The 57,671-nt window shown below is 72.5% G+C and carries 48 protein-coding genes (2 of these 48 only partly in view); 20 read left to right on the top strand and 28 right to left on the bottom strand.

Annotated elements, in window-relative coordinates:
- Together QOL16_RS02995 and QOL16_RS02990 are read left to right on the top strand one after the other, a co-directional pair.
- Window positions 1–1,193: the 3' portion of a M23 family metallopeptidase gene (locus QOL16_RS02995; protein WP_139266497.1), read on the top strand. It extends 148 nt beyond the left edge of the window; 1,193 of the gene's 1,341 nt are visible here — the last part of the coding sequence; the start codon falls outside the window, past its left edge; it ends in the stop codon at window positions 1,191–1,193.
- A 54-nt stretch (window positions 1,194–1,247) separates the two neighbouring features.
- Window positions 1,248–2,084, top strand: a complete 837-nt coding sequence (locus QOL16_RS02990; protein ID WP_071285228.1) for an exodeoxyribonuclease III — start codon at window positions 1,248–1,250, stop codon at window positions 2,082–2,084.
- 372 nt (window positions 2,085–2,456) lie between these two features.
- Here QOL16_RS02990 and QOL16_RS02985 read toward each other — a convergent pair whose 3' ends face one another.
- Window positions 2,457–3,380 carry an AEC family transporter gene (locus QOL16_RS02985; RefSeq protein WP_065963119.1) on the bottom strand — a complete coding sequence of 308 codons (924 nt, stop codon included), beginning with the start codon at window positions 3,378–3,380 and terminating at the stop codon, window positions 2,457–2,459.
- A gap of 93 nt (window positions 3,381–3,473) precedes the next feature.
- Between QOL16_RS02985 and QOL16_RS02980 the strand changes: the two genes are divergently transcribed.
- The gene (locus QOL16_RS02980; protein ID WP_065963081.1) at window positions 3,474–4,067 is read left to right on the top strand and encodes a nitroreductase family protein; all 594 of its coding nucleotides are present in this window, start codon (window positions 3,474–3,476) and stop codon (window positions 4,065–4,067) included.
- Window positions 4,068–4,189: 122 nt separating this feature from the next.
- The gene (locus tag QOL16_RS02975) at window positions 4,190–4,948 is read left to right on the top strand and encodes an HAD-IIB family hydrolase (protein WP_065963083.1); all 759 of its coding nucleotides are present in this window, start codon (window positions 4,190–4,192) and stop codon (window positions 4,946–4,948) included.
- A gap of 90 nt (window positions 4,949–5,038) precedes the next feature.
- Here QOL16_RS02975 and QOL16_RS02970 read toward each other — a convergent pair whose 3' ends face one another.
- Together QOL16_RS02970 and QOL16_RS02965 are read right to left on the bottom strand one after the other, a co-directional pair.
- Window positions 5,039–5,662 (bottom strand): phosphoribosylanthranilate isomerase, encoded by a 624-nt coding sequence (locus tag QOL16_RS02970; RefSeq protein ID WP_065963085.1) that lies wholly within the window; start codon window positions 5,660–5,662, stop codon window positions 5,039–5,041.
- A gap of 28 nt (window positions 5,663–5,690) precedes the next feature.
- Complete coding sequence (locus QOL16_RS02965; protein WP_065963088.1) at window positions 5,691–6,743, bottom strand: serine/threonine-protein kinase; 1,053 nt, start codon at window positions 6,741–6,743, stop codon at window positions 5,691–5,693.
- 200 nt (window positions 6,744–6,943) lie between these two features.
- Between QOL16_RS02965 and QOL16_RS02960 the strand changes: the two genes are divergently transcribed.
- Window positions 6,944–7,147, top strand: a complete 204-nt coding sequence (locus tag QOL16_RS02960; RefSeq protein WP_065963091.1) for a DUF2945 domain-containing protein — start codon at window positions 6,944–6,946, stop codon at window positions 7,145–7,147.
- A 4-nt stretch (window positions 7,148–7,151) separates the two neighbouring features.
- Here the strand turns inward: QOL16_RS02960 and QOL16_RS02955 are convergent, their stop codons facing one another.
- The 13 genes from QOL16_RS02955 to QOL16_RS02895 form a co-directional block, all read right to left on the bottom strand.
- Entirely contained in the window at window positions 7,152–8,003 is an 852-nt protein-coding gene (locus tag QOL16_RS02955) for a DedA family protein (protein WP_083395009.1), read from the bottom strand.
- A 181-nt stretch (window positions 8,004–8,184) separates the two neighbouring features.
- Window positions 8,185–10,287, bottom strand: coding sequence for a fructose-specific PTS transporter subunit EIIC (locus tag QOL16_RS02950; protein ID WP_065963093.1), 2,103 nt, complete (start codon window positions 10,285–10,287; stop codon window positions 8,185–8,187).
- A 112-nt stretch (window positions 10,288–10,399) separates the two neighbouring features.
- A complete protein-coding gene (locus QOL16_RS02945) occupies window positions 10,400–11,431 on the bottom strand; it encodes a 1-phosphofructokinase family hexose kinase (protein ID WP_071284337.1) in 1,032 nt (343 codons plus the stop codon).
- Complete coding sequence (locus QOL16_RS02940) at window positions 11,428–12,216, bottom strand: DeoR/GlpR family DNA-binding transcription regulator (RefSeq protein WP_065963097.1); 789 nt, start codon at window positions 12,214–12,216, stop codon at window positions 11,428–11,430. Before QOL16_RS02940 ends, QOL16_RS02945 begins: the two co-directional genes overlap by 4 nt.
- Before the next feature lie 140 nt (window positions 12,217–12,356).
- On the bottom strand, window positions 12,357–12,911 hold the full coding sequence (locus QOL16_RS02935; protein WP_139266383.1) for a DUF2231 domain-containing protein: 555 nt from the start codon (window positions 12,909–12,911) through the stop codon (window positions 12,357–12,359).
- Window positions 12,912–13,012: 101 nt separating this feature from the next.
- Window positions 13,013–14,272 carry an ABC transporter permease gene (locus QOL16_RS02930; RefSeq protein WP_217637628.1) on the bottom strand — a complete coding sequence of 420 codons (1,260 nt, stop codon included), beginning with the start codon at window positions 14,270–14,272 and terminating at the stop codon, window positions 13,013–13,015.
- Window positions 14,269–15,069 (bottom strand): ABC transporter ATP-binding protein, encoded by an 801-nt coding sequence (locus tag QOL16_RS02925; protein ID WP_083395008.1) that lies wholly within the window; start codon window positions 15,067–15,069, stop codon window positions 14,269–14,271. Before QOL16_RS02925 ends, QOL16_RS02930 begins: the two co-directional genes overlap by 4 nt.
- A complete protein-coding gene (locus QOL16_RS02920; RefSeq protein ID WP_071284331.1) occupies window positions 15,069–16,118 on the bottom strand; it encodes an efflux RND transporter periplasmic adaptor subunit in 1,050 nt (349 codons plus the stop codon). Before QOL16_RS02920 ends, QOL16_RS02925 begins: the two co-directional genes overlap by 1 nt.
- Entirely contained in the window at window positions 16,115–16,600 is a 486-nt protein-coding gene (locus QOL16_RS02915) for a hypothetical protein (protein WP_071284328.1), read from the bottom strand. Before QOL16_RS02915 ends, QOL16_RS02920 begins: the two co-directional genes overlap by 4 nt.
- A 64-nt stretch (window positions 16,601–16,664) precedes the next feature.
- The gene (locus QOL16_RS02910) at window positions 16,665–17,171 is read right to left on the bottom strand and encodes a hypothetical protein (RefSeq protein WP_065963108.1); all 507 of its coding nucleotides are present in this window, start codon (window positions 17,169–17,171) and stop codon (window positions 16,665–16,667) included.
- A 48-nt stretch (window positions 17,172–17,219) separates the two neighbouring features.
- The gene (locus tag QOL16_RS02905) at window positions 17,220–18,455 is read right to left on the bottom strand and encodes a HAMP domain-containing sensor histidine kinase (RefSeq protein ID WP_071284324.1); all 1,236 of its coding nucleotides are present in this window, start codon (window positions 18,453–18,455) and stop codon (window positions 17,220–17,222) included.
- On the bottom strand, window positions 18,455–19,108 hold the full coding sequence (locus tag QOL16_RS02900) for a response regulator transcription factor (RefSeq protein WP_305411316.1): 654 nt from the start codon (window positions 19,106–19,108) through the stop codon (window positions 18,455–18,457). The genes QOL16_RS02905 and QOL16_RS02900 overlap by 1 nt, the downstream gene beginning before the upstream one ends.
- Window positions 19,109–19,308: 200 nt before the next feature.
- A complete protein-coding gene (locus QOL16_RS02895; RefSeq protein WP_083394092.1) occupies window positions 19,309–21,477 on the bottom strand; it encodes an ATP-dependent Clp protease ATP-binding subunit in 2,169 nt (722 codons plus the stop codon).
- A gap of 169 nt (window positions 21,478–21,646) precedes the next feature.
- On the opposite strand from QOL16_RS02895, the gene QOL16_RS02890 reads away from it, so the two are divergent.
- Window positions 21,647–22,912, top strand: a complete 1,266-nt coding sequence (locus QOL16_RS02890; protein ID WP_305411314.1) for a heparan-alpha-glucosaminide N-acetyltransferase domain-containing protein — start codon at window positions 21,647–21,649, stop codon at window positions 22,910–22,912.
- On the opposite strand, the gene QOL16_RS02885 is transcribed toward QOL16_RS02890, so the two are convergent.
- The 3 genes from QOL16_RS02885 to QOL16_RS02875 form a co-directional block, all read right to left on the bottom strand.
- Complete coding sequence (locus QOL16_RS02885; RefSeq protein WP_071283893.1) at window positions 22,857–24,278, bottom strand: MFS transporter; 1,422 nt, start codon at window positions 24,276–24,278, stop codon at window positions 22,857–22,859. The two genes, QOL16_RS02890 and QOL16_RS02885, sit on opposite strands and share 56 nt — an antisense overlap.
- A 242-nt stretch (window positions 24,279–24,520) precedes the next feature.
- Window positions 24,521–24,790: a twin-arginine translocase TatA/TatE family subunit gene (tatA, locus tag QOL16_RS02880; RefSeq protein ID WP_071248946.1), complete on the bottom strand. Its 270-nt coding sequence runs from the start codon at window positions 24,788–24,790 to the stop codon at window positions 24,521–24,523.
- 163 nt (window positions 24,791–24,953) lie between these two features.
- Window positions 24,954–27,779 carry a glycoside hydrolase family 2 protein gene (locus tag QOL16_RS02875; protein WP_071283896.1) on the bottom strand — a complete coding sequence of 942 codons (2,826 nt, stop codon included), beginning with the start codon at window positions 27,777–27,779 and terminating at the stop codon, window positions 24,954–24,956.
- 376 nt (window positions 27,780–28,155) lie between these two features.
- On the opposite strand from QOL16_RS02875, the gene QOL16_RS02870 reads away from it, so the two are divergent.
- Window positions 28,156–28,554 (top strand): pilus assembly protein CpaE, encoded by a 399-nt coding sequence (locus tag QOL16_RS02870; RefSeq protein WP_071283899.1) that lies wholly within the window; start codon window positions 28,156–28,158, stop codon window positions 28,552–28,554.
- A gap of 129 nt (window positions 28,555–28,683) precedes the next feature.
- On the opposite strand, the gene QOL16_RS02865 is transcribed toward QOL16_RS02870, so the two are convergent.
- Window positions 28,684–31,776 carry a hypothetical protein gene (locus tag QOL16_RS02865; RefSeq protein WP_071283903.1) on the bottom strand — a complete coding sequence of 1,031 codons (3,093 nt, stop codon included), beginning with the start codon at window positions 31,774–31,776 and terminating at the stop codon, window positions 28,684–28,686.
- Window positions 31,777–32,032: 256 nt separating this feature from the next.
- Between QOL16_RS02865 and QOL16_RS02860 the strand changes: the two genes are divergently transcribed.
- Window positions 32,033–32,863 (top strand): aldo/keto reductase, encoded by an 831-nt coding sequence (locus tag QOL16_RS02860; protein ID WP_071283913.1) that lies wholly within the window; start codon window positions 32,033–32,035, stop codon window positions 32,861–32,863.
- Between the two features lie 94 nt (window positions 32,864–32,957).
- On the opposite strand, the gene QOL16_RS02855 is transcribed toward QOL16_RS02860, so the two are convergent.
- A complete protein-coding gene (locus QOL16_RS02855) occupies window positions 32,958–34,100 on the bottom strand; it encodes a class I SAM-dependent methyltransferase (protein WP_071283917.1) in 1,143 nt (380 codons plus the stop codon).
- 141 nt (window positions 34,101–34,241) lie between these two features.
- Here QOL16_RS02855 and QOL16_RS02850 point away from each other — a divergent pair, with 141 nt between their 5' ends.
- Window positions 34,242–34,925 carry a GntR family transcriptional regulator gene (locus tag QOL16_RS02850; protein ID WP_071283921.1) on the top strand — a complete coding sequence of 228 codons (684 nt, stop codon included), beginning with the start codon at window positions 34,242–34,244 and terminating at the stop codon, window positions 34,923–34,925.
- 169 nt (window positions 34,926–35,094) lie between these two features.
- On the opposite strand, the gene QOL16_RS02845 is transcribed toward QOL16_RS02850, so the two are convergent.
- The 5 genes from QOL16_RS02845 to dnaK all read right to left on the bottom strand — a co-directional run bounded on the left by QOL16_RS02845 (window position 35,095) and on the right by dnaK (window position 41,455).
- Complete coding sequence (locus QOL16_RS02845) at window positions 35,095–37,191, bottom strand: hypothetical protein (protein WP_071283924.1); 2,097 nt, start codon at window positions 37,189–37,191, stop codon at window positions 35,095–35,097.
- A gap of 139 nt (window positions 37,192–37,330) precedes the next feature.
- Complete coding sequence (locus QOL16_RS02840) at window positions 37,331–37,744, bottom strand: heat shock protein transcriptional repressor HspR (protein WP_065964189.1); 414 nt, start codon at window positions 37,742–37,744, stop codon at window positions 37,331–37,333.
- 143 nt (window positions 37,745–37,887) lie between these two features.
- Complete coding sequence (locus tag QOL16_RS02835) at window positions 37,888–38,889, bottom strand: DnaJ C-terminal domain-containing protein (RefSeq protein ID WP_065964182.1); 1,002 nt, start codon at window positions 38,887–38,889, stop codon at window positions 37,888–37,890.
- A gap of 23 nt (window positions 38,890–38,912) precedes the next feature.
- Window positions 38,913–39,587, bottom strand: a complete 675-nt coding sequence (locus QOL16_RS02830) for a nucleotide exchange factor GrpE (protein WP_071283927.1) — start codon at window positions 39,585–39,587, stop codon at window positions 38,913–38,915.
- A 2-nt stretch (window positions 39,588–39,589) separates the two neighbouring features.
- Window positions 39,590–41,455: a molecular chaperone DnaK gene (dnaK, locus tag QOL16_RS02825; RefSeq protein WP_071283930.1), complete on the bottom strand. Its 1,866-nt coding sequence runs from the start codon at window positions 41,453–41,455 to the stop codon at window positions 39,590–39,592.
- A 204-nt stretch (window positions 41,456–41,659) separates the two neighbouring features.
- On the opposite strand from dnaK, the gene QOL16_RS02820 reads away from it, so the two are divergent.
- The 10 genes from QOL16_RS02820 (at window position 41,660) to QOL16_RS02775 (ending at window position 54,724) form a co-directional block, all read left to right on the top strand.
- Window positions 41,660–44,398, top strand: a complete 2,739-nt coding sequence (locus tag QOL16_RS02820; RefSeq protein WP_071283933.1) for an Ig-like domain-containing protein — start codon at window positions 41,660–41,662, stop codon at window positions 44,396–44,398.
- A 104-nt stretch (window positions 44,399–44,502) separates the two neighbouring features.
- Window positions 44,503–44,931 (top strand): DUF3060 domain-containing protein, encoded by a 429-nt coding sequence (locus tag QOL16_RS02815; protein WP_071283936.1) that lies wholly within the window; start codon window positions 44,503–44,505, stop codon window positions 44,929–44,931.
- Window positions 44,932–45,062: 131 nt separating this feature from the next.
- Window positions 45,063–46,469, top strand: a complete 1,407-nt coding sequence (locus tag QOL16_RS02810; protein WP_071283939.1) for a polysaccharide biosynthesis tyrosine autokinase — start codon at window positions 45,063–45,065, stop codon at window positions 46,467–46,469.
- Window positions 46,470–46,576: 107 nt separating this feature from the next.
- Window positions 46,577–47,638, top strand: coding sequence for an SDR family NAD(P)-dependent oxidoreductase (locus QOL16_RS02805; protein ID WP_071283942.1), 1,062 nt, complete (start codon window positions 46,577–46,579; stop codon window positions 47,636–47,638).
- Window positions 47,635–48,717, top strand: coding sequence for an NAD-dependent epimerase/dehydratase family protein (locus QOL16_RS02800; RefSeq protein ID WP_071283945.1), 1,083 nt, complete (start codon window positions 47,635–47,637; stop codon window positions 48,715–48,717). Before QOL16_RS02805 ends, QOL16_RS02800 begins: the two co-directional genes overlap by 4 nt.
- Window positions 48,714–49,859, top strand: coding sequence for a non-hydrolyzing UDP-N-acetylglucosamine 2-epimerase (gene wecB / locus QOL16_RS02795; protein WP_071283948.1), 1,146 nt, complete (start codon window positions 48,714–48,716; stop codon window positions 49,857–49,859). Before QOL16_RS02800 ends, wecB begins: the two co-directional genes overlap by 4 nt.
- Entirely contained in the window at window positions 49,856–51,124 is a 1,269-nt protein-coding gene (locus QOL16_RS02790) for a hypothetical protein (RefSeq protein WP_071283953.1), read from the top strand. The genes wecB and QOL16_RS02790 overlap by 4 nt, the downstream gene beginning before the upstream one ends.
- Entirely contained in the window at window positions 51,121–52,341 is a 1,221-nt protein-coding gene (locus QOL16_RS02785; RefSeq protein ID WP_139266366.1) for a hypothetical protein, read from the top strand. Before QOL16_RS02790 ends, QOL16_RS02785 begins: the two co-directional genes overlap by 4 nt.
- 11 nt (window positions 52,342–52,352) lie before the next feature.
- Entirely contained in the window at window positions 52,353–53,597 is a 1,245-nt protein-coding gene (locus QOL16_RS02780) for a glycosyltransferase family 4 protein (RefSeq protein WP_139266367.1), read from the top strand.
- Complete coding sequence (locus tag QOL16_RS02775) at window positions 53,594–54,724, top strand: glycosyltransferase (protein WP_071248981.1); 1,131 nt, start codon at window positions 53,594–53,596, stop codon at window positions 54,722–54,724. The genes QOL16_RS02780 and QOL16_RS02775 overlap by 4 nt, the downstream gene beginning before the upstream one ends.
- Window positions 54,725–54,925: 201 nt before the next feature.
- Here QOL16_RS02775 and QOL16_RS02770 read toward each other — a convergent pair whose 3' ends face one another.
- Both QOL16_RS02770 and QOL16_RS02765 read right to left on the bottom strand, forming a co-directional pair.
- Entirely contained in the window at window positions 54,926–55,579 is a 654-nt protein-coding gene (locus QOL16_RS02770; protein WP_071248983.1) for a sugar transferase, read from the bottom strand.
- A complete protein-coding gene (locus QOL16_RS02765; RefSeq protein ID WP_071283962.1) occupies window positions 55,576–56,799 on the bottom strand; it encodes a glycosyltransferase family 4 protein in 1,224 nt (407 codons plus the stop codon). The genes QOL16_RS02770 and QOL16_RS02765 overlap by 4 nt, the downstream gene beginning before the upstream one ends.
- Window positions 56,800–56,880: 81 nt before the next feature.
- Between QOL16_RS02765 and QOL16_RS02760 the strand changes: the two genes are divergently transcribed.
- Window positions 56,881–57,671: the 5' portion of an ankyrin repeat domain-containing protein gene (locus QOL16_RS02760; RefSeq protein WP_139197564.1), read on the top strand. Its footprint extends 115 nt past the window's final position; 791 of the gene's 906 nt are visible here — the first part of the coding sequence; it begins with the start codon at window positions 56,881–56,883; its stop codon lies beyond the right edge, outside the window.

The raw sequence follows: 57,671 nt of genomic DNA, 5'->3' as shown, positions 1-57,671 counted from the left end.
TCCTCGCGGCCCGCGGCCAGGAGAGCCAGAAGCAGGAGCAGATCACCCAGATCCAGGGGATCCTGTCCGGCCTCGAGTCCGAGGTCGCCGCGGCCGAGGCCGAGGCCGAGCGCCTCGGTGACGACTTCTACGACGCCCAGAGCAAGGCGCAGGAAGCCGCCGCCAAGGAACAGAAGCTCCGCGCCGACGCCGACGAGCACACGAAGACCGCCGAGCAGAGCGCTGCCCAGGCCGGCCAGTTCGCCGCGCAGATGGCACGCCACGGCGGTGCCGACGTCACGGCGTCGGTCCTGGCCGAGGGCGAGAGCACCCGCGACCTGCTGTACGACCTCGGCGCGCTGAGCAAGCTCTCCGAGCAGGCCGACCGGGTCGAGGCAGCGGCCACCGCCGACGCAGCGGTCGCCCGTTCCCTGACGGCCCAGGCCGACCGTGCCTCCGCGGCACTCGACGAGCTCGCGGCCGAGGCCGAGCGGCGCATGCAGGCTGCCCAGGCCGCGGCGGACCGCGTGCAGACCGCCTACACCGAGCAGCAGGACAACAAGGCCCGGCTCGACGCCCAGCTCGCGACGCTGGTCTCCGGCCGGGTGCGCACGGAAGAGGAGTTCGCCAAGGGCGAGGCCGAGCGCAAGGCGGCCGCCGAGCAGGCGGCGCGCGAGGCCGCGGCGGCGCGACAGCGCGTGCTCGAGCAGCAGGCAGCGGCGGCGGCGAACCGCCCCGGCGGTGGGGGCGGCGCCCCGGCTCCGTCCACCGGGGGCGGCGGCGGTGCCGTGGGCTCCGGGTCCGGCAACGGCTGGGTCCGCCCGGCCGGCGGCTACGTCATCAGCCCGTACGGCTACCGCGTGCACCCGATCACCGGCAACGTCACGAAGCACGACGGCCTCGACCTGACGAGCGGCTGCTCGACGGCGATCGTCGCGGCGTCGGCCGGCACGGTCGACTACGTCGGTCGGTACGGCGGGTACGGCAACTACGTCCGCATCAACCACGGTGGCGGCCTCCAGACCGCCTACGGGCACATCGTCGACGGTGGGTTCCGCGTCGCGAAGGGCCAGCAGGTCTCGGCCGGGCAGCTCATCGCCCTCGTCGGCTCGACGGGCAACTCCACGGGGTGCCACCTGCACTACGAGGTCCACATCGGCGGCGCCACGACCGACCCGGCGCCGTTCATGGCGGCACGGGGCGTCCGCTTCTAGCCAGCAGCTCGTCGGCTCGGCTGCCGTCACGTCGGCACCGGTAGGTTCGATCCCATGCGCGTCGCGACCTGGAACGTCAACTCCGTCCGCACCCGAGTGGGCAGGATCGTGGACTGGTTGGTCCGCGAGGACGTCGACGTCCTCGGCATGCAGGAGATCAAGTGCAAGCCGGAGCAGTTCCCGGTCGAGGCGTTCGAGGCGGCCGGCTACCAGGTCGAGGCGCACGGCCTGAACCAGTGGAACGGCGTGGCCTTCGCGAGCCGTCTGCCGATGGAGGACGTCACCCGCGACTTCCCCGGCCAGCCCGGCTTCCTCAAGGGCCACGAGGGGCCAGACCTCCCCGTCGAGGCCCGCGCGATCGGTGTCACGGTCGAGGACGTCCGGCTCTGGAGCCTCTACGTGCCGAACGGCCGGGAGCTCGGCGACCCGCACTACACGTACAAGCTCGACTGGCTCGCCCGGCTGGCCGACCGCACGACCGAGTGGCTCACGGCGGACCCGTCGCTGAAGCTCGCGCTGATGGGCGACTGGAACGTCGCTCCGTTCGACCGTGACGTGTGGGACGTGCGCGTGTTCGAGGGCGCCACGCACGTGAGCGAGCCGGAGCGTGCCGCGTTCCGTGCCTTCGAGGAGCGCGGCCTGCAGGACGTCGTCCGGCCCATCGTGCCCGAGGGCTACACGTACTGGGACTACAAGTCCCTGCGCTTCCCCCGCAACGAGGGCATGCGCATCGACTTCGTGATGGGGTCGGAGGCGTTCGCCGACGTCGTGACGGACGCGTCGATCCACCGCGACGAGCGCAAGGGCGACGCCCCGAGCGACCACGTGCCGGTGGTCGTGGACCTCGACCTCGAGACCGCGCTCGACGACGACCGCCCGATGATCTTCTGACGCCGGCCGTCGGTCGCCGCGCTCGGCGGGCCCGGCGCGCCCGTCGCGCCCCGCGCGCCCGCGCGCCCGCCGCGCCCGCGCGCCCGCCGGGCCCCGCGCGCCCGCCGCGCCCGTCGCGCCCCGCGCGCCCGGCGCGCCCCGCGCCCGTCGCGCCCCGCGCCCGTCGCGCCCCGCGCCCGTCGCGCCCGGCGACCGGCGCGCCCGGCGACCGGCGGCGCGACGCGCCCCCGCACAACGCGGGGCACGTCGCACCACGGAACTCCGTGGCGCGACGTGCCTTCCGTTGTGCGGCGCGCCCGCCAGCCGCCGACGCGGGCCCGCGCCAGCCGGGCCCGCGCCAGCCGGGCCCGCGCCCGGCGCGCCCCGGCCCGCCTACGGGTGCAGCAGCGCCGCGACGACGACGAGCACCGGCACCGCACCGACCGTCGTGAGCAGCACGACGTCCCGCGCCACCGGGACCGCCGCCCGGTACCGCTGCGCGTAGTTGAACACGTTCTGCGCCGCGGGCAGCGCCCCGAGCGTCGTGAGCACGAACACGTCCTGGTCGTCGAGCCCGAACACGAACCGGGCGACCACGAAGGCCACCGCGGGCATCACCACGAGCTTCAGCCCGGAGGCGACCAGCACGTCGGCCCGGATCGCGGGGTCGCGCAGGGGTGCCGCACCGTGCAGGCTCATGCCGAAGGACAGCAGGACGACGGGCACCGCCGCCGCGCCCACGAGCGAGAACGGCTCGAGCACGGGCGCCGGCAGCTCGACGCGGAACGCCGAGCACAGCAGCCCGACGAGCGAGGCGATGATGATCGGGTTGCGGAACGGCCCGGCGACCCGGCTGCGCCACCCGCCGCCGGAGGCGGTGGCGGCGTCGAGCACGGTCAGGGCCAGGGGCGCGAGCAGCACGAGCTGCAGCAGGATCACCGGCACCACGGCCGTGGCCTGCCCGAGCACGTACACGGCGACCGGCAGCCCGATGTTGTTCGCGTTCACGTAGCCGGAGGCCAGCGCACCGACCGTCGTCGTCGCGACGGAGCGGCGCAGCACCACCCGGAACAGCACCACGGCGACGAGGGCCACGGTCACGGCGCTCACGAGCGACACCCACAGCATCGGGGAGATCAGCGTCTCGATGTGCGCGGTCGCGATGGTGTGGAAGAGCAGGCACGGCATGAGCACGAAGAACGCCAGTCGGCTCATCACGAACTGCGCGTGCGGTCCGAGCAGGCCGGTGCGCCCCACGACGTACCCGGCGGCGATGATCGCGCCGATGATCGCGAACCCGGTCAAGACGCCACCCATCGGGTCCATCCTGACAGGACGTGGCCGGAGCAGGTCCCATGTGAGCGCGCACAGGTCGGAAATGCGCGGGCCGCCCCGGTGGTTCGACGGAGCATGACCGCGACGCCTGCCACGCTCTCCCGTTCGACCGACTCCAGCCAGCCGCTCGTGCCGCTGCTCGAGGAACGCTGGAGCCCCCGTTCCTACGACGAGACCGCGACCATCTCGGACGCGCAGTTCGACGCCGTGCTCGAGGCCGCACGCTGGGCCGCCTCCGCGATGAACCACCAACCGCGCCGCTTCGTCGCCGGCCGCCGGGGCACCGAGACCTTCCGCAAGATCAACGAGAACCTGCTCGGCTTCAACGCCGCCTGGGCGTTCCGCGCGAGCGCACTCGTGGTCGGCATCCTCGAGACCACGACCGAGGACGGCGAGGCACGTCCGTTCGCGCAGTACGACCTCGGCCAGTCGCTCGCCGCCCTCACCGTGCAGGCGCACGCCGAGGGCCTGCACGTGCACCAGATGGCCGGCATCGACGCCGAGGGCCTCCGCGCCGCGTTCGACCTGCCCGAGCGGTTCCTGCCGTACACGGTCACGGCGATCGGCACCGTCGCGGACCCGTCGCAGCTCGACGAGAAGGCCGCCGAGCGCGAGACCGCCCCGCGCACGCGCCTGCCCCTCGACGAGGTCGTGCTCGTCAAGGAGTAGCCGTCACCGGGCAGGCGCCCGCCGGCCAGCCGAGCACCCCGAGCCCGCACCCCGCGGTCGGCTTCCCGCACGCTCCGGAGGCCGACCGCGGGGTACGCGGCCGTCGTGGCAGGATCGAGGGCATGACCACGCCCCGCCTCGTCGCCTTCGACCTCGACGACACCCTCGCCCCGTCGAAGTCCCCGCTCGACCCGCGCATGCTCGAGACCTTCGCGTCGCTGTTGACCGCCGTCCCGGTCGCGGTCATCTCCGGCGGCAACTTCCAGCAGTTCGAGCAGCAGCTCGTCACCCCGCTCCGCGCCCGTGACGACCTGCCGCTCGACGACCTGCACCTCCTGCCGACCTGCGGCACCGCGTACTACCGCTGGTCCGGGTCGGACTGGGCCCTGCAGTACGCCGAGGACCTGACCGACGACGAGAAGTCCCGCGCGCTCACCGCCGTCGAGTCCGTCGCGAAGGCGAACGGGTACTGGGAGTCCGAGACCTGGGGGGACATCCTCGAGGACCGCGGCTCGCAGATCACCTTCTCGGCCCTCGGGCAGTCCGCCCCGGTGGACGTGAAGAAGCAGTGGGACCCGACGGGCGAGAAGAAGGACCACCTGCGTCGCCTGGTCCAGGCCGAGCTGCCCGACCTCGAGGTCCGCTCCGGCGGGTCCACGAGCGTCGACATCACCCGCAAGGGCATCGACAAGGCGTACGGCATGCGCCGCCTCTCCGAGATCACCGGCATCGCGCTCGACGAGATGCTGTTCGTCGGCGACCGCCTCGACCCCGAGGGCAACGACTACCCGGTCAAGGCCCTCGGCGTGCCCTGCCACGCGGTCGAGGGCTGGGAGGACACCGACGCGTTCCTGACGGAGCTCACCCCGACGCTGCGCTGACGCGCACCGGGACGGACGGGAGGCGCGGTGCCAGCCGGCACCGCGCCTCCCGTCCGTCTGCCGGTCACGTCGCGGACGCGACCGGCACGCTCAGGGGATGCTGCGGACCGCCTCGACGAACGAGCGGATCTTCGCGACGTCCTTGACGCCGCGCTCCGACTCGACACCGCTCGAGACGTCGACCCCGTCGGGGTCCAGTGCCTCGACCGCGGCGACGACGTTCGCGGGGGTCAGCCCGCCGGCGAGGATCCAGGCCTCGTCGATCCTGCCGGCGACGGTGGTCGGGTCGACCAGGTGCCCGCTCCCGGGCACGGCGGCGTCGATGAGCAGCAGGTCGTGGTCGTAGGCGGCACGCTGCTCGGTGGTCTCGCGGAGGTAGTCCTCGGCGGCGACCGCACGGATCGTGAAGAAGCCGGCGTCGCGGGCACGGGCGAAGTCGCTCGCCGACTCGCGACCGTGCAGCTGCAGGGTGGTGAGCCCGACCTCGGAGGCGATGCCGACGACCTCGTCGATCGCCTGGTCGCGGAACACCCCGACGGCGTCGATGCCGTCCGGCACCCGCTCGACGAGCTCCTTGGCGAGGTCCGCGGTCACCGTGCGGGGACTGCCCGCGGCGAAGACGAACCCGACCGCGTCGGCACCCGCGTCGATCGCGGCGTCCACGGTCTCGGGCGTGGAGAGCCCGCAGATCTTGATCCAGCGCTGGTCGGTCATGGACCCATCCTGCCAGGGCTGCCGGGGGCTAGTGCAGCGTGCCGGCCACGTACGCGGCGACGCACGCGGCGAGCACCCCGAAGGCCGCGAAGGACCCGACGAGCACGTTCCGGCGACGCCAGCGCCGGACGGCGGTGAACGTGCCGCGCTTGGCGTGCCGACGTGCGGCGCGGTGCAGCTTGTGGGCGTGCTTGTGCTTCTCGCGGTCGGGGCCGAGCGGCACCGGACCGGTGACCTGCGTCGAACCGCCGCGTAGGGCGTTGGCGACGGCCACCGCGGTCGGGCGGCGGGACGGGTCGCGGTGCGTCATCTTGGCGAGCAGGTCGTGCCAGTCCGCGCCGACGCGCTCGGGGACGACGGGGTCGTGCCGGAGGCGAGCGAGAGCCGCCTCGATCAGGGTGCCGGAGTACTCCTGCTTGCCGGTCAGCGACTCGAGGAGCACGAGGCCGAGCGAGTACACGTCGGTCGCGAAGCCGATCGGCTCCCCGGCGACCTGCTCGGGGCTGAGGTACGCCGCCGTGCCGATGATCGTGCCGTCGTTCGTCAGTCGCGAGCCGTCGACGAAGTGCGCGACGCCGAAGTCGGTGAGCTTGACCGACCGGGCGAACCCGGAGGCGCCCTCGTCGTTGATGAGGATGTTCGCCGGCTTGACGTCCCGGTGCACGATGCCGCGCGAGTGCACGTAGGCCAGGGCGTCGGCGAGCTGGGCGCCGAGGTCGGCCACCTCGTAGTTGTGCAGCGCACCGCCCGCGAGCCGCCGGAGCAGCGTCGTGTCCGCGATGAGCTCCATCACGATGTACCGGTGCGGACCGTCCTCGAACTCGTGCGTGCCGGCGTCGTAGAGCGGGACGAGGCCCGGGTGCGACAGCATGCTGAGCAGGCGGATCTCGCGCTCCTGGCGGACCCGGTCGGCGGTCGTCATCGAGTCGGGCGTGGCGAACATCTTCACCGCGACGGCACGGTAGGTGTGCTCGTCGCGTGCCTCGTACACGGAACCCATGCCGCCGGTGCCGATGAGCTTCACCAGGCGGTACCGCCCGGCGAGGACCGTGTCAGCTCGGGCGCTGTCGACCAGGGTCATGGGGCACTTCGATCAGTCGTCGGTCATCGGGGATCCGCGGCAACTGCCGCAAGGTGACCTGTCGCCAACGGTACGCGTCCCACCCGCGTCCCGCAGGGGCGTTACGACATCGTGATGGGGGACAGAACCGCGTCGTTCCGCGGAAGTACGGGGGTACAGTCCGGGCTCACGACCACGCAGGACTACGCAAGGAGGACATCATGGCGCTGTCGAAGGGCGACGAGGTGCACTGGAACACCTCGCAGGGCACCACCACGGGCACCGTCGTCGAGAAGAAGACGAAGGACTTCACGTTCGAGGGGCAGCACTTCACGCCGACGGACGACGACCCGTACTGGATCGTCGAGTCGGAGAAGTCCGGCAACAAGGCCGCCCACAAGGAGTCGGCCCTCACGAAGAAGTGACCCGTCAGTCGTCCGCGGTCGTCGCGCGACGGCGACCGTGGACGGCTGCCGCGGGCTCGTCCTCGCGGCGCTCCGCGGTCGGCTCGTCCCGACCGTCCTGCAGCCCGGCGACGGCCTCGCCCCGCCCCGCCCGCCGGCCGGCACTCACCTCGTCCCGACCGGCTCGCCGCTGGGCCCGTGCCCGGCGGACGCGCCGCACCACGAACGTGACCACGACGACCGCGATCGCGACGTAGAGCACCCGGTCGATCCACTCGGTGTACTGCTCGACCTTGTCGTACTGGGTCCCGAACGCGGCGCCGAGCAGCACGAGGGCACTGTTCCAGATGCCGCTCGCGATGATCGTGAACAGCGAGAACGTGCCGAGGTGCATCCGGTCGGCGCCGGCGGGCAGCGAGATCAGGCTGCGGACGATCGGCACGAACCGGCCGAAGAACACCGCGCTCCGACCGTGCCGGTGGAACCAGTCGGCGGCCTTGCGGAAGTCGTCCTCGTCGACGAGGGGCAGCTTGCCGAGCCAGCGCACCGTCCGCTCGAAGCCGATCACCGCGCCGAGCCAGTAGAGCACGAGCGCTCCGAGGTACGAGCCGAGCGTCGCGAGCAGCAGCACGAGCACCAGGTTCATCCGCCCGGCCCCCGCGAGGAACCCGGCGAGCGGCAGGATCACCTCGGACGGGATCGGCGGGAAGACCGTCTCGACGAAGAGCATGACCGCCACGCCCCACTCCCCCAGGGCGTCGATCACCTGCAGGACGAAGCCGGACAGACCGCCGAGGTCCTCGGTCCCCGTCGCCCCCTGGGCCGCGCGCACGGTCGTGGTGGGCAGGGTCGGCGGCAGCGTGGGGGCGGTCGTCATGGGTCCACTCTGTCTGAGCGTCCTGTCAGATCCCGACACGGGACCTGGACGTGCGCCGAGGAGACGAGGGCAGGGACGCCGACGGACCGGCCCGCGTGGCGTCGCGGAGGCGACCACGGACGGACGGGAGGCGCGGTGCCCGCTGGCACCGCGCCTCCCGTCCGTCAGGTGGTGACGACCGTCAGACCGCCGCCGGAGCGCGCTGACCGACCGTCTCGCCGGCCACCGCCGCCTCGTGGGCGGCCGCGGCGTCCGCCGCGGGGGCACGGCGCACCCACTTCTTCAGGGCGACGAGCACCAGCGCGGAGACCACCGTGCCGGCCAGGATCGCGAGCACCCAGACCAGGAACGAGTCGATCGCGAAGAACACGAACACGCCACCGTGCGGGGCCCGCGAGGTCACACCGGCGGCCATCGACAGCGCGCCCGTGACCGCGGCACCGACCATCGACGCCGGGATGACCCGCAGCGGGTCGGCGGCGGCGAACGGGATCGCACCCTCCGAGATGAACGACGCACCGAGCAGCCACGCGGCCTTGCCGTTCTCACGCTCCGGCTTCGTGAAGCCCTTGCGGTACAGGACGGTCGAGGCGAGCGCGAGGGCCAGCGGCGGGACCATGCCCGCGGCCATCACGGCGGCCATGATCTCGAACGGCACGACGTTGGACGCGGTGCCGGCACCGAGCCCGGCGACGGCGAACGAGTAGGCGACCTTGTTCACCGGGCCACCGAGGTCGAACGCCATCATCAGGCCGAGGATGATGCCGAGCAGGACCACCGAGGCGCCGTTGAGCGAGTTGAGCCACGCGGTGAGTTCCGTCATGAGCCAGGCGATCGGGCCGCCGAGCACGAGGAGCATGAGCCCCGAGGCGATGATCGACGCGAACAGCGGGATGATCACGACCGGCATGAGGCCGCGGAGCCAGCGCCAGGTCGGGATGCGCCCGATCCAGTACGCGGCGGCACCGGCGATGAGACCACCGACGAGCCCGCCGAGGAAGCCGGCGTTCATGAACACGGCGATCGAGCCGGCGACGAAGCCGGGCGCGATGCCGGGCCGGTCGGCCATGGCGTACGCGATGTACCCGGCCAGGGCGGCGACGAGGAACCCGAGGGACACCCCGCCGATCTGGAACGCGGCGGCACCGAGGTAGTACGCCAGTCCCTCGGGCGGCAGGTTCAGCAGCGTGTAGTTGGTCAGCGTGTAGACGGCGTTGTTCTGGCCGGAGTCGCCGTGCTGCAGCGCGATGCCGTAGCCGGAGAGCAGGAAGCCGAGCGCGATCAGGAGTCCGCCGCCCGCGACGAACGGGATCATGTAGCTGACGCCGGTCAGCAGCCACCGCTTGAGGGCCTGGCCGAAGTGCTCGTCCGCCGTGTTCGACTCGGCGGTCGTCGCGGCACCGCCCTGCACGCGTGCGGCGTTCGGGTCGTCGGCGGCACGGAGAGCCTCGGCGATCATCTTGTCCGGCTCGTCGACACCGCGCTTGACGGGACCGGAGACGAGCGGCTTGCCGGCGAAGCGTGCGCGGTCGCGGACGTCCACGTCGACCGCGAACACGACGGCGTCGGCACGGGCGATCAGTGCGGGGTCGAGCGGCTCGACCTGCGAGGAGCCCTGCGTCTCGACGTGCATCTCGGCACCGGCGCGCTCGGCCGCGGCGACGAGGGCGTCGGCGGCCATGTACGTGTGCGCGATGCCGGTCGGGCACGCGGTGACGCCGACGATGACCTTGCGGGCACCGGTCCCGGCCGTCGTGGACGTCGGGGCCGCGGCGGCGGGAGCTGCGGGGGCGGCGCCGACGCCGGCCTCGGCGACCTCGCCGCCGACCTCGCGCTGCACCAGGTCCACGACGTCCTGCGGGGTCGCGGCGGCGCGGAGCGCGGCGGTGAAGTCGTCGCGGATGAGCGCCCGGGCGAGGGTCGACAGGACCGTCAGGTGGTCCTTGTCGGCGCCCTCGGGCACGGCGATCATGAAGACGATGTCCGCGTCGCCGTCCGGTGCGCCGAACGGCACCTTCCGGGCCAGGCGGGAGAACGCCAGCGTCGGGCTCGAGACCGAGGCCGACCGGGCGTGCGGGATCGCGATGCCGCCGGGGACGCCGGTGCCGACGCTCGCCTCGCGCTTGATCGCGTCGTCGGCGAGGGCGGCACCGTCGGCCGCGCGGCCGGTGGCGGCGACGCGGTCGGCGAGCACGCGGATGACGTCGGACGACGTCCCGCCGAGGTCCTCGTCGAGGCCGACGAGCTCGGCGCTGATGAGGCGCTGCGTCGTGTCTGCGGACATGGGGTTGCTCCTTTGCAGTGGCGCCGTGGCGCGGGCAGTGCTGGTTCGGGTGGTGCTGACGGGGGTGGTGCTGACGGGGGTGGTGCTGACGGGGGCGGTGCTGCGGTGTCGGTCAGGCGATCGGTTCCGGGACCTGCGACGGGTGCAGGGTCCGGACGGTCACGCTGCCGGGGTCGGTGTGGTCGAGGGCGGGCACGTCGCTGCCGGGGAGCGCCGCAGCGGCGGCTCCGGTGGCGACGGCCTGGGCGAGCCGCTCGGCGGGGGTCGCACCGGCGACCTCGGCGAGCAGGTAGCCGGCGAGCGAGGAGTCCCCCGCGCCGACCGTGGACCGCGCGGTGATGCGCGGTGCCGCGGCGGCGAAGGCCCCCTCGTCCGAGACGAGGACGGCGCCGGCGCTGCCGAGCGTGAGCAGCACGGCGTCGACGTGCTTGTCGCGGAGGCGCTGGGCGGCCACCGCGGCGGCGGCGGGGTCGCGCTCGTAGCCCTTCGGGTCGCCGCCGACGACCTCGGCGAGCTCCTCGGCGTTCGGCTTGACCAGGTCGATGCGCTCACCGGACTGCAGGAGCGCCGTGAAGGGGACGCCCGACGAGTCGACGGCGATGCGGACCTGGTCCCCGTGCCGCCGGCGGACCGCGCGGACGAGGACCGCGAGCGCGTCGTCCGGGAGCCCGGGCGGCAGCGAGCCGGCGAACACCACCCAGCGTGCGGCCGGTCCGGTCGCGGTGGGCCCGGCGGCGTCGGCGACGAGCGCGGCGAGGTCGTCCAGGCGGCCGGCGAGCGAGGGCCCGGGCTCGTTGAGCTTCGTCGTGGTGCCGGTCGGCTCGGTCACGGTCACGTTCGACCGGAGCGGGGTGCCGATCGGCAGCGCGGCGGTCGGGATGCCACGGGTCGCGAGCCCGAGCAGCACGGGGTCGAGCTCGTCCCCGGGCAGGACCGCGAGGGTGTCGCCGCCGCTGGCCACGACGACCCGGGAGACGTTGACGCCCTTGCCGCCGGGCTCGGCCGTCGTGTGCACGGCACGCTGGACGGCACCGCGCTGCAGCTCCCCGGCGAGCTCGATCGTCCGGTCGAGGGACGGGTTGGGCGTCACGGTGACGATGCGGGTGCTGGCGGTGCTGCCGGTGGCAGCGCTGGTCCGGTTCATGCGACCACGACCTCCACGTCGGCGTCGGCGAGCGCCACGGCGAGGTCCGCCGGGGGCTCCTGGTCGGTGACGAGCGTGTCGATCTCGTCGAGGCGGGCGAAGCGCATGAGCGCCTCGACCCCGTGTTTGGCGGCGTCGGCGAGGACCACGCTGCGGCGGGCGGCGAGCACGTAGGCGCCCTTGACGCCGGCCTCGTACTCGTCGGGGGTGCTCAGGCCGAAGCCCGCGGACAGTCCGTTCGTGCCGACGAAGGCGATGTCGGGCCGGAGCGCCCCGATCTGCTCGACCGTGGCGGTGCCGACCGCGGCGCTCGTGACCCCGCGGACGCGGCCGCCGAGCAGGTGCAGCTCGACGTGCTCGCTGTGCTGCAGGGCGGCGGCGATCGGCACGGAGTTCGTGACGACGGTCAGCGTCGCGCCGGGCGTCGCGGGTTCCCAGCGCACGAGCTCGGCGGCGACGGCCGCGCAGGTGGTGCCGGCGTCGAGGGCGATCGAGCCGGTGAAGGTCGGCGGGACCAGGCGCATCGCGGCCCGGGCGATCGCGGTCTTCGCGGTGCCGTGCTGGCCCTCGCGCTCGGCGACGGACAGCTCCACGATGCTCGACCGTCCGACGGGGACGGCTCCCCCGTGCACGCGGCGCAGGACCCCGGCGGTCTCGAGCGCGCCGAGGTCGCGGCGGACGGTCTCGGTGGTGACGTCGAAGTGCTCGGCGAGGTCGGCGACGGACACCCGCCCGGCCGACTGCAGCGCGGCGGCGATGGCGTCCTGCCGCTCCGTTGCGTACATGCCCGAACTCCTTCGTTCCCGTTGGTTTCAGGAACTGTACGTCTGGAAGCCACACGAACGCAACTGTTCCGTCGCAGAACCAACACGAACGCAGGAACGCCCGCCCCACCGGAGCGGGACGGGCGACGGTGCGTGCGGGATCAGGAGTCGAAGGGCACCCGGTCGCTCGACCCGACGCCGGCCCGCTGCCGGTACGACAGGTGCCCGCCGAGGTACCCGCCGACCCCGACGACCGCCAGGCCGGCGAACCCGAGGGCCTTGCCAGCGGCGGTGTTGCCCTTCCGGCGCTGCCACCACGACAGCCCGAAGAACGTGATGCCGACCCAGTTCACGGCCTGGTGCACCCACCCGGTGCGGCGCTGCTCGAGGGACAGCTCGGCCCAGTCGACGTAGCCCGCCATCGAGGCGCTCCCGGCCGAGGCGATCCCGACGCCGGTGAGGGTCTGGGCCGCGCGGGCGTTCCCCTTCCCCCCGATCGTGTCGAGGACGGCCGCCGAGATCCAGGCGCCGAGCGGCACCTGCACCATCAGCGGGTGCAGCGGGTGACCGATCGGCACGCCGTGCAGCAGCTGGCGCAGCGCCTTCGGCTTGGCGATCGCGCGGACGGCGCGGGTGTCGAGGTCGACGGCCTTGTCGAGCACGCTCGCGTGCTCGATGGAGTCGGTGAGGCGACGCAGCAGGGGCAACTCAGGCATGTCCTGGACGGTAGGCCTGGAGGCCCGGTGCCGGTTCCAGGAACCGGCACCGGGCCTCCAGGCGGTCGCGCTGGGCGGACGAGCCCGACCGTCCGCGCGGATCAGACGGCCGCGAGGGCCGACGTCGGCGGGATGCGCGCGGCGCGCGCGGCCGGGTACAGCCCGGACACCCCGCCGATGACGATCGTCGCGCCGAGGCCGCCCGCGACCGCCCAGATCGGCACCGCGACCGGCCAGTGCTGGCTGATCGCGAAGGCGGCGGTCACCGCGACGCCGACGACCACCCCCGCCACACCGCCGAGCGTCGACAGCAGCAGGGACTCCACGAGGAACTGGTCCCGGATGTGCCGTCGCCGCGCGCCGAGCGCCCGCCGGACACCGACCTCGGCGCGTCGTTCGAGGACCGTGATCACCATCGTGTTCGCGACGCCGATGCCGCCGACCAGCAGCGCCACACCGCCGATGCCGACCAGGAGCCCGGTGAACGAGTCGTCGGTCGCGTTCTTCGCGGCCAGGGCGTCCGAGGGCCGGGTGACCCCGACCTCGGTCGGTGCGAGCGGCGAGACAGCACGGGCGAGGCGGTCCCGGACCGCCGCGACCTGCTCGGGGTCGACGCGGGTGTAGACCGCGCTCGGGTGCCCGTCGAAGCCGAGGTCCGCCGCGGTGGCACGCGGCACGAAGACGCTGTTGTCCAGGTCCGGGGCGAGTTCGAGTGGCGCGAGGATCCCGACGACCTGCACCCAGCGTCCGCCCGTCCAGACGCGGGTGTCGGGGTCCACCGCGTCGATGCCGAGCGCCGTCGCGGCCTCGGCACCGAGCACGACCTGGTCGGGGGCGTCGGCGCCCGGGTCGACCCAGCGTCCGTCGGCGAGCTGCCCGCCGAGGACGTCGGGCACGTCGCCCCACGTCGCCATCACCTGGATGCCGCGCGACTCGCCCTCGGGGACGAGGGCGTTGCGGTACACGTGTGCCCCCTTGACCGTGCCGACGCCCGCGGCGCGCTCGACGGCGCGCTGCCGTGCGACCGAGTCCACCGCGGTGGGCGGCAGCGGCGTCGACTCGCCGAAGGACTGCGCCTCGGTGACGGTCAGGACGTTGGTCCCGAGTGCGTCGAGCACCCGGTCCAGCTCGGCCTTGCTCGAGCTCGAGATCCCGACGACCGCGATCATCGCCGCGATGCCGATCGCGATGCCGAGCGCGGACAGGACCACACGGGTCGGACGGGTGCGGAGGCCGAACACGCCGAGGCGGAGCAGGTCGCCGAGCCCGACGCGGGAGCGGACGGCCCCGGCGCGGGACCCGACGGCCCCGGCGCCGGACCCGACGGCCCCGGCGCTGGACCGGACGGCCCCGGCGCTCACCGCGCACCTCCCGCGATCGCGTCGGCCAGGCTCCTGGCGTCCCCGCCCGTGCTGTCCTGCTGCACCTGGCCGTCGCGCATCCGCACCTGCCGGGGCAGGTCGGCGGCGAGGTCCAGGTCGTGGGTGATCACGAGCACGGTGGTGCCCTCCTCGTTGAGCTCGTGGAGCAGGTCGAGGATCGCGCCGCCGGTCGCCGTGTCGAGCGCGCCGGTCGGCTCGTCGGCGAGCAGGATCGTCGGTTCGCCGACGATCGCCCGGGCGATCGCGACCCGCTGCTTCTCGCCGCCCGACAGCTGGCCGGGACGGTGCCCCGCGCGGCGACCGAGGCCGACCCGTTCGAGCGCCCGGACCGCACGCTCGTGCCGCTCGGACCGGGACACCCCGGCGTACAGCAGGCCGTCGGCGACGTTCTCTGCCGCGGTGGCACCGGGCTGCAGGTGGAAGTGCTGGAAGACGAACCCGATGTGGTCGGCCCGGAGCACGGACAGTGCGTCGTCGGACATCCGGTCGACCGCGTTGCCGGCGATCGTCACCGTCCCGGAGGTCGGACGGTCGAGCGTCCCGATGATGTTGAGCATCGTCGACTTGCCCGAGCCGGACGGGCCGACGACCGCGACGAGCTCCCCGTGGTCCACCTCGAGCGACACCCCGCGCAGGGCCTGGACCTCGCCGTAGGACTTGACGACGTCCTGCAGCGACAGGACGGGCGACGGGGCGTGGTCGGCCGCGGACGTGCGCGCCGACGTGCGTGTCGGGTGCCGGTCGGGCCCGGGGGCCGGACGACGGGTGGACGCCATCACGGCACCACCACCCGGTCACCCTCGGCGACGTCGCCCGTCACCGCTGCCCGGCCGGAGGCCACGAACCCGACCCGGACCGGGACGCGCTTCGTGGTGCCGTCGCGCCGCACCACGTCGACGGCGAACGCATCGGCGGTGCTGCCGGCGAGCAGTGCGGACACCGGGACGCTGAGCACGTCCCGCTCGGCCTGCCCCTCGGCCTCGATGCGGGCCGAGGCGGCCGCGGGCAGCTGCCGGTCGCCCGGGTCGAAGCTGATCGTCACCGCGACGCTCGTCGTCCCGTCGTCGCCCTTGGTCGGCTCGTTGTCGACGACCTGCCCCTCGAGCGGATCGCCCGTGCCGTTCACGAGCAGCCGGACCGTCGTGCCGACGACCATCCGCTCGGCGTCACGCTGCGGGACCGTGGCGGTGACGACGCGCTTCGTGCTCGTGACCTGCAGCAGGTCACCCGCCGGCGGCTGACCGAGGACCCCGGTGACGGATTCGACGCGGACGTCGCCGTCGACGAAGACGACGTCGTTCGTCGTGATCGTCCCCGTCACCTCGAGCCCCCGGTCCTTCTGCCACCGCTGCACCGCCCGCTCCGTCCGGGGGCCGAACGTCCGGTCGACGGCGACGTCGTAGCCGAGCGCCGCGAGGTTCTCGTTGAGCTGCTGCACGTCGTCGCCCTTGCGCCCGCGCTCGAGCGTGCGCCACATCGGCGTCGCGCCGACCATCGCCCGGACGGGACGTTCGTCGACCGCGTAGAGCGGCTCGTCGCGGTGGACGACCTGGCCCGGCTTCGGCAGCCAGGTCGGCGTGCCGGACGCCGCACCGGGTACGCCGGTCGGTTTGCCGTACCCGAGCGAGCCCGAGAAGGTCTTCGTGTCGACGAGGTCGCCCTTCGTCACCGGCGCGGTCTCGTGGTGCCGCTGGGCCGTGGACTCCGCCGACGCGGGCGTCGACGACGGCAGGCTCGTGAGTGCCCACCCACCGACCCCGGCGCCGAGGACCGCGACGACGGCCGCCGCGACGACGAGCTTCCGGCTGCTGCGCTGCGCGGTCACTCGCCCTGCTCCTTCTGGTCCTCCGCGGCGATCTCGCTGGAGCACTTGTCCACGGCAGCGTCGGCGGCCGGGTTGCGCTCGAGGATCGGGGCGCGCGCATCGACGTCGTCCGGGAAGTCCGCGATGCCCTCTCGCCGCACGCACGCCGCGACCTCGGCGTCCCACGCGTCGAGCTCGGCGTCGGACCGGGGCTTCGCCGAACCCGCCGCACCGTCGCCGCTGTCGCGCAGGCACTGCTGCAGGTCCTGCTGGAACTGCGCGGCGTCGGCGCCCTTCGGAATCCGCAGTTCGAGGTGCTCCTTCGTGTCCTGGTCCGGGTAGTCGTAGCCCTTCTCCCGCAGGCAGCTCTCGTACCCGCCCGTGCCGGCGGCGTTCGTGCTGCCGCCCGACGGCTGCCCGGCGGTGGAGCACCCGGCCAGGGTGCCCGCGAGCACCAGGAGCCCGGCGGCGGTCGTGGTGCTGGTGGTGGTGCGCTTCGTCATGTCGCTCTCTCTGTTCGTGCGCGTGCGTGCTGTTCGTGCGCGTGCGTGCGGGCTCGGAGCCGGGTCAGCCGACCTGCTGCTGCTTCGTGTCGGACGAGAACTCGGCCAGGCACGCGGACACGGTCTGCTGGAAGCCGTCCTCCGACGACCGGGGGTACGACTGGAAGTCCAGAGCCCCCGGTCGCTGCTCGGGCAGGTCCGGGTAGCCGTGCTCACGGATGCAGTCCGCGACCTCGGCGTACTCCCGTTCCCACCGCTGCTTGTCCGCGGTGCTCGCCCCCGTCACGCCGAGCGACTCGGCGCACTCCTTCGATGCGCGCGCGAACGCCTCCTGGTCGACGCCGTCCGGTGTCGTGACGGCCCCGGACCGGACGGCGTCGTCCTGGGGGTCGGTCACGTCGAACCCGGCGTCCCGCATGCAGGAGCCCCAGCGTTCGCCGAGACCGGCGGCGGAGGAGGAGGACGTGGACGAGGAGGAGGCCGACGGCGTCGCGGTGCAGGCGGCCAGCGGCAGGGCCAGCCCGGCGGTGAGGACGAGGGCGACCGTTCGGAGTGCGGTGGTGTGCTTCATGTCACCCAGTCCAGCGGAGCGGGCGTTTCGTGCCGGGTGTCCGTCAGGTCACGTCGACGAAACACCGACGCGGATGCGCAGACCACCCTCGGCCAGCGCGTCGATCGCCAGGGCCCAGCCGTGCGCCCGGGCGATCGCGGCGACGATCGACAACCCGAGGCCGCTGTGCCGCCGCACGGCGCGGTCGCCCGAGTCGGGGCATCGCCGGAAGGGCTCGGTCAGCTCGGCCACGACCTCGTCCGGCACGACCGGTCCGGTGTTCTCGACCGTGAGTCCCGCGGCGTCCAGGGCGATCCGGACGGTCCCGCCGGCGCGGTTGTACTCGACGGCGTTGTCGACGAGGTTGAGGACGAGCTGCTGCGTGAGCACGGGTTCCGCGGGCACGACGAGCGACGCCGGGGCGTCCACGGACACGAGCACCCGGACGTCGAGCCCGTCCGCCGCCGCGGAGCAGCCCGTGACGACGTCGTCGACGACGGCACCGAGGTCCACCCGCTCGACCCGGCCGTCCAGACCGCGGTCCGCCTCGGCCAGCACGAGCAGGCTCTCCACCAGGTGTTCGGTGCGACGGTTCTGCTCGAGCAGCTCGTCCCGGACGGCGTCGAGCCGGGGGTCCCCCTCGGGCATCCCGATCTGGAGTGCCGCGCGCTGCACGGCCAGCGGGGTCCGGAGCTCGTGCGACGCCTGGGCCACGAAGTGCCGCTGGCTGTCGAACGCCGCCTCGAGCCGGTCGAGCAGTTGGTCGATCGTCCGCGAGAGCCGACGGAGTTCGTCGTCGGGACCGTCCAGGCCGATCCGCTCGTGCAACGTCGACGCCGAGATGCGGTTCGTGCGGTCGGTGATGCGGTCGACGGGCCGGAGCATCCGACGGCTGACCCACCACCCGAGGACACCGGCGATGCAGCCCGACCCGGCGACGCCGATCGCGGACCACTGCCACTGCGCCTGGGCGACGAGCTGGATGGTCGCGCCGCCGACGGCCACCGACGCGTCGCCGCCCTCGGCACCGTCCGTGGGCCCGTCGCCGCCGACCGCGCCCTGCTCGGTCGCTCGGTCCGGGTCCGACGCCGGAGCGTGGTCCTGCCCGCCGTCCCGCCGGCCGTCGTCCCGCTGCTCACCGTCCCCCTGCCCGTCGGGCACCTGCCGGACCGACGCGAACGCCGGCTGGTCCGCGACCGACCACAGCGCCGAGACGTTCACGAACGCGAGTACCCCGGCCGTCAGCGCCATCGACGTGAGCGCGAACACGACCGCGGTGCGGGTCCGGATGCTCCACGAGCGCATCAGAGCGTGTAACCCTGCCCGGGGAGCGTCCGGATCGGGTCCGGCTCCCCGAGCTTCCGCCGGAGCTTCGACATCGTCACGCGGACCGCGGTGGTGAACGGGTCGACGTTCATGTCCCAGACCTTCTCGAGGAGCTCCTCGGCCGAGACGATCCGACCCTCGGCGCGCAGCAGGGTCTCGAGCACGCCGAACTCCTTGGCGGTGAGGTCGAGGTGCCGACCGTCACGCGTCGCGACCCGGCGGTTCGAGTCGAGCAGCAGGCCACCACGCTCGAGCACCGGCGCGACCGGGGCGACCGCCCGACGGCCCAGTGCCCGGACCCTGGCCACGAGCTCCGGGTACTCGAACGGCTTCGCCAGGTAGTCGTCCGCACCGAGTTCGAGTCCGGCGACGCGGTCGGTCAGCGAGGTCGCCGCCGTGAGCATCAGGATCCGGGTCAGCGAGCCACGCGCGGCGATCCGCCGAGCGACCTCGTCCCCGTGCACCCCGGGCAGGTCGCGGTCGAGCACGACCACGTCGTAGTCGTTCACGGTGAGCAGTTCGTCGGCGTGGTCGCCGCGGTAGGCGACGTCCACCGCCATGTGCTGCTGGGTCAGACCCCTCGCCACGAGGTCGGCGAGGGCGATCTCATCGTCGGCAACCAGGACACGCATCGAAACATCACATCAGATGTACCTATGAGTGGGCTTGGATGCTCCCGCCCGTCCGCCGACGCAGTCGACGCCACGCGACGCGACGCGAGCAGGCAGGAGCGGCCGCCTCTCGACGGCACGCGGCCGTGCTGACGGACGGGAGGCGCGGTGCCAGCCGGCACCGCGCCTCCCGTCCGTCCGTGCCCCGTGCGGGCCGCGGCTCACTCCTCGACGATCTCCGCCAGTTCGAACGGCTCGACGGTGAGGCCGTCGCCGCCGTCGGCGACGTCGACGCGCACCGTGTCGCCGTCGCGGACGTCCCCGGCCAGGATCGCGCGTGCCAGCTGGTCGTCGATCTGCCGCTGCATGAGCCGGCGCAGCGGTCGCGCGCCGTACACCGGGTCGTGCCCCCGCTCGGCGAGCCAGGTCCGGGCAGCGGGCGTGACCGCGAGCTCGAGTCGGCGGTCGGACAGCCGCCGCGCGAGCCGGTCGACGTACAGCGAGACGATCTGCCCGAGGTCGTCGGCCGTGAGCGACTGGAACACCACGATGTCGTCGAGACGGTTCACGAACTCGGGTCGGAACGCCTGCTGGACCAGCTCGCGGACCCCCTCCTCGCGCTGCTCGGCGGTGAGCGCCGGGTCGGTCATGAACTGCGACCCGAGGTTCGAGGTCAGCACGAGGATCGTGTTGCGGAAGTCGACCGTCCGGCCCTGCCCGTCCGTCAGGCGGCCGTCGTCGAGCACCTGGAGCAGGACGTCGAACACCTCGGGGTGCGCCTTCTCGACCTCGTCGAGCAGCACGACCGAGTACGGGCGGCGCCGGACGGTCTCGGTGAGCTGGCCGCCGGCCTCGTACCCGACGTAGCCGGGTGGGGCGCCGATGAGCCGCGCGACCGAGTGCTTCTCGCCGTACTCGCTCATGTCGATGCGGACGAGGGCCTTCTCGTCGTCGAACAGGAACTCGGCGAGCGCCTTGGCCAGCTCGGTCTTGCCGACACCGGTGGGGCCGAGGAACAGGAACGAGCCCGTCGGACGGTCCGGGTCGGAGATGCCCGCGCGGGTGCGCCGGACGGCCTCGGACACGGTGCTGACCGCCGCGCGCTGCCCGATGATCCGCCGGCCGAGCTCGGTCTCCAGGTGCAGGAGCTTCTCGGTCTCGCCCTGCAGCAGTCGGCCCATCGGGATGCCGGTCCACTGGGCGATCACGGCGGCGATGTCCTCGTCCGTGACGCTGTCGTTCACCATCCGGTCGGCGCTCTCGGCCTGCTCGGCGGCGGCGAGCTCGGCCTCGATGCGCGGCTTCTCGCCGTACTCGAGCCGCGAGACGGTCTCGTAGTCGGCCTCGCGCTGTGCCCGCTGGCTGCGCATGTTCAGCTCGTCGAGCTCCTGCTTCAGCTCACCGATCCGGTTCAGGCTCGCGCGCTCGGCCTGCCAGCGCCGCTCGAGCTCGTCGAGGCGCTCCTGCCGTCCGGCCAGCTCGTTCCGCAGCGTCTCGAGCCGGGCCTTCGACGCGTCGTCCTTCTCCTGCTTGAGCGCGAACTCCTCGACGCGCAGCCGGTCGACGGAGCGCTTCAGCTCGTCGATCTCGACCGGGCTGGAGTCGATCTCCATGCGCAGACGACTGCCCGCCTCGTCGATCAGGTCGATCGCCTTGTCCGGGAGCTGCCGACCGGAGATGTAGCGGTTCGACAGGCTCGCGGCGGCGACCAGTGCGCTGTCGTTGATGGTCACCTTGTGGTGCGCCTCGTAGCGCTCCTTGAGTCCGCGGAGGATCGCGACCGTGTCCTCGACGCTCGGCTCCCCGACGAACACCTGCTGGAAGCGTCGCTCGAGCGCGGCGTCCTTCTCGATGTACTCGCGGTACTCGTCGAGGGTCGTCGCACCGATGAGCCGCAGCTCGCCGCGGGCCAGCATCGGCTTGAGCATGTTCGAGGCCGCGACCGACCCCTCGCCACCGCCGGCGCCCATGAGCGTGTGCAGCTCGTCGATGAAGGTGATGACCTGCCCGTCGGAGTCGTCGATCTCCTTGAGCACGGCCTTGAGCCGCTCCTCGAACTCGCCGCGGTACTTCGCACCCGCGATGAGCGCCGACATGTCGAGCGACACGAGCCGCTTGTCCTTGAGGGAGTCGGCGACGTCACCGGCGACGATGCGCTGCGCGAGCCCCTCGACGACGGCGGTCTTGCCGACGCCGGGCTCGCCGATGAGCACGGGGTTGTTCTTCGTCCGCCGGGTCAGCACCTGCGACACGCGCCGGATCTCGGCGTCGCGGCCGATCACCGGGTCGAGCTTGCCGCTGCGTGCGATCGCGGTGAGGTCGACGCCGTACTGCTCGAGTGCGGTCTTCTGGCGCTCCTGGGAGTCAGGGGCGCCCTGGAGGTTCGCCATGCGTGTCGTCCTTTCGTCACGTTGTGGTGTGGCCCGGTCGCTCGTCGCGGCCGGACCGGAAGCCATCGGACCCATCCTGAGTCCACCTGACTCAACTTTACCGCCGGGGCCGACATTCCCGCCACCGGGCGCAACTCCGACGAAACACCCCGCACGCTGTGGTGGTGGCATGACCACGACAGCCACGCGACGGGACCACGCCGTCGCTCCCCCACCACACGATCGACCGCGACGGCTGGACGGCCTCGACCTCGCCCGCGGGCTCGCCGTCCTCGGGATGATCACCGCGCACTTCGGACCCTTCACCCCCGAGTTCGCCTGGACGGACCCGGGCACGTGGTCCCGGGTCGTGGACGGACGCTCGGCGGTGCTCTTCGCCCTCTGCGCCGGGGTCTCCCTGACCCTGATGACCCGTCCGCGCCCCGACGAGGGGCCGACGGCACTGGTCGACCACCGCCGACGGGTGCTCCTGCGGGCCGTCGCGCTCTTCGTCGTCGGGGCCCTCCTGACGGCACTGGGCACCCCGGTGCTCGTGATCCTCCCGACGTACAGCGTGTGCTTCGTGGCGACGCTGCCGTTCCTCCGCGCCCGGACGCGGACGGTCGCACTCGTGGCCGCGGGCGCGCTCCTGGTCGGTCCGGTCGTGTGGATCGCCGGACTGCCGAGCATGCTCTTCGCGCCGAGCGACCCGCTCGTCAAGGGCGTGCTCTTCGGCGGCTACCCGGGCATCACCTGGTGGGGCATCGTCCTGGTCGGCCTCCTCGTCGGCCGGCTCCCGCTGCACGCCACCCGGACGCAGGCGGCCCTGGTCGGCACCGGTGGCGTGGCCGCCGCGGTCGGGTACGGCGGAGGTGCGCTCGTCCGCCGGGCGCTGGGGCTCCCGCCGACGAGCGGCCCGGTCGGCAGCAGCAGCGCGGCCGGCAGCAGCGCGGCCGGCAGCAGCGCGGCCGGCAGCAGCGCGTCGGGCGGGAGTGGCGGGTCGTCCGCCGCGACACCGTCGGACGCTCCCGTGCTGCAGCCGCAGGGTGGCGGCACCCTCGAGCACCCCGAGATCGACTGGAGCTTGCTCACCGCGATCGACCCGCACGCCGGCTCGACCCCGGAGGTGCTCGGCGCCCTCGGCGTCGCGGTCGCCGTGCTCGGGCTGTCCCTCCTCGTCGCGGGTCGGGCCGGACGGCTCCTCGCGCCCGTCCGCGCCGTGGGGACCCTGGCGCTGACGGTCTACGCCGCGCACATCGTGGCGTTCGCCGTGCTCGAACGCACCGCCGACGCGTGGCTCGCCGAGGGCTGGATCCCGGCCGTGTCGATCATGGTGGGCGCGATCGTGCTCGCGACGGCCTGGCGGGCCCGACTCGGCACCGGGCCGCTCGAGCGCCTGGTCAGGTGGGCGAGCCGGAGCCTCGACGGTCCGGGTCGACGATCCCGAACCAGCTGACCACCGCACCGGCGACGAGGAGCACCGCCATCACGACCGCCGCCCGGTGCAGGCCGGCGGTGCTCATCGCGCCGCCGAGCACCACCCCGGCGAGCGCGACCGTCACGAGGCCGGCGACCCGGGCCACCGCGTTGTTCACCGCGGAACCGGCGCCGGCCTCGTCCTGCGGCACCGACCCGAGCACGGCACTCGTGAGCGGCGACACCATGAGCGCGATCCCGACGCCCACGAGCACGAGGGCGGGGAACACCGACCACCAGTACGCCGTCGGGTCCGACCCGGCCCCGAGCACCAGCAGCGCTCCGGCCGCCGCCACGAGCGGGCCCGCCGTCATGAACCGGCGCGGGCCGTGCCGCCCGGCCGCCGCACCGACCGTCGTCGACAGTGCCAGCAGCACGACGGTCGGCGGCAGGGTCGCGATCCCGGCGAGCCAGGCGGGGAAGTGCCAGACCTCCTGCAGGAACAGCGTGACGACGAAACCCACCATCCCGAGGGCGCCGTAGACGGACAGCGTGGCGAGGTTCCCCACCGTGAAGTTCCGCGCGCGGAACAGCACGAGGGGCACGAGCGCCGTGCCACCGGCTGCGGTGACCCGGCGCTCCCACGGGACGAACGCGACGAGGGCCGCGCCGCCGAGCACGAGCGCCAGGACCACCACCGGCGACGCCCACCCGAGCCGCTCCTGCTCGATGAGCCCGAGCACGACCCCACCGACCCCGACCACGGTGAGCACCGCACCGACGACGTCGATCCGCGGGCGGGCACCGGACACCACGTCGCCCGTGATGCGCCGGACCAGCACGATGGTCACCGCGATGGGCACCGCGGTGAGCACGAAGATCCACCGCCAGCCGATGCCGTCGACGATCACCCCGCCGAGCACCGGCCCGACGATGACCGCCGCGCTCGACCAGGCCGTCCACGTCCCGATCGCCTTCGCCCGGGCGGCGCCGGAGAACGCGGCGACGATGAGTGCGAGCGCACTGGGCGTCACGAGTGCCCCGCCGACGCCCTGCAGCGCGCGTGCCACCACGAGCAGCTCGCCGTTCGGCGCCACGGCGCACCCCACCGAGGCGAGGCCGAAGACCACGAGCCCCCAGGTCACGATCCGCACGCGGCCGTACAGGTCCGACAGCGCGCCCGCGACGAGGATGAGCGACCCGAGCGTCACGAGGTAGGCGTCCACGATCCACTGCTGCACGACGAGGCCACCACCGAGCTCGGAGCGGACCGCCGGCAGGGCGACGTTCACCACGCTCGAGTCGAGCCCGACGACGAACGACGCCAGGACCGCGACGACGAGCACCACGCGCCGGTCGTCACGGAGCGGCGCGTGCTGCGGCGCCTTCGGGTGCGGAGCGGTCATCCGCCCATCCTGCCCCGGCCCGGACGCCTGCCTCCGGGGCATCACGTCCCCCGGACCCACCACGACGGGCGCCACCGCCCGCACGCCCCCGCGTTGCCCGCACCCACGACGGCGGCACCACCCGCACGGACGGCCCCGGAACGACGACGTCCCCCGCGACCGATGGTCGCGGGGGACTGCCGACAGGACGGGGCTGGGTGTCCTGGTCTGGGTGTCCTGGTGTCGAGGACCAGGCCGACCCGCTACTTGCGCAGGTCGGTGTTCGGCTGCACGGACGGGCCCGGGTTGACCACCGGCTGGCCCGTCTGCTGCGCCGAGACGTCGGGGGCGACCGTGGTGTTCACGGTGCCGTCGACGTTCGTGGTCTTCTTGTCGTCGCTCATCTCCTTCTTGAAGATGTTGATCGACTGTCCGAGGCCCTTGGCGAGGGCCGGGAGCTTGGTGGCTCCGAAGAGCAGGATGACGATCCCGAGGATGATCAGCAGGTGCATCCCACCGAGGCCTTGCAACATGGTGACTCCTTGATCTGGATCCGGGGACCGTCTGCGTCGTCGTCGACGTGGGCGGCGGAAGTCCGTCGTCCCATCATCGTAACCCGGTCCCCCGACGATGCCCACACGAGCGGGCCAACCGACACCGGACGCTCAGCCTGCCGCATCCGGTGTCGGCGTGACCTCAGCGGAGGTGTTCGTCCAGCGTCGTGAGCACCGGCGCGTCCACGACGAGCCGCGCCTGCTCGTCCGTGAGCCCCCGGAGCCGGAAGTCCACGCGCTCCCCGGGCAGCAGGGTCATGAACCCGCGGTCCACCGTCCCGGTCGGGGCGAGCCGGTCCGGCTGCACGAGCAGGTCCCGCACGACGGAGGCCGCCTCGACCGTCAGGTCGTGCCCGTCGCCGTCGGGCGCCGGTGTCACGGTCGCCCGGAACCGTGCGGTCTCCCACTGCACGTCCTTGTCCGGCGCGCCGGTCCAGACGGCACGCCGCCAGTCCATGTCCGCCACGACGAGCTCGCGCGTCGGGTCGTCGAGCACGCCGACCGACTCGGGGAGGGCGACCACCGCGACGCCGGCCGACGACAGCCGGACGGGCAGCGTGGCCTCGGCGAGGATGACGCCGGTGACGCTCATGCGCCGGACCCGGACGACGCTGTCGTGCCCGGTGCGGGTCGAGCGGACGGCGACCTCGATCGGCGAGTGCCCGAACGCCCCGGGCGACACCCCGAGCGAGCGTTCGACCTGGTCGTGAGCCGGCACCTCGAGCGACAGGGTGTCCGACCCGACGCCGGTGTCCCCCGGACCGGACGCGGCGAGCCCCTCCTCGGGGACGTCCGACGAGAGGGTGTCGGCGGGACCGGCCACCCCGGCGGCGGAGGCGGCGGGACCGTCGTGATCCGCGCCTCCAGGCCGGACCGCCGACGTGCCGTCGACGGACGTGCCGTCGACGGACGCGCCGTCGGCCGACGGACCCTCCACCGTGCGGACGCCCACCGCCGGACCGTCCACCGGACGGATCGTCAGCAGCACGTCGTCGTACAGCCGTCGCAGCTCGTGCGCCAGCGGCTTCAGCCGCCCCGCCGAGTCGATCGCCGACCACGAGGACACCGGCCACAGGTCGTTGAGCTGCCAGACCACGACACCGGTGTTGCGCGGCCAGTGCGTGCGCCAGTGCTCGACACCCGTCGCGATCGCCCGGGCCTGCTGCAGCTGCGTCAGGTAGAGCCACCGGTCGAGGTCCGCGGGGTCGACCTCACCGAAGCGCGGCGCGATCCCCCGCGCGAGCTTCGCCATCCCGTCGGCCGCCTTCTGGTGGTGGACCACACCGGGTGAGTCGACGCGCAGCGGCTCGTCCGTCACGGCCTCGCGCAGCGTGCGCCAGGCCGGCGGCGCCTGCCACCCGAACTCGGACACGAAGCGCGGCACCGAGTCCCGGTAGTGGTCGTCGGACAGGCGGTTCCAGACGTCCCAGGAGTGGTGCGTCTCGTGGTCGACGTCGTTCGCGGGGAGCGACTCCGAGCCCGACCACGGCGACGCCACCGTGTAGAAGCGCGACGGGTCGACCGCGTCGACGATCGTCGGCAGCAGGTCGAGGTAGTAGTCGAGGCCCCACCCACGGTCACCGAGCGCCTCCGCCCAGCCGTCGACGTCGTGCAGCCAGATGTTCTCGTTGTTGCCGTTCCACACCACGAGCGAGGGGTGCCGCGCCAACCGGGCGACGTTGTCCCGCGCCTCGGCGACGACCTCGCTCCGGATCGGTTCGATCTCAGGGTACGCGGAGCAGGCGAACGCGAAGTCCTGCCACACGAGCAGGCCGAGTTCGTCGCAGACCTCGTAGAAGTCGCCGGACTCGTAGACGCCGCCGCCCCACACCCGCACCAGGTTCGTGCCGAGCTCGGCGGCCACACGGAGCCGAGCGGACAGCCGGGCACGGTCGACGCGGGACACGATGACGTCGTCGGGGATCCAGTTCACACCGCGCACGTCGATCGGTGTGCCGTTCACCACGATCGTGAAGGGCTTGCCGACCGCGTCGTCGGCGGTGTCGATGCGCGCCGACCGGAAGCCGGTCCGCGACGTCCGGCGGTCGAGCACCTCGCCGTCCACGGTCTGCAGCTCGACGGTCACGTCGTACAGGTGCTGGTCGCCGTACCCGCGCGGCCACCAGCGCTGGACCTCGGGCACGCGCACGGTGACGACGACCTCGTCGTCCTTCGGCGTCAGCTGCGCCCGGGAGCGCTGCCGCGTCGTGCCGCCGTCCGCGGTCGCTCCGCTCACGGTGACGACGAGCACGAGGTCGTCGTCCTCGCCGTCCTGGTCGAGGTCGTTCATGCCGGAGCGCTCGACCGCGACGTGGGCGTCGAGCACGCCCTCGCCCGCGTCGACGTCGACGAGGGGCTTCACCTCGGCGAGCCGCGCCGTCGACCAGCGCTCGATCGCGACCGGGCGCCAGGGACCGCTCGTGACCGCGGTCAGCCCCCAGTCCCAGCCGAAGTTCGACGCCGTCTTGCGCACGTAGGGGAAGGGCTCGTCGTACGGGCCGGGCATCGCACCGGCCTTGGCGGCGACGCGGCCGGCCTCGCGGTACGGCGACTCGAACAGGATCTCGAGCTCCCGCTCCCCCGCGGTCCCGGGCAGGTCGTTGAGGTCGAAGCGGTAGCGCCGGTGCATGTTGCGGGTCGAGCCGACGACCACCCCGTCCAGGCTCAGTTCGGCGACGGTGTCGAGGCCCTCGCACACCAGGTCGACGCGCTCGGCGCCGCGCGGAGCGACGTCGACGGTGCGGCGGTACGTCCAGTCCGCGCGGCCGACCCACTTCGCGGCCTCCTCGTTCCGGTCGAACGTCGGGTCCGGCAGCAGTCCCTCGCGCTCCAGGTCGGTGTGCACCTGCCCCGGGACCGTGGCCCGGATCGAGCGACCGGCGATGTCGGCGGGTGCGCCCTCCGGGAGCTGCTCCCCCGAGATCGCCACGGTCCAGTCGTCGCGGAGTTCCTCGCGCTCGAGGGTCATGCGGGTCCTTTGCTGGGCGGACGGGACGGGCGGACGGGCCGCCGGACAGGTCCTGTCCCGCGGTCCTGACACCGGCCGGCGGTCGTGCCCGTGGCCGGTGGACCGGACGGGAGGCACGGCACCGGTCGCCCAGGCGTCGTCGCGTCCACGCGCGCGGACGACGGGCGCCGCGCGCGGGGGTGCTCGGGAATGCTAGTACGGGCACCTCGCCGGCACCTTCCCGACGGTCCGGGGACCGCGGTCGCGAGCCGGGCCGCGAGGTGGTGTGCCGGTCTGGCCGGCCGCGCCGGCCGGACCGTGCCCCGCCGGCCCGACCGCGCCCCGCCGGCCCGACCGCGCCCCGCCCGCGCCCCGCCCGCGGTGGCAGGCTGGGCCCGTGATCACCGTCGAACTCGCCCGCGCCCTCCGCGACGCCGGACTCCGCTGGCACCCGGACACCGGCGACCGCTTCGTGATCGACAAGGCCGGGGTCGACGACGACGTGTACACCGTCTCCGAGATGACCGTCGAGCGGCACGACCACCCGACGGGCACCGTGCTCGGCTTCAACGGCACGACCGAGTGGGCGCTCGACTCCGTCACCGCGGACGAGTCGCTCTGGCTGCCGCGCGAGGACCAGCTCCGCACGCTCCTCGGGCCGGCGTTCGTGTCGCTCTCCGCGGGGTGCACGGTCACGGCGACGATCGACGGGGAACGCCGGGAGTTCACCGACCCGGACGCCGCCGAGGCGTACGGGGCCGCCCTGCTCGCCTACATCGAGGCGTCGCTCGCCTGACGGACGTCGCAGACCGCCCACCGGGGACGCCGACCGTGATCGCCCGGTCGGCACCGGCGGTCGGCGCAGACCGCCCACCGGGGAGGCCGGACGTGGTCGCCCGGTCGCCCCCGGTGGCCGGTCACGAACTCACCGGCCCGTCGGCCGATCCCGGCGGCCCGCGGTCACCCCCCGGGCGGCGCGCACGTGACGGCCGGTCACGACGGTCCGGCGCAGGCCTGGACGCCCTGCGGACCCGCGAGCGGAGCGCAGCCGGGCCACGGCCACGGCCACACCGAGCAGCAGCAGGACCACCGCTGCGGGCAGCCCGTACCCGAGCACCTCCGACCCGGTGAAGGCCAGTGCGCCGGGTAGCGCCACGACCGGCACACGATCACGGACGGTGGCTGAGCTGACCACCACGCATCGCGCACTCGGCTCCGTCCCGTCGCCCGCGCGGGCGACGTCGCCCTCCACCTGTGAGGTGAACACGACCTCCCCGGCGCGGAGGTCCGCCTCGGTCACGGTGTGGAACGGGCCCGTGCACTCGGTGACGGCACCGGGCTCGAGCACCGTCGCCGCGCAGGTCAGGTCACCGCTCGCCGCGCGCCGCAGGTCGTGCAGCACGAGGTTGCCCGTGTGCCGCACCTCGGCGAGGACGGCCACGCGGTCGCCGGGACGGACCGGAGCGGTCACGGGCACGGTGTCCCCGCCCGCGCCACGCCGCACGACCCGGGTCTGCAGGTCGAGCACGGCGGACGCGCGGAGTCCGACGTGCACCGCGTCCTCCGCCGTGACCTCGACCGCCGACGGCGCGACCGCCGACGCGTGGAGGGTGAACGACACCTGCCCGCGCTCGACGTCGTCCTGGGTGAGGACCAGGTCCGGCACGGTGCAGGTGACCGCCGTGTCCGGAGCGATCGGCGCCTCCGGACAGTCGATCGGCAGCTCCGGGTGCTCGACGAACGAGCCGGAGGGGCCGCGGAGCGTCACGTTGCCGGCGTTCGCCACCGTGACCGTGGACGCGACGTGGTCGCCGGGCCGCGGGAGGTCGTCGTCCGTCCGGCCGAGGTGCGCGGTGACGTGGGCCTCCAGGACCGGGCGGCGCTCGCCGTCCACCCCGGCAGCGGCGCGGGCCGTGACCCGGGCGTCGTCCGCGCCCGTCCCGCCGACGCTGAACCGGACGTCGGACCGCCCCGCGTCGACGTCCTCCTGGGTCAACGGGTACCGGTCCACCTCGCAGTCCACCGATGCGCCGGCCGGGAGCTCGCCCGCCGGACACCGCACGCCCAGGTCCGGCCGGTCGTCGGCCACGGCCGTGACGTCCCGCACGGTGGTGTTGCCCGTGTTCCGCACGACGAGCCCGGGTGCCACGCGGTCGCCGGCACGCGGCGGGCCGTGCCCCTCCGGCGCGAGCTCCGCCGACGCCGTGGCCGACAGCTCGGTCCGCCGTGGGAGCGGGAGGCTCGTCTCGGCGCGGGCCGTCGCGTCGGTACCGTCCGGGGCACGACCGTGGATCGGCGCCGCGAAGTCGACGGCACCCCGGTCGACGTCCGTCCGGGTCAGCGGGTACGTGCCCCGGACCGCGCACGAGGTGGAGGCTCCGGGGGCGAGCGCCACACCGGGGCACGCCACCACCAGGTCCCCGCGCCCGTCGACCGACGCCGTGAGGTCCCGCAGGGTCACGTTGCCGTCGTTGCGCACCGTGAGGTGCAGCGTGACCGGGTCCCCGGCGGTCGGTTCGTGGTCGGGCCGGTCCGCCGTGAGCATCCCGGAGACGGTGGGGGCAGCGGCCGTCGTCGCGACCCTCGCGGAGGCCGTCGCCGTCACGCGCTGTCCGGCCCGCGAGGTCGCCGTTGCGGTCACCGCGTCGTCGATCGCGCCCACGTCGAGGTCCGCCTGCACGACCGGCCGCGGAGCGGACGAGCAGACCGTCGAGGCAGCGGGGGCGAGGTCGGTCGTCCCGCACGTGGTCGGACCTGCAGTGCCGACGACGCGGAGGTCGTGCACGGGTGTGTTCCCTCCGTTCCGCACCGTCGTGGCGAAGGACAGGTCCTCACCCAGGTCCGCGACGGCGTCGGCGCCCGTGAGGACCGGACGTTCGCTGGCCACCAGGGCGTTCTGCTCGGGCAGGAACGTCACCCGCGCGGGCTCCGGCAGATCGACACCTCGGTGCGTGACGACGTCCTCGCGGTCCAGGGTCCCGGTCCCGGCGACGTCCGAGGTCACGTCGAGCGACACCGCGCAGTCGACGGCGTCCGCGGCGAGGTCGCCGCGGACGGTCAGGGTGCCGTCACCCGGACCAGCGGTGACGGTGACGCCCCGGCACGCGCTCTCGACACGGGGTTCAGCGGCGATGCGGACGTCCTCGGGCAGCCGCTCCGAGAACGACCAGCCGGGCTTCGACCCGAGCTCCGACGTGTTCACGACGCGCGCCGTCATCCGCGCGGTCCCGCCCACGACCGGGGTCCCGGCGAAGCTGTTCACCAGTCGCGGGGTCGAGTCGAACACCGAGACCCCGTCGATCGCGCCGTCGTTGCCCTCGGACGCGGTCTGCTGGTTCCGGAGTCGCCAGCGCACTTCCGTGCCGTCGAGGAGCAGGCCACCCGGGGACACGAACGAACCCGCACGGACGACGTCACCACCGGCCGTCCAGGACCGGGCACGGCGGTCCGTGCACGGGTCGATCGCTGCCGCGACCGGGCGTTCCGCGGTCCCCTCGACGAGGCTGAAGGCGAGCAGCGGGTGCGCCAGGTCGCAGGACGCAGCCGCGGCGTCGACGCCGAACGAGACGAACCGGCCGGGCGCGCCGAGGGCGGTCCCCTCGGTGGCCTCGACCTCGACCGCGCTCGCCGGGATCGACCGGTCGAGGGTCCAGGCGCTGACGGCGTGGTTCGTCCGGGGATCCGTGCCGTTGACCTGTCCGAGGACGTCGGACAGGTTGCGCAGGTGTGCGTTCGCGGAGCACCCGACGACGTCGGAACTGATCCGGCTCGTGACGACGCCGTTGCACTGTGCCGGGTCGATCCACGACGGGTCAGCCCGGTACCGCTGTCCCGCGGACCCGACGTACTGGTCGAGCATCCGCGGCGCGGTCCCCGTGCCGTGCTCGAAGTCCTCCGACGCGCGTACCACGGGCGGGGCGTTGGCCGCGGTCGCCTCGGGGGCTGCTCCCCCGAAGGCGGGGAGCCCGGTCGCTCCCGGTTCGGCGCTCGTGTCGCCCCCACGGGGGGCCGCGGCCACAGGACTGTCCGGCACCCACCAACTCCCCGCCGTCGCCGACGCGATCATCACGGTCGCGAGGACGGCGAGCCGGAGTCGACACTCACGTGTCGTTCTGTATGTGAAGTACATACACTCCTCATACCGGCGGAGGGGCGTGGTGTCCGCCCGTTCGCAACCGAGATGCTCGCGGCATCCGGTCCGGTCCGCGCAGGGGGACGCGCCCGGCTGGACGTTCCCGGGAAGCCCGCTGCGCACCGTTTGGTTGCATGGCGTCATGACCGTTCCGAACATCACGCTCAACGACGGCAAGACCATCCCCCAGCTCGGCTTCGGGGTGTTCCAGATCGAGCCGGAGAACACGAAGGAAGCCACCCTCACCGCCCTCGAGGTCGGCTACCGCCACATCGACACCGCCGAGATGTACGGCAACGAGAAGGAGGTCGGCGAGGCCATCGCCGAGTCCGGCATCGACCGCTCGGAGATCTTCGTCACGTCCAAGCTCAACAACGGGTTCCACGACCCCGTGGCGGCGCTCGAGAACGGCAAGAAGTCGGCCGACCTGCTCGGCGGCTACACCGACCTCTTCCTCATCCACTGGCCGCTGCCGACCGTGTCGGACTTCGTGCCCACCTGGAAGGCGATGGAGGAGCTGTACCGCGGCGGCACCGCCCGCTCGATCGGCGTCTCGAACTTCCAGACCCACCACCTCAACCGCCTCGCGAGCGAGACCACGATCACGCCGGCCGTGAACCAGATCGAGGTGCACCCGTACCTCGTCCAGGAGGAGCTCCGCGCCTACGGCCGCGAGCACGGCATCGCGACCGAGGCCTGGTCGCCGATCGCGCAGGGCCTCGTGCTCGACGACGAGACCATCACGCGCATCGCCGGCAACACCGGCAAGACCCCGGCGCAGGTCGTCCTCCGCTGGCACATCCAGCGCGGCGACATCGTGTTCCCGAAGTCGGTCACCCGCTCGCGCGTCGAGGAGAACTTCGCGATCTTCGACTTCGAGCTCTCCGACGACGACATGACCGCGATCACGTCGCTCGACAAGGGACACCGCACCGGGCCCGACCCGGACACGTTCGACTACGTCCCGGCCTGACGGCCGCCGGTCGCGTGACGCGACCAGGGAGACGACGGGAGGCCCGTGGCTGCGCAGCCACGGGCCTCCCGTCCGTCGTCCGGCCCTGCCGGGCTCACGCCCGGCGGGACGCGGTGACCGTGAACTTGTCGGTCCGCACCACCTGCCGCGTCGGCCCGACCGCGCGTTCGAGCGCCGGTCGGTAGCGCAGGTGCGAGTTCCAGACGCACCACAGTTCACCGCCGGCCTGGAGGATCGTGGCCGCGTTCCGGAACATCGCCTCGGCCGCGTCGGTGCTCACGGTCGTGTCCTCGTGGAAGGGCGGGTTGCAGAGCACGAGCTGCGCGGACCCCGCGTCGAGCTCGTCGCCCGCGTCCGACCGCGTCACGCGCACCCGGTCGGCGACGCCGTTCGCCTCGGCCGTCGCGCGCGTCGACAGCACCGCCGCCCGGGACACGTCCGTCGCGACGACCTGGAGGCGCGGACGCCGACGCGCGAGCACGGTCGCGATCACCCCGTTGCCGCAGCCGAGGTCGACCGCGACGCGCGCCGTCGGCACCGCCTGGTCGGCGACACCGAGCAGGACACGGGTGCCCTGGTCGAGCGAGGCGCCGGCGAAGACCCCACCGTGCGCGACGATGGTCATGCCGAGCTCGTCGACGTGCACCGAACGCGGCCAGGGCTGGGTGGTGTCGGCGCGGGTCGCGGCCGCCCGGAGCGGGTCCTGCGCGATGAGCAGCCGGGACTTGCCGCGTCCGCGGGAGGCCGTCACCTCGCCGAAGTAGCGGCGCAGCACGTCGTTCTGCGACAGGTTCATGTGCTTCGAGACGCCACCGCAGAGCAGCACGGCGTCGGGGGCCGCCCACCGTGCGACGGCCCGGGCGACCTCGTCGAGCCGGTCGTTCGACTTCGACAGGCGCAGCAGTACCAGACGGACGTCGCGGAAGGCCTGCTCGAACGACTCCGGGTGGTGGAAGCCCCGCCGACCGAACGTGCCCGCGTTCGCCTCGAGGGCGCGCACCCCCACGAGGGAGTCCTGCACCACCCGGACGTCGGACGCCCCGTGCACGGTGATCGCGCCGATGGTCAGGACGCCGTAGCGGTCGTCGACGACGGCGACCTCACCCGGCTGCCGGAGTGCGTCGCCGTGCACGTGGGGTGCCTCGTCGAGGATGAAGCGGTCGGTGCCGTCGATCGCGATGAGGTCCGCCGCGTCGTCGGGGCGGCGGCGGAACAGGTCGGCGAAGTCGGGTGGCACGGCGCCACCCTACCGACGGGTGCCGTCCGACACGGGGGACGACGTCGGTATATCACACGTCGTCGGAGCGTTCCGCGGTCGTACGCTCGGACCGGTGCGCCTCCGGGAGCGGGGTCGGCACCGACGAGGGGAAGGGGCCGCATGTTCGCGACGGTGGATGCCGAGGGACGCCCCCGGCTGCGCGACCAGGCCCGGGAGCGCCTGCGCGGCGAGATCCTCGACGGTTCCCTGCCGCCCGGTGCACGACTCGACGACGTCGAGCTCGCCGTCCGCCTGCGGTGCTCGCGCACCCCGGTCCGCGAGGCGCTGTCCGACCTCGCGCACGCCGGGCTCGTCGAGTTCCGCCCGAACCGGTACACGCGCGTCACCGTCCCCCGGCGCGAGGAGATCGTCCCGTCGATGCAGGCCCTCGGACTGCTGTTCGGCGGCGTCGCGCGGACGACCGTCCCGGTGCTGAGCGACCGGAGTCGCACGCGGTTGTTCCGCGCCCTCGGCGAGCTGCTCGACCAGATGGGCACGGCACGCGGGTGCAGCCCGCCCGACACCGCCTCACGCCTCTACCGCGACCTCATCGCCGAGTGCCGGAACCCGCTGCTGGCGTCGACGCTGCGCAGTGCTGCGGACGGGCTGACGTTCCGGCTCCGCCACGAGGAGCTCCGCTCGGCACTGCCGTGGGAGCACGTGCGCAACGGGATCGTCGCACTGCGGGTCGCGATCGACTGCCGTGACGGCCGGCTGGCCGAGCGTGCGGTGGCGACGATCCACCTCCTGCCGGACCCGGACCGGGACCGGGACCGAGATCCGGGCCGGGAGCGGGAGCGGTGACACCGCCGGGCACGGGCCACACGCCGCCGTGCGCCCGGGCGGAGGACGTCGTCCCCCGGCCGCCGCGCTGCACGGCCGGGGGCGCGTCACCCCTGCCCTGAACACCGGCCTGCGGCTCCCTGCCCGCGGCACCGGTGCGGCGCCGCGGGCAGGGAGCGTCGGCGCGGACTCAGCCCGCGGTGAGCCGGATCGTCGCGGTCGTGGTGTTGGCACCACGGGACTGGGCGGTCGCGAGCAGCACCTGGTCGCGGAACGGCAGCCCCGAGGTCCGGACGGACCACCGGCCGGCGTCGTCCGCTTCGACCGTGCCGAGGTCGCTGCCCGGCACCCCCTGCTCGGACAGCCGTACCCGTGCGTGCGGCGCGGCCACGCCGGCGATCCGCACGTCCGGGAACGCCGGCGGGATCACGAACCCGTCCCCGGGCGAGGTGATGCGGACCGCGGCCCCGTAGTCGACCACGATCGTGACGGTCTGTGGGTCCTGCCCCGTCACCGTCTGCGTCGCCTCGAGCGTCCGCGCACCGCCTCGGTCCGGCGCGGTGCGCGTCGTGCTCCACGTTCCCTCGGGGTCGGCGACACGGACGGTCGCGACGGCGACGGCGCCCTCCCGCAGCACGACGGTCGCGCCGGGCGTCCCGTGCCCGCCGACGGTGACGGGCTTCGTCACGTCCGCGTCGAAGGTCGCCGCGCCGTCGAAGGCGGGTCGGCCGACCTCGACGTCCACGTCGATCGCGGCGAGCAGGGCCGTGGCCCCGTACGCCTCGACGTGGACCGGGTTCGTGCCGTACGCCAGACCGTCGAGCTCGAGCGACCACGCTCCGTCCTCGACCTTGACGGCCTTCGCTGCGTCCACGCCGTCGCGGCGCCAGGACACGACGACCACGCCCGCTCCGGTCGGCGCGGTGCCGACGAGGGTCGCCGTCCGCCGTGCCGGGTCGACGTCCCGCGGCGTGGCCGTCAACGGCCGACCTGGCTCCGGGACGGTGGTCGTGGTGGTCGCGGTCGTGTCGAAGGTCCCGCCGGTGATCGACCCGCGCAGGTGCCCGGTCAGCGCACCCTGCAGCTCCTGGACGTCCGACGGCGTCTCGATCCGGAGCCCGAAGCGGAACTTCTGGTCCTTCGCCACGTTCCAGTTCCGCTTGCCGAGCGTGAAGGAGTACTTCGTGCCGTCGCCCGACCGGGTGCCGTCCACCAGGCTGTCCCCGCCGAACGAGCGCCACGTCGAACCGTCCAGGTACTCGCCGCGCTGCGCGGTCTGCCCGGTCGCGAAGGTGGTCCCGGACGGCGCCGTGACGTCGAGGGTCCCGGTCGGTGTCGTGAACGCCCGCTTCGCCGTGAAGGTGACGTACGCGGTGGTGGTGCCGCCCCGCTCGAGGACCGCGCTGCCGGTGTCGCCCGTGATCTGGCCCGGCTGCACGGGCTCCGCGATGGTCACGGTCACCGAGGCGGTGTCGCGCCGGACGCCGTCGACGTACTGCTCGAAGGTCAGGACGTTCGCGCCGACCGACAGCCCGGTCACGGTCGCGGACCACTTGCCGACCGTCCCGACCGGCGGCGCGGCGGCGACCTGCACGCCGTTCCGCTTGATGACGGCGTTCGCGGTCGCCTCGCCGGACACCCGGGCGGTGCGGCGGGCGTCGTCCTGCGCGTCGAGGTGCACCGACAGCCCGATCTGCTGGTACGGCCGGGTCACCGGCGTCCCGGAGACCTTCGCGGAGTTCTTGCACAGCGCACCGATGCAGGCGTACGTCCAGAACGTCGGGGTGCGCGTCTGGCCCATCGGCCATGCCGCGAAGGTCGCCTCCGAGGTGCCGCCGTCCCAGTGGTAGTCCCCGCCGACGTCGCCGACGTGGATCTGGCAGGTCGTCTCGAGCAGACCGCACCGCGGCTTCCCGGTGACCCGGTAGGTGCGGGAGTCGATCGGCGTGAGGCTGACGCCCGTCGGGGTGTTCGCGACGACGCGGGGCTCGGGCCGGACGGCGCGGTCGTCCGCGCCCTGGTCTGGGTCGGCAGGAGCCTCGGGGTCGCTCGCAGCGGTGGCATCGGTCGCGGCCGGAGCGCCGGCAGCAGCGTCGCCAGCGGCCGGAGCGACGGCGGCAGCGTCGCCAGCGGCGCGATCGGCCGCAGCGCCGCCGTCGGCTGCCGTCGCCGTCGGAGGCGCGGCGTCCGGTCCGGCCGCCGCGGCGAGCGGGACCGGGCCGAGCACGAGGCCGAGGGTCGTGAGCACCGCGGCGAGCGCGGCGAGGACAGGGGGTCGGGAACGCATGGGATCCTCCGTCGATCGTCGTTCGACTCGGACGAGTCGCGTCAACGGTAGGGATCAGGCCGACCATCTGGTCGAGTGGTACATCACTGTGCCAGGAGGTGCGCGATCGCCCCTCTCGCGCAGCCCGGCCGAGCGCCGGTCAGGGGCGCGGCGGTCGCCAGAGGACGATCTGCGTGTTCCGCTGCGGACGGGACCCGGCCTTGAGCGAGATCGCCGCACCGGTCGTCGTCGCCGCGAACACGCGGGCGCCGGGCCGGTTGATGAGCTGGTCGGCGAGGGCGGTCTCGAGTTCCCGCACGCGCTCACGCAGGGCGCGGTTCTCGTTCTCGAGGTCGAGCACCCGTCGGATGCCCTCGAGCGACACCCCCTCGGACCCGAGCCGGGCGATCTCCCGCAGCTGGGCGATGTCGCGCATGGAGTACCGCCGCGACCCACCGCGGGTCCTGCCGGGCACGACGAGGCCGAGCCGGTCGTACTGCCGCAGCGTCTGCGGGTGCATCTCGGCGAGCTCGGCCGCCGTCGCGATCGCGAAGACGGGCGAGTTCTCGTCCATGTCGGTCATCGATCGCCCCTTCCGTCGTCCGCGTGGTCCGGTTCCCAGCCTGGAGGCGCGGTGCAGGTTCCTGACGGAGCCGCGCCGCGCCTCCTGGCCGGGTCGTGCTGTGTCGTGCGCGCCCGTGGCGCGCACGGTTCGTGCTAGCCGCGCGCCTTCGCGAGGAGGTCCTCGCGGGGGTCCTCGTCCGGCAGGGTCGCGGCGAGGGCCTCGACGGCCTCGCGCTGCTTGTCGGACAGGTGCGACGGCACCGCGACCTGCACGGTCGCGAGCAGGTCGCCCGTGCCGTTCTTGGTCGTGACGCCGCGCCCCTTGACGCGCAGGACCCGACCCGACGGGGTGCCGGGCGCCACCTTCAGCTTGACGGGCTCGCCGCCGAGCGTCGGGACCTGGATCGTCGCGCCGAGCGCCGCCTCGACGAACGTGACCGGGACGTCCACACGGAGGTTGAGCCCGTCGCGCTCGAAGACCGGGTGCTTCCGGACGCTCACCGCGACCACGAGGTCGCCGGCCTCACCGCCGTCGGGCGACGGTTCCCCGCGCCCGCGCAGTCGGATCTTCTGACCGTCCGCGACGCCCGCCGGGATCCGGACGTTGACCGGCCGACCGTTGCCCTGCGACAGCTTGACCGTGTCGCCGGCGATCGCGGTGGCGAAGTCGAGCGTCGTGGACGCCGTGACGTCGCGGCCCTTGGTCGGGCCGCCGAAGCCGCGGTAGCCGCCGGAGTTCTGGCCGAAGCCGCCACCGCCGAACATGCCGCCGAGGATGTCCTCGAACCCGCCGGCGCCACCGCGTCCGCCCTGCTGGCCGAAGCGGACGCGCTGCCCACCCTGCTGGCCGAACATGCCGCCGAAGACGTCCTCGAACCCGCCGCCCTGGCCCGGGCCACCCGCGGTGAAGCGGGCGCCCGAGCCCATGGCGCGGACCTGGTCGTACTCGGCGCGCTGCTCCTTGTCGGAGAGCACCGAGTAGGCCTCGCTGATCTCCTTGAAGCGGGACTCGGCGGCGGCGTCGCCCGGGTTGGAGTCCGGGTGGTACTGCCGCGCGAGCTTCCGGTAGGTCTTCTTCAGCTCAGCGTCGCTCGCCGTCTTGTCGACGCCGAGGACCTTGTAGAAGTCCTTGTCGAACCAGTCCTGACTGGCCATGAATCCCTACCTCCTCCCGGATCTCAGGCCGGGACCGCCACGGCGACCTTGGCCGCACGCAGGACGCGGTCGCCGAGCTTGTAGCCCGGCTCCACGACGTCCGCGACGGTCTGGTCGGTGGCACCCGGCGTGGGCAGCTGGACGATCGCCTCGTGCACGTTCGGGTCGAAGGTCTCGCCCTTCTCGCCGATCTGCACGAGCTTGAACTTCTCGAAGCCGCCGCGGATCTTCTGGCCGATGACCTGCATCGGACCGTCCGCGAGGTCGCCGTGGGCCTCCGCGCGGGTCAGGTCGTCGAGCGCCGGGAGCAGCGCCCGGACGACCTCGGCGATGACGGCGTCGCGGTTGGCCTCGCGGTCACGCTCGACGCGCTTCCGGAAGTTCACCAGCTCGGCCTGTGCTCGGAGCATGTCCGCGCGCATGTCGGCGACGAGGTCACGGTCGTCCTGGGACAGCTTGTCCTCGGCGATGCCGCGCGCGGCGTCGCCGAGCAGGGCCTTGTCCTCGGGCGACAGGTCGTCCGTCACGTCGGCGTCGGGGCCACCGGCGGCGGGGCCGTCCGTGGGGAGTTCCACGTCCGGTCCCTCCGCCTCGATGAGGTCCTCGGGCTCCTGTGCGTTGGTGGCGTCGCCCTCGACCTGGGGCGCCGGGTCTTCAGGAACAGACTCGTTCGGCACGTTGTCCTTGCGGTCCGTCATCGTTACTTCTTGTCCTTGTCGTCCTCGTCGTCCACGACCTCGGCGTCGACGATGTCCTCGTCGTCCTGCTGCGCCTGGTCGCCCGTGGGCTGCTCGCCACCGGCCGCGGCACCCGCGTCCTGCTGGCTGTAGATCGCCTGGCCGAGCTTGCCCTGCGACTCGTTGAGCTTGTCGTAGGCGGCCTTGACCGCGTCGTCGTCCTCACCCGCAAGGGCGGACTTCAGCGCGTCGACGTCACCCTGGACCTCGGACTTGACGTCCGCGGGGAGCTTGTCGTCGTTCTCCTTGATGAGCTTCTCGATCGAGTAGACGAGCTGCTCGGCCTGGTTGCGACGCTCGTTGGCCTCGCGGCGGGCCTTGTCCTCGGCGGCGTGCTCCTCGGCCTCGCGGACCATGCGCTCGATGTCCTCCTTCGGCAGCGACGAGCCGCCGGAGATGACCATCGACTGCTCCTTGCCGGTGCCCTTGTCCTTCGCGGACACGTGCACGATGCCGTTGGCGTCGATGTCGAACGTGACCTCGACCTGCGGGACGCCACGGGGAGCCGGGGCGATGCCGGTCAGCTCGAACGTGCCGAGCGGCTTGTTGTCACGGGTGAACTCGCGCTCGCCCTGGAAGACCTGGATCGCGACCGACGGCTGGTTGTCGTCGGCGGTCGTGAAGGTCTCGCTCCGCTTGGTCGGGATCGCGGTGTTGCGGTCGATGAGCTTCGTCATCAGGCCGCCCTTGGTCTCGATGCCGAGCGACAGCGGCGTGACGTCGATGAGCAGGACGTCCTTGCGCTCGCCCTTGAGGACACCGGCCTGGAGCGCGGCGCCCACGGCGACGACCTCGTCCGGGTTGACGCCCTGGTTCGGGGACTTGCCGCCGGTCAGCGACTTGACGACCTCGGCCACGGCCGGCATGCGGGTCGAGCCGCCGACGAGCACCACGTGCGCGATGTCGTTGACCGAGACACCCGCCTCCTTGATGACGTCGTTGAAGGGCTTCTTCGTGCGGTCGAGCAGGTCGGAGGTCATCTGCTCGAACTGCGCGCGGGAGATGGTCTCGTCGAGGTTCAGGGGGCCGTCGGCGGTGAGCGTCAGGTACGGGAGCTGGATGTTCGCCGACATCTGCGACGACAGCTCCTTCTTGGCCTGCTCGGCGGCTTCCTTGAGGCGCTGCTTCGCGATCTTGTCGGTCGACAGGTCGACGCCGTGCTCGTCCTTGAACTTCTTGACGAGGTGGTCGACGATGCGCTGGTCCCAGTCGTCGCCGCCGAGGCGGTTGTCGCCCGAGGTCGCGCGGACCTGGATCGTGGAGAAGTCATCGTCCTTGCCCACCTCGAGCAGGGAGACGTCGAACGTGCCGCCACCGAGGTCGAAGACCAGGATGAGCTCGTCCTCCTTGCCCTTGTCGAGGCCGTACGCCAGCGCGGCGGCGGTCGGCTCGTTGATGATGCGGAGGACGTTGAGGCCGGCGATCTCACCGGCGTCCTTCGTGGCCTGGCGCTCGGCGTCGTTGAAGTACGCCGGGACGGTGATGACCGCGTCGGTGACGTCCTCACCGAGGTACTGCTCGGCGTCGCGCTTGAGCTTGCCCAGGGTGCGGGCCGAGATCTCCTGCGGCGTGTAGCTCTTGCCGTCGATGTCGACCTTCCAGTCGGTACCGATGTGGCGCTTCACGCTCGCGATGGTGCGGTCGACGTTCGTCACGGCCTGGCGCTTCGCGGTCTCGCCGACGAGCACCTCGCCGTCCTTCGTGAACGCCACGATCGAGGGCGTCGTGCGGAGCCCCTCGGCGTTGGCGATGACGGTGGGCTCGCCGCCTTCGAGTACGGAGACGACGGAGTTGGTCGTTCCGAGGTCGATGCCTACTGCACGTCCCATGTGTTGGTGCTCCTTCGATCGGGTGCGTGGTCTTGCTGAAGCCTACGCAGAGTTGCGTCCGCTGCGCTCAAGTCTAGACCTGAGTCGCGTCGTGTCAAGTCACGGGACGAAGGCAGAGCGCTGGGCAGACATTGCGTATGTTATATTTGACGTACAGCATCCGCCGCGGTCACCGCGGCCCGACCTGAAGGATTCCCTCCTCTCATGAAGTCATTCCTCAAAGCCGCGGCCGCGACCGGCGTCGCGGCAGCCACCATCGCCACCGGGCTGAGCTTCGGGCCGGTGGCCACGGCCACACCCGCCGACGACAAGGCGTCCCGCACGATCGCGGACGGAACCGAGTTCCAGCTCATCATCCGCGACGGCGACGGCTACAAGGCGCCGATGCCTCCCTCGTACGGCAACCTGAACCTCGTCCACTTCGACTCGCTCGCGGACGCGCACGACGCGACTCCGACGTTCGTCGCGCACGGCGCCGGCATCATCGGTGGGAGGCAGTTCTGGACCTTCGCGACCGGTGACCGCTGCCTCTCCGCTGCCACCGCATACGACGACAGGCGAGACACCTACGCGACAACTTGTGCGAGGCCGGGTCAGTACCAGGAAATTAAGTGGACGATCGAGAACGGCCTCCCGAGGACCGAGGGTGGCCGATACCTCACGTCAAACCTGAGCCCCCACAACGCGGATCACCTGGCGTGGAGCAAGGAGCGGCCGTCCTCGAAGGACTTCCAGTTCGTCGAGTCGCCGTTCGGGCTCTCGGCGTCCGTCGCCGACGTCGACCTCGAGAACGGGACGGCGAAGCTCGTCGACGGGATCGCACCCGACGAGGCCACCTCCGTCGAGGTCTCCTACTCGAACAAGGACGGCAAGCAGGTCGTCGGCGACCAGGACGTGACCGACGGCAAGTGGGGCCCCGCCGCGCTGCGGAACCTCGCGCTCGGCGAGACGACGGTTCACCTCGCGGCCTACGACGGCGGCGACGTGATCTCCGAGAGCGACGTCACCGTGGACCTCCCGGTGACCCCGCTGGTCGCGACCGGCGCGTTCGGCTCCGCGGTCGACGAGGTCGCGACGATCAGCGGCACGGCGACCCCGGACACGGCGATCAACGTCTACCACGGCGAGAAGCGCATCGCGATGACCACGTCGGCCGACGACGGCACCTACTCGGTCCCCGTGAACGCGCCGAACATGCCCGGCACCTACGACCTCACCGTCACGCAGACGATCCGCGGCGAGGACGCCACCCCGCAGAGCGTGTCGCTCGACTACGGCACCGGGGTCTCGATCACCTCGCCGGCCGACGAGGCCGAGCTCGAGCCGGGTGACCTCCTGACCGTCCGCGGCGCGGCGCAGTCCGGCTCGATGGTGAAGGTCTACGAGAAGGGCCACGCCGACGAGGTGCTCGCCGAGACCGTCGCCGGCACCGGCAGCACCTACCGCGCGGTCGTCCGCGATCTCGAGGACCGTGAGTACCACCTGGTGGTCGAGGCCATCAGCAAGGGCTACAACCGCACGACGGCGGAGCTCACGGTGAACCCCGGCAAGTCGACGGTCGCGGACCCGACCGCGGCGGTGTCGTTCGACGCGGACGTGACCAAGAAGGCGACCGTGGCCGGCACCGGTGTCGACGGCGCCACGATCACGGTCAAGAACGGCACCACGACGCTCGGCACCGCGAAGGTGGGCAGCAACGGCGAGTGGTCCCTGCCGATCGACCCGCTCGGTGCCGGCAAGCACACCCTCACGGTCGAGCAGACCGGCATCGACGGCACGCAGACCACCACCACCGACGCCGACTACGGCGACGCGGTGTCGATCCAGCTCCCGACGACCTTCACCGGTGGTGCACTGACCGTGACCGGGCAGTCCTCGAAGGGCGCCCAGGTCACGATCACCTCCGGTGGGAAGCAGATCGACACCTTCACCGTCGCGAACGATGACGGCTCCTTCACCAGGAACCTGACGGGCCTGGGCTCGGGCACGGTCGAGCTCGTGGCCTCGGCGAAGTCCAAGGGCGCCCTCGTGACCGACACCACCGCATCCTCGACCGCGCCGATCACCGCCGAGTCGGTCCAGATCAGCTCCCACGTCAAGAACGGCACCTTCGTGCCCGGCGAGCAGCTGTTCACCGGCCGCGGAACCGTCGGCGCGACGATCACGTTCAACGTCCACGGGTTCAACAACCCCTCCTACAACCAGACCACCACGGTCGACCAGTGGGGCAACTGGGAGATCCGTCGCGGACTCGCTGACACGACCTACCCGCTGGTGTCCGTGAAGCAGACCGCGCAGCCCGGCGTGACGAACGAGCTGACGAACTGGAACCTCCGCCCCTACGACGGCGTCGGCCAGCCGGGTGACCTGGAGCTGACGAACTTCAAGGACGGCGACTTCTTCAACGCTGGTGACCAGGTCTTCGCCGGCACCGCAACGCCAGGCGCGACGATCGTGTTCAACCCGTTCGGTCTCGACAACCCCGCCGTGGAGTCCTACAACATCACGACCAAGGCTGACGAGAAGACCGGGAAGTGGGAGATCCGACGCGGGCTCGCGAAGGTGAACTACGACCGGATCGCGGTCCGTCAGGAACCCGCAGCCCAGGGCAAGGTCAACCAGATCGACAACATCCGCATCGCACCCTACGGCTGGGTCGGCGCTCCGGCCGACCTGACGGTGACCAGCCCCACCGCTGACAGCACCGCCACCGCCGGGATCCAGACCTTCACCGGCACCGCGACGCCGGGCACGAAGGTCACGATCTACGTCTGGGGCGACAACCCGACGAACCCCACCACCGGGATCGCGAACGCCCGCGGCAAGTGGACCATCAACCGCAACATGGGCGCACTCCCCACCAAGTACAACGTCCGCATCGTCCAGGAGGACGCCGGCGACAAGGTCGACACCGTCCGCGTTCCCCTCACCATCACCCAGTAGCACCCGCGACACACGGCGGCCGGCCGGAGCACCGCTCCGACCGGCCGCCGACCCACGCCCACACACCGGCCCCCACACGCCTCCACGACTCACGAAGGACACTCATGCCGATCCGACGCAGCACCACCGCGCTCCTCACCGTCACCGTCGCCGCGCTCCTCCTCACCGGGTGTTCCGCGCAGCACACCGACCCCACCGCCGAGACGCCGACCCCGACCGCCTCCACCACCGCCCCCGCCTCCGACCCGGGAGCGCCCACCGCGTACGACAACGCATGCGACGGCAAGCAAGCCGTGCTCAGCGGCGAGCACACCACCCGCTCGATCGAGGAGTGCCCCGCCGTCGCGATCACCGCCGCCGGAAGCACGATCACCATCGGCAAGGCCACCACCCTCGTCGTCGAGGGCAGCAACAACACCATCACCGCCGACACCGTCGACTCCGTCCTCCTCCTCGGCTCGAACAACGAAGTCCACGTGAAGACGGGCACCCCCGAGACCGACGACCAAGGCGCCGGCAACACCGTCGACTGACACCCCCCACACACACGCACGAGGGCCACCGGGCAACCGGCTGGCCCTCGTCGTACGCGTAGCACGGCGGGCATTGCCCGTTTCATATTTCACGTGCTAGGATTTGAGTACGAACTCGACGACAGGACCACATGGATCTCCCCGACATCCTCCACGCGCTGCGCCGCCGCTGGCCGGTCGTGCTGAGCGGACTCGCCCTCGGCGTGACCGCCAGTTGCCTGCAGCTCGCACTGACCACCCCGACCTACGACGCAACCGCTCGCCTCTACGTCACCGTTGCCGCTGCCGAGCAGGGATCGGCCACCGACATCGTTCAGGGTGGCAACGCCGCCGAGCAGCGCGTGCGGTCGTACGCCGACATCATCACCACCCCGCGCGTGCTCCAGCGCGCGATCGACGACCTCGGTCTCGACCTCAGCGCACAGGACCTGGCTCAGCGGGTCCGGGCGTCATCGCCCAACGACACCGTGCTGCTGAACCTCACGGTCAACGACACCTCGGCCGATCGCGCCGCGGCGATCGCGAACGCGATCAGTGCGACCTTCACGGCGCTCGTCGCCGACGACCTCGAGCAGGCCAGCGCCGGATCGACCAGCCCCGTGTCCATCCGGACGGTGCAACCCGCCGTCGTGCCCGAGGACCGTGCGACCCCACAGACCACGAAGAGCGTCTTCCTCGGGGTGGCCGGGGGGCTGACCCTCGGCGTGATCGGCGCCATGCTGCGCGAGCTGCTCGACACGAAGATCCGTGGTCGCTCCGAGGTCGAGTCCGTGACCGATCGTCCTGTCCTCGGCGTCATCCCGAGGTGGAACGGACTGCACCGGACCCCGGTGTTCATCCAGGGTGACCGCCGAGGAGTGTTCGCCGAGGCCTTCCGCGCCCTCCGCACGAACCTCCGGTTCCTCGGCCGGAGCGAGAACGGGCGCGTCTTCGTCATCACCTCGGCGAACGCCAGCGAGGGCAAGACGACGACGACGGTGAACCTGGCCGCTGCGCTCATGGAGGGCGGCGCCCGGGTCGCGATCGTCGACTGCGACCTCCGACGTCCGGCCGTCGCCGACCGCCTGGACATCGACAACCACGCCGGACTGACCGACGTCCTGATCGGCCGCGCCGAGCTCGATGACGTCGCTGTCCCGTGGGGGGACACCGGAACCGTCCTGCCCACGGGACCCCTGCCACCGAACCCCGCAGACTTGCTCGCCTCGACGGGCATGACCGAGATACTCGCAACGCTCGCCGCCGACAACGACTACGTCATCATCGACACGCCGCCGCTGCTCCCGGTGACGGATGCTGCGGTCCTGGCCGCGGCCTGCTCCGGAGCGATCGTCGTCACCGCGGCCCGGCGGTCCCACACGCACGAACTCCGCGACGCACTGGCCGTGCTGGAGCGCGCAGACGCCCACACGCTCGGCCTCGCCGTGACGATGGCGAAGGCTCCGCAGCAGCGCTACAGCTACGGCTACCTCGGCGCTCCCGCCGACCTGACCCGGGCAGACCTCCGCCCGGTCCGTGGGACGCGTGTCGCGGACTGACGCGACCACCGCACCGCCGCAGGCCGATGCGGACACGCGCGTCGAGCCTCCAGGCCGGCCGCACCAGCCACCTCAAGCCAGAACGATCCAGTGAAGACAGGACCATCATGACCTTCAACACCGCCTCCCTCGTCGGTTCCCGTGTCCTCGTGACCGGCGGCACCGGTTCCTTCGGCAAGACCGTCACCAAGCGTCTCCTCGCCCGGGGCGTCGGCGAGGTCCGGATCCTCAGCCGCGACGAAGCCAAGCAGGACCAGCTGCGGAACGAGCTCAACGACCCGCGCGCTCGCTTCTACCTCGGCGACGTGCGTGAGCCGGAGAGCGTCAGTCGAGCGGTCCGTGGTGTCGACCACGTCTTCCACGCGGCTGCGCTGAAGCAGGTGCCGTCGTGCGAGTTCTTCCCGCTCGAGGCGGTGCGCACCAACGTGCTGGGCAGCCAGAACGTCGTGGCAGAGGCCGAGGCGGCCGGCGTGCAGTCCGTCGTGTGCCTGAGCACCGACAAGGCCGTGTACCCGGTCAACGCGATGGGGATCAGCAAAGCGCTGATGGAGAAGGTCGCGCTGTCCTTCGGTCTGAACAACCACGAGTCCGGAACGATCGTGTCGTGCGTGCGGTACGGCAACGTGATGTACTCGCGCGGCTCGGTCATCCCGCTCTTCATCGACCAGATCCGCCGCGGCCAGCAGCTCACCGTCACGAACCCCGAGATGACCCGGTTCATGATGTCCCTGGACGACAGCGTCGACCTCGTCGAGCACGCCTTCGTGCACGCCAACCAGGGTGACCTGTTCGTGAAGAAAGCCGCATCGTGCACGATCGGGGACCTCGCACGCGCGCTGGCCAACCTGTTCGGCCTCTCGGGCGAACCGTTCCGCGTGATCGGGACGCGACACGCAGAGAAGCTCTCCGAGGCGCTCGCCAGCCGCGAGGAACTCGCCCGCGCGCAGGACATGGGTGACTACTTCCGCATCCCCGCGGACGTCCGCGACCTGAACTACTCGGCGTACGTCGACGAGGGCGACCCCGCTCAGACCGACCGGATCGCCTACGACTCGCACAGCGTCGAGCGCCTGGACGTGCGCGGTGTCGAGGACCTCCTGCTCTCCCTGCCCGAGGTCCGCGCAGAGCTGGCGCGTGCTGGGCGGGACCTGGTCAGGATCGCCGCGTGATCGCCGTCAGCGGGCGCGGCGGCCTGATCGGATGGCACCTCCGGACGGTGTTGCACGCCGAAGGGCGGCCGTGGATCGACGTCGACCTGCGAACGACGAGCGGTCCTGCAGCGGTCCGGGGCCTCGATGCCGTCGACACCGCGATCCACGTGGCCGGGATCTCCCGGGGCTCCGACCACGACGTCCGCGACGGCAACGTCGAACTCGCTCGTCGGTTCGTGTCCGCCCTGGACGCAGCAGGCGCCCGGCCGCGGTGCCTCGTCTACGCGAACAGCGGCATGCGCGGCACCAACCCCTACACCGAGGGGAAGTCCCGTGCGGCGGAGGTGCTGGCGGCGGCAGCAGCTCGGTGGCAGGCCGAGTTCGTCGACCTCGTGATCCAGAACGTCTTCGGCGAGCACGGGACGCCCTACCACAACGGCGTCACGCAGACCTTCTGCCACCGGATCGCGAGGGGCGAACGACCGACCGTCGACTCCGACGACGTCCGCACCTTCGTGCACGCGCAGGACGTGGCCGAGGCCCTGTCCGGTTCGATCGACCAGGCCGAACTCGACCGTCGAGGAACGACCGTCTCCGTCCCCGACCTGGCCCGACGCATCACGGCGCAGGCGGACGTCTACCGCCACGGCGAGATCCCCGCCCTGGACTCCCAGTTCGAACGAGACCTCTTCAACACGTACCGCTCCTACGCGTCGGCGATCGAGCCGGTGCACCCCCTGACAGCATCGACCGACCACAGGGGCACCTTCACGGAGATCGTCCGCGCACACGGCGGTCCCGGGCAGACCGGTGTATCGACCACTGCTCCGGGTGTCACCCGCGGCGACCACTTCCACCGTCGGAAGGTCGAACGCTTCGTGGTGGTGCAGGGCGAGGCCCGCATCACCCTCCGGCGCGTGCTCACCGACGAACGCCGGACCATCCGGGTGAGCGGAGACCGACCCGTCGCCGTCGACATGCCGACCCTGTGGGCGCACTCCCTCACCAACACCGGCACCACACCGCTCGTGACGCTCTTCTGGACGAACGAGCTCTTCGACCCTGCCCGACCCGACACGATCCAGGACCCCGCATGACCACGAACGCGACCCACCCCCGGACGAAGGTCCTGACCGTCGTCGGCACCCGGCCGGAGCTCATCCGACTGTCCGAGGTCATCCACCTGCTCGAACGGACGTGCGACCACGTCCTCGTCCACACCGGGCAGAACCACGACCGCCAGCTGAACGACGTCTTCTTCGAGGACCTCGGACTGCGCCAGCCCGACCACCAGCTGTCGATCGACACGTCGTCGCTCGGCGCGGTCCTCGGCGACGTCCTGCGCCAGACCGAGCAGGTCCTGCTGGCGGAGCGGCCCGACGCCGTGCTCGTGCTCGGGGACACGAACAGCGCACTGGCCGCGATCATCGCGAAGCGCATGCGCATCCCGGTGTTCCACATGGAGGCCGGCAACCGGTCCTTCGACGAGAACGTCCCGGAGGAGACGAACCGGCGCCTGGTCGACCACGTCGCCGACTACAACCTCGTGTACACCGAGCACGCGCGACGGAACCTGCTGTCGGAGGGGATCCACCCCGCCCGCGTCGTGTTGACCGGGTCACCGCTGTGCGAGGTACTCGCCGCCCACAGCGTGTCCATCGCGGAGAGCGACGCCCTCGAGCAGTACTCACTCGAGCCGGACGGCTACGTCCTGGTCAGCGCGCACCGCGAGGAGAACGTCGACGACCCGGAACGACTCATCGCACTGCTCGATGCGGTCCAGGCCGTCGGGGACGAGCACGACCTGCCGGTCCTGGTGTCCACCCACCCGCGGACGCGCAGGTCCCTGACCGGGATCGACGCGAGCCGTTGGCCGAGGGTGATCCTGCACGAGCCCTTCGGTTTCCACGACTACATCGCGCTGCAGCGCTCGGCGTTCGTGGTGCTGTCGGACTCCGGCACCATCAGCGAGGAGTCCGTCATGCTCGGGTTCCCAGCGGTCACGCTCCGCGAGCGCATCGAGCGTCCGGAGGCGATCGACACCGGTTCGGTGGTGACCGCCGGGGTCGCCACCCGGTCGGTGACCGAAGCGGTTCGCTTCGCTCGCGCCACCGCCACGACACGGCAGTCGGCGCCGGCGGAGTACGCGGTGCCGGACACGGCCCGCCGCGTGGTCGGGTTCATCCTCGGCACCGCGCACGCGCACCACGCCAACCTGGGCATCCGGCGTCGACCGTGAACGCCACGCGATCCGTCGGTCGTCAGCTCGCGCTGCGCTTCCCGACGACGTTCGCCGTCGCTGCTCCGTACGTGCTGCTCTTCCTGCCGACGGCGGTCTGGTACGGCAACCCGGAGACCGACTTCATCATCCGGACGTCGGCGCTCGCGATCGCCGGGGCGTTCGCCGTCGAGGCCGCGGTCGCGTCGATCGCGGTCGCCGAACGCCGCTCCGGCAGGCCGGTCGCGACGTCCCCGCGCAACCCGTCCCCCAGGGTCCCCTCCCCGTCGGCCTGGCACCCGGAGCGTCTCGCCGTGCTCGCGCGCATCGTCAGCGTCGTCGCGATCGCCGCGACCCTCGCCTCCGTCGTGCTGGGTGCGGGGACACTGCGATCGCAGGTCGACGGGGAGCTCCCCTCCGGCGCTGCCGCCGTCCTCACGCCCTTCACCTCGTGGACAGCGGTCGCGCTGGCGCTGCTCATCACGGCCCGGCACACGGGGGGTCTGAGCCGAGCTGGCGCCCTCCGCTGGATCGGTGCGCTCCTGCTGACGCAGATCGTGTCCGCGTCCGTCACCACCATCACGGCGCGCGCGGTCGGGTTCCTGGTGCTCCTGGCCGTCCTGGCGTACCTCACCGAACTCGTGCCGCGGTCGTGGATCGTCGCCGCGATCGGGCTCGTCGCCGTCGTCTGGCCGACCGTCTTCGCCGTCCGGAACCAGCTGCGACTCGCGAACGGCATCGACGTGAGCACCGACCTGACGGCGAGCGACCGGCTCCGCTTCGACGAGCAGATCGGCCGCGCCGCCGACCTGGGGCCCGGTCACGAGCTCGGCCAGCCCGGGTTCGGCGAGGTGATCCGGTACGGCCTCGTGCCCCGGTTCCTCGACCCCGACCGCGGTGCGCTCTCGTCCGGCAATCTGATCAACGAGTACCTCGGCGGCGCACCCTTCTCGTCGTACACGTTCCTCCCGGTGGCGACCGTGTGGTTCTTCTGGGGAGCCTTCGCCGTGGTGCTCCTGTACGCCGGGTACGCGGCGTTCGTGATGACGCTCCGGCCGTGGTCCGGCATCGCGCGGCGTCCGTACGCCCTCATCCTCTTCACGCTCGCTCTCAACGGCCCGCTCTCGTGGTTCGGGACACCGCCCGACTCGACGATCGGCGCGCTGCAGGCGCTCGTCGCGACGCTTCCGGTGTTCGTGGCGCTGCAGGTGTGGGCTCGGCGATCACCCGTCCGGGGGTACCTCCCGACGCGAGCGACTCCCACGTCGACGGTGCGGCAGTCGTGAGGCGCCTGCACGGGTTCGTCCGGAGTCGTGCGGTCGCCGCCCTCACCGCGACGGCGCTCGCGAGCGCCTCCGGGTTGCTCGTCGCGGTCTCGGTCGCGCGGACGTCCTCCGTCGACGACACCGGTCGGTTCGGCGTCGCCGTGGCCGCCCTGGTCCTCCTGACGGCGCTCAGCAAGTCGGCCGTGACCGATCCCCTGGTCGCGGACGCGCACCGTCGTCCCCGCGGGACCAGGATGCTCGGTCGGGCGTCGGTCATGGGGCTCGTCGGGGCGGTCGTACTGCTCGGCGCCGGCGTGGCGACCGGGTCGGCCTACCTGGTCACGGGAGCCGTCGTCGCGCACGGCCTGACGCTCCGTGAGTGCGTCCGGGCGGTCCTGCTCGCGACCGGGGCAGCGTGGCAGGCGGTCGTCCTCGAGACGGTCGTGTGCACGGCGAGCGTGATCGCCCTCGTCGGGACGCTCCTCGGCGCGTGGGACGGCCTCACCGCCTTCGCCCTCTGGGCCGGTGGCGGCGCGCTGATCGGGTACACGGCTGCGGCTGTGACGCGTTCGGACGTGGTCCCGTCGTGGGCGAGGACGCCGGTGACGGACGCACGGTCGATCGCCTTCGCGAGCGACACGGTGATCGGCAGCGGCGTCGTGCAGCTCGTCACCTGGATCGCGACGGCGATCGGCGGCCTGTCGATCGCCGCAGCGCTCCGCGGAGCCGGCACGCTCGCGGGCCCGGTGACCGTTGCGCTGTCCGCCTCCCGCGCGGTGCTCATCCCCCGGGCGGTCCAGCACCTCGGATCGGGATGCGGTCTGCGTCCGTTCGTGATCGACACCGCGGTCCTGTCGGGGCTCGCTCTGCCGGCCCTCGTCCTCCTCGCGTCCGCGCCCGACCGCCTCGGCAGCGCACTGCTCGGTGCGACCTGGAGGACCGTCGAGCCCGTCCTCCTGCTCACCGCCGTCGAGCTGTTCTTCCAGATGGTCGCGGCCGTCCCCGAGGTCGCGCACCGCGCGATCGGCAACGGTCGTCGGATCGTGTCGGTCAGGATCGCCACGGCCGCGGTGCGACTGCCCGCGGTGATCATCGCCGCGTCGCACGGCATCGACGCGATCGTCGCCGCTGCCGCTGTCGTCACCGTCCTCGGCGCCGTCGCGTGGTGGTGGAGTCTCGCGACGCTCGTCGCCCCCTCGTCAGCACCTCGTCCCCGGCCCGGTCCGGGCCTCTCGTGAAGGAGCCGCCCTTGCGCACTCTCGCCATCGTGGTACCCGAGTACCGCACCCCTGAAGCTCGAGGCGGGGGCCTCGCCGCCGTGGCGGACTTCGTGGCATCGGCGTTCGGAGGATGCCACGTCCCCCACGACGAGCGGTGGGCCGTCCGGTTCGTGTCCCCTCGCATGTTCCGCGGCGCTCCGGAACACGCCTCTCCGCTGCGCCCGGCCTCGCTCCTCCGCGGCCCGACGGCCCGATCACGGACGTTCGGTGGCCACGAGGTCTGGGACGTCGGGACGGTGCTTCCCGAGCTCGAGTCGAACCGGTACCGGCCACGCCGTGTCCTGACCGAGGTCATCGACGAGTGTGATGCCGCGCTCGTGATCGCCGGGACCCCGGCCATCGGATCCGTCATGCGGGACGTGCGCATCCCCTGGGTGCTGAAGGTCGCATCCCTCGTCGAGGAGGAACGGTCGGCTCGGCTCGCGGTCACACGCGGAGTCCGCGGTGCGCTGTTGCGCGCGAACACGGCCGCGACGGCGCGGTACGACGCGCGGGCCCTCGACCTGGCCGGGACCATCGTCACGGTCAACGCGTCGATGGCGGACGTCCTGCGGGAGCGCACCGGTCAGATCGTCGAGGTCCTCCCGCTCGGGGTCGACACGGACGTCCACCGGCCAGCCGAGCGCCGCGCCGCGGACGGCCCCGTCGTCATGGCCGGTCGCCTGAACGACCCTCGGAAGGACATCCGGACGCTCCTGCGCGCCTACGCGATCGCTCGACACGAGCACGGCCTGCGGAACCGTCTGGTGCTGGCCGGTCGGCACACCTTGCCCACCGCGGACCTGGAGCTCATCGACGAGCTCGGACTCCGGGACGTCGTCGACGTGCTGAGCTCACCCTCGGACGAGGAACTCGCGACGCTGCTGCGCAGCGCGTCGCTCTTCGCCCTCGCTTCCCGAGAGGAAGGGTTCGGCGTGGTCTTCATCGAGGCGATGGCCTCCGGCCTGCCCGTCGTCACGACCGCGACCCGCGGAGCGACCGAGGCGGTCCCCTCGGACGTCGGCACGCTCGTGCCGTTCGGACCGACGATCGAGGCTGCCTTCGCGGCAGCGCTCGCGGACGGTGTCCGCGACCGCGAGCACGCCGACGCGCGCGGACGCCGCGCGCGTGCACACGTCGAGCGGACCTACGCCCGAGCGGTGGCGGAACGGGCGTGGCGTGCGTCCCTCGCCCGCGCGGTGGAACGCCACTCCGAGCGGGGGGCGGACCGGTGACCGCCGTCCGGGTCCTGGCACCGTACTTCCCGCCCGCTGTCGCCGGCGGCGGACCGATCCGCACGCTCGACGCCCTGACGCGTGCGGCACCGTCTCGGATGCACGTCGAGGTGCTCACCCGTGACCGCGACCTCCAGGCGCGTGTGCGCCTCGACGTCCCTCGGTCGCCGGTCCGCGACGCCCACCGCACCGTCCACTTCCTCGACACCGGCGGGCCGACGGGCACCCTGCGGCTCGCTCGGGCGATCAGGCGTGGTCCTCGTCCCGACCTCACCTACGCCAACAGCGTGTTCGATCCGTTGTTCGGCATCCTCCCATCGCTCCTGGAGCGATGCGCGACACCACGGGGCGGACGGCTGCTCGTCGCGCCCCGTGGCGAGTTCGACCCGGGAGCGCTCGCGCTGCAGCAGGCGAAGAAGCACCGGTACCTCACCCTCGCCCGTCACGCGGGGCTGTTCCGTCGGACCGTCTGGCACGCGTCCACCGAGCTCGAGGCGGCGAACATCCGGGCGGTGGTGGGTGACGACGCCGTGGTCGTCGTGCGGGAGAACGAGACGATGCTGCCCGCGGTCGCGAGGCGCTCGCCGGTCCGGGTGGCCGGTCGACTCGAGTTGGTCACGGTGGGACGGATCAGTCCGAAGAAGCGGACGCACCTGCTGCTCGAGGCACTCGCGGAGGTCTCCGTGCCGGTGCGTCTCGTCGTGGTCGGCCCGGTCGACGATCAGGCGTACGGGCGGAAGTGCGAGGCCCTCGCCCGCGCGCTGCCCGGCCACGTCCGCGTCGAGTTCCGGGGAACGCGGACGCACGACGAGGTGCTCGCCTCGATCGAGGACGCGCACGCCATGGTGACCGCGACGGCCGGTGAGAACTTCGGACACACGATCGTCGAGGCGATGTCGGTCGGGCGCCCGGTCCTGCTCCCCGACACCACGCCGTGGTCCGGACGCGTCGCGGCCGGCGGCGGGGAGGTCGTGCCCGACGACGGATGGGCAGACGTCCTCGAGCAGCTCGCCCGCGAGGACGAGGTGTCCCTGACACGGCGTGCGACGGACGCGGCCGATGCCTACGACGCCTGGCGCTCGGCCCGGCCGGCACCCCACGTCTTCGAGCTGGCACTCGGGCTCTGACGGCCGGACCTCGACACAGTCGGTGTGCGGGGGGGGGGGGGGGGGGGGGGGGGGGGAACGATCTCCCGGGACAACGAGACCTCGGCACGTCATCTGTGCCGGAGAACCCGGTACGACGAGACCCCGGCACGTCGTACCGGGGAACCCGGTACGACGAGACCCCGGCACGTCGTCCGTGCCGGGGTCTCGTCGTGCTCGGGGTCAGACGCTCACGCGCTCGTTCCCCGGATCGACTCCCGTGAAGCGCACCATCGTCGCGTGCCCGGGCGCGGACACGCCGCGTGCCGTCAGGACGGTGCGGACGGTGGCCACGAGGATGCGGACGTCGAGCCGGAACGAGCACCCGTCGACGTAGGCCACGTCGAGGTCGAACCGGGTGTCCCAGTCGGAGTCGTTGCGACCGTTGACCTGTGCGAGTCCGGTCATCCCCGGCCGGACCTCGTGCCGCCTGGCCTGTCGCTCGGAGTAGAGCGGCAGGTAGGACATCAGGAGCGGCCTCGGCCCGATGATGCTCATCTCGCCGCGGGCGACGTTCACGAGGTTCGGGAGCTCGTCGATGCTCGTGGTGCGGAGCAGGCGCCCGAGCCGGGTGATCCGCAGGTGGTCGCCGTCCGTTCCCAGCCGCTCGAGCTCGGCGTCGGGGCGCATGGTCCGGAACTTCACGATCTGGAAGGGGACTCCGTGGAGGCCGGGTCGTGTCTGTCGGTAGATCACCGGTCCGCTCCCCTCGCAGCGGATGGCGACGGCGACGACGATGAACAGCGGTGCGAGCAGGACGAGGAGCGCGACGGCGACGATCTGGTCGAGCAGCCGCTTCCGGTGCGCCCACGAGCGCTCCCGCCGACGACGGGTCATCGGGCTGCCTCCGACAGGATCTGCTCGATGCGGTCGATCGCAGGACCGGGGTGCATCCGCTGTTCGACGACGCGACGAGCGTTCGCCGCCATCCGGTCGCGTTCCGCTCCGACGGTCGAGTGCGCTGCCCGGAAGGCGGCTTCGATCGCGTCGACGTCCGACGGGTCGACGACGAACCCGGCTGCGCCCTCGCGGACGATCTCCGCCGCGTCACCGGAGACCGCAGCGATCACGGGCACCCCGTTGGCGAGCGCGTCCTGGAGCTTGGAGGGGATGGTCATCGGCGACATCGGTGCCACCGCCAACGAGACGATCTCGAAGTCCGCACCCGCGTGCACGCCCGGCATCGCCTCTCTCGCGACCGCTGGTCGGAAGTCGATGTTCGTCGCGCCGATCTCACTCGCGGTGGCTCTGAGGTCGTCGGCAGCCATCCCGTCGCCGACGAAGACGAAGCGCAGGTCGTGCAGATCGCGGCAGCGCGCGGCGGCTCGGATGATCGGGTCCAGACCCTGGTTCGGGCCGAGGTTGCCGGCGTACACGATCGTCGTCGTTCCGTCGCGGTCACGCGCTGCTGGCTCGGGGAGGTGCATCGCCCAGTTGAGCACGACGGACGTGTCCGCGTCCCTGCTCCCCCGCTCGACCAGGAGTCGAGCAGCGCCCGGAGCGATCGCGATGACGTGCGCGGCGCGCCGGTGGAGTCGGCGGAGCCACGCGAGGAGCGCGACCTGTGCCGCCTTCGCGGCTCCCGCGCTCCGGACGAATCCGGACCCCGTGACGGACTCGGGCCAGATGTCCTGCACGTGGAGGACGTACGGCGTGCGGAACAGCAACTGCCACAGCATCGGGCCGATCGCGGCTGTCGGCTGTGCACTGTGCACGTACACGACGTCGGCATGCCGGGCGTCGAGGGTGCGCGTGAGCGAGGACGCGGCGAAGCTGAGGCAGTTCACCATGCGCCGGAGCGCGCTGCTCGAGTGGTCCGGCACGATGGGCACGCGACGGACGGTGACCGCCCCGTCCCGCTCCGCGTGCCGGAACCGCTGCTTCCAACCGGGGAACACCCGGCCGAAGGGGTAGTTGGGGAACGCGGTCACCACGGTGACGTCGTGACCCCGCTCCGCGAGGCCGCGCGCAACGGAGGCGGGGATCCAGCCCTGCATCTCCGGCGGGTAGTACTGCGTCACGATGGTGACTCGAAGGTGCGTCGATCGGGTTGCCATCCCAGAATTTTAATATCTTGTGTCCGGTATGTCCACAGAGGAGCGCCGTCCGGACGCATCCCGCCCCGGTATTGTCGGAGCGTGCGATGGAGTCGAGTGGGCTGGCCCGGTGTCGGGTACGTCTCGTTCGAGGACGTCGAGGGCTACGCCGAACACCTCGCCCGCCTGGTCACCGACGCCCCACCATCGGTCGCGGCCCTCGCCTCCGTGACCTGGAACGAAGCCCGGATCGCCGCGTGGCACGACACCGACCAGCAGACCCCGTCCGGCGCCCAGGACACGGCAGGCATCGACGACGCCCCGACCCGGTCGGTCCGGGCGGTCGTGGTGGTCCGCACCGACGAGGTCCTCGACACCCCGGACGGTCTGTGGCGGCGCTGGAACCACGCGCAGGTCACGCTCGACTTCGAGCGGGCCGTGCTCGAACCGGCCGACACCGCTCCGCTCGCCGTCCTGGCCGGAGACGTGCAGGTCTCGCGCGGTGAGATCGCCCACGTCGACGCCGACGTCTGGGAGCTCCGGCTGCTCCTCTCCCCCACCGGCGAGCTCGCGGTGCACTTCCGGGACGTCGCGATCGCGGTGCGGCCGGTGCACGAGCAGGTGTGGACCGACCTCGGGGAGCGTCCGGCGCACGGCTGGCACGGTCCGGTGCCGGACGGCTGGCTGGAGTGGGCAGCGCCGGCGGTCCGTGCGGCCGGGCACGGTGACGTCGGGGGCCTGTCGCTCGAGCTGGACGGGTTCGGCGTCGACCCGACCGGCATCGACGAGGTCGACCCCCGCTGGGGTTTCGCCCCGCTGCACGCCGCCGCGTGGTTCGACCGACGCGGCACGATCGAGGCGCTCCTGGAACGCGGCGCGGACGTCACGGTGCC

The organism is Curtobacterium sp. MCBA15_004, from assembly GCF_001865055.2.
GTDB lineage: Bacteria > Actinomycetota > Actinomycetes > Actinomycetales > Microbacteriaceae > Curtobacterium.
This window is presented reverse-complemented; position numbering and strand designations above follow the sequence as displayed.

Bases quoted from the DNA above. Each gene is read 5' to 3' on its own strand.
- QOL16_RS02990 (WP_071285228.1), top strand. From the start codon at position 1,248: ATGCGCGTCGCGACCTGGAACGTCAACTCCGTCCGCACCCGAGTGGGC.
- QOL16_RS02985 (WP_065963119.1), bottom strand. From the start codon at position 3,380: ATGGGTGGCGTCTTGACCGGGTTCGCGATCATCGGCGCGATCATCGCC.
- QOL16_RS02980 (WP_065963081.1), top strand. From the start codon at position 3,474: ATGACCGCGACGCCTGCCACGCTCTCCCGTTCGACCGACTCCAGCCAG.
- QOL16_RS02975 (WP_065963083.1), top strand. From the start codon at position 4,190: ATGACCACGCCCCGCCTCGTCGCCTTCGACCTCGACGACACCCTCGCC.
- QOL16_RS02970 (WP_065963085.1), bottom strand. From the start codon at position 5,662: ATGACCGACCAGCGCTGGATCAAGATCTGCGGGCTCTCCACGCCCGAG.
- QOL16_RS02965 (WP_065963088.1), bottom strand. From the start codon at position 6,743: ATGACCCTGGTCGACAGCGCCCGAGCTGACACGGTCCTCGCCGGGCGG.
- QOL16_RS02960 (WP_065963091.1), top strand. From the start codon at position 6,944: ATGGCGCTGTCGAAGGGCGACGAGGTGCACTGGAACACCTCGCAGGGC.
- QOL16_RS02955 (WP_083395009.1), bottom strand. From the start codon at position 8,003: ATGACGACCGCCCCCACGCTGCCGCCGACCCTGCCCACCACGACCGTG.
- QOL16_RS02950 (WP_065963093.1), bottom strand. From the start codon at position 10,287: ATGTCCGCAGACACGACGCAGCGCCTCATCAGCGCCGAGCTCGTCGGC.
- QOL16_RS02945 (WP_071284337.1), bottom strand. From the start codon at position 11,431: ATGAACCGGACCAGCGCTGCCACCGGCAGCACCGCCAGCACCCGCATC.
- QOL16_RS02940 (WP_065963097.1), bottom strand. From the start codon at position 12,216: ATGTACGCAACGGAGCGGCAGGACGCCATCGCCGCCGCGCTGCAGTCG.
- QOL16_RS02935 (WP_139266383.1), bottom strand. From the start codon at position 12,911: ATGCCTGAGTTGCCCCTGCTGCGTCGCCTCACCGACTCCATCGAGCAC.
- QOL16_RS02925 (WP_083395008.1), bottom strand. From the start codon at position 15,069: ATGGCGTCCACCCGTCGTCCGGCCCCCGGGCCCGACCGGCACCCGACA.
- QOL16_RS02915 (WP_071284328.1), bottom strand. From the start codon at position 16,600: ATGACGAAGCGCACCACCACCAGCACCACGACCGCCGCCGGGCTCCTG.
- QOL16_RS02910 (WP_065963108.1), bottom strand. From the start codon at position 17,171: ATGAAGCACACCACCGCACTCCGAACGGTCGCCCTCGTCCTCACCGCC.
- QOL16_RS02905 (WP_071284324.1), bottom strand. From the start codon at position 18,455: ATGCGCTCGTGGAGCATCCGGACCCGCACCGCGGTCGTGTTCGCGCTC.
- QOL16_RS02900 (WP_305411316.1), bottom strand. From the start codon at position 19,108: ATGCGTGTCCTGGTTGCCGACGATGAGATCGCCCTCGCCGACCTCGTG.
- QOL16_RS02895 (WP_083394092.1), bottom strand. From the start codon at position 21,477: ATGGCGAACCTCCAGGGCGCCCCTGACTCCCAGGAGCGCCAGAAGACC.
- QOL16_RS02890 (WP_305411314.1), top strand. From the start codon at position 21,647: ATGACCACGACAGCCACGCGACGGGACCACGCCGTCGCTCCCCCACCA.
- QOL16_RS02885 (WP_071283893.1), bottom strand. From the start codon at position 24,278: ATGACCGCTCCGCACCCGAAGGCGCCGCAGCACGCGCCGCTCCGTGAC.
- tatA (WP_071248946.1), bottom strand. From the start codon at position 24,790: ATGTTGCAAGGCCTCGGTGGGATGCACCTGCTGATCATCCTCGGGATC.
- QOL16_RS02875 (WP_071283896.1), bottom strand. From the start codon at position 27,779: ATGACCCTCGAGCGCGAGGAACTCCGCGACGACTGGACCGTGGCGATC.
- QOL16_RS02860 (WP_071283913.1), top strand. From the start codon at position 32,033: ATGACCGTTCCGAACATCACGCTCAACGACGGCAAGACCATCCCCCAG.
- QOL16_RS02850 (WP_071283921.1), top strand. From the start codon at position 34,242: ATGTTCGCGACGGTGGATGCCGAGGGACGCCCCCGGCTGCGCGACCAG.
- QOL16_RS02845 (WP_071283924.1), bottom strand. From the start codon at position 37,191: ATGCGTTCCCGACCCCCTGTCCTCGCCGCGCTCGCCGCGGTGCTCACG.
- QOL16_RS02840 (WP_065964189.1), bottom strand. From the start codon at position 37,744: ATGGACGAGAACTCGCCCGTCTTCGCGATCGCGACGGCGGCCGAGCTC.
- QOL16_RS02835 (WP_065964182.1), bottom strand. From the start codon at position 38,889: ATGGCCAGTCAGGACTGGTTCGACAAGGACTTCTACAAGGTCCTCGGC.
- QOL16_RS02830 (WP_071283927.1), bottom strand. From the start codon at position 39,587: ATGACGGACCGCAAGGACAACGTGCCGAACGAGTCTGTTCCTGAAGAC.
- dnaK (WP_071283930.1), bottom strand. From the start codon at position 41,455: ATGGGACGTGCAGTAGGCATCGACCTCGGAACGACCAACTCCGTCGTC.
- QOL16_RS02820 (WP_071283933.1), top strand. From the start codon at position 41,660: ATGAAGTCATTCCTCAAAGCCGCGGCCGCGACCGGCGTCGCGGCAGCC.
- QOL16_RS02815 (WP_071283936.1), top strand. From the start codon at position 44,503: ATGCCGATCCGACGCAGCACCACCGCGCTCCTCACCGTCACCGTCGCC.
- QOL16_RS02810 (WP_071283939.1), top strand. From the start codon at position 45,063: ATGGATCTCCCCGACATCCTCCACGCGCTGCGCCGCCGCTGGCCGGTC.
- QOL16_RS02805 (WP_071283942.1), top strand. From the start codon at position 46,577: ATGACCTTCAACACCGCCTCCCTCGTCGGTTCCCGTGTCCTCGTGACC.
- wecB (WP_071283948.1), top strand. From the start codon at position 48,714: ATGACCACGAACGCGACCCACCCCCGGACGAAGGTCCTGACCGTCGTC.
- QOL16_RS02770 (WP_071248983.1), bottom strand. From the start codon at position 55,579: ATGACCCGTCGTCGGCGGGAGCGCTCGTGGGCGCACCGGAAGCGGCTG.
- QOL16_RS02765 (WP_071283962.1), bottom strand. From the start codon at position 56,799: ATGGCAACCCGATCGACGCACCTTCGAGTCACCATCGTGACGCAGTAC.